The organism is Streptomyces sp. NPDC054765, from assembly GCF_053612065.1.
In genome coordinates this window covers 1-55,584 of record NZ_JBSHBP010000043.1, presented here as the reverse complement: position 1 = coordinate 55,584, position 55,584 = coordinate 1, and the positions used below count along the sequence as shown (strand labels likewise).

General features: G+C 73.0%; 51 protein-coding genes, 1 pseudogene and 1 riboswitch (1 of these 53 only partly in view). Of the genes and pseudogenes, 26 read left to right on the top strand and 26 right to left on the bottom strand.

The genetic code is table 11. The features are described from left to right. Window positions 1-611, top strand: partial view of a hypothetical protein gene (locus ACWGJY_RS25105; RefSeq protein WP_453263091.1) — the 3' portion only. The gene continues 124 nt to the left of window position 1, outside the view; the window shows 611 of its 735 coding nt (coding positions 125-735); its start codon lies beyond the left edge, outside the window; the stop codon is at window positions 609-611. Window positions 612-661: 50 nt separating this feature from the next. On the opposite strand, the gene ACWGJY_RS25100 is transcribed toward ACWGJY_RS25105, so the two are convergent. The 6 genes from ACWGJY_RS25100 to ACWGJY_RS25075 form a co-directional block, all read right to left on the bottom strand. Continuing rightward, complete coding sequence (locus tag ACWGJY_RS25100; RefSeq protein ID WP_453263090.1) at window positions 662-1,441, bottom strand: enoyl-CoA hydratase/isomerase family protein; 780 nt, start codon at window positions 1,439-1,441, stop codon at window positions 662-664. Between the two features lie 113 nt (window positions 1,442-1,554). Then, window positions 1,555-1,776: a helix-turn-helix domain-containing protein gene (locus ACWGJY_RS25095; RefSeq protein WP_006606369.1), complete on the bottom strand. Its 222-nt coding sequence runs from the start codon at window positions 1,774-1,776 to the stop codon at window positions 1,555-1,557. Between the two features lie 335 nt (window positions 1,777-2,111). Then, window positions 2,112-3,710 (bottom strand): ribosomal protection-like ABC-F family protein, encoded by a 1,599-nt coding sequence (abc-f, locus tag ACWGJY_RS25090; protein WP_453263089.1) that lies wholly within the window; start codon window positions 3,708-3,710, stop codon window positions 2,112-2,114. Window positions 3,711-4,048: 338 nt separating this feature from the next. Continuing rightward, window positions 4,049-5,488, bottom strand: a complete 1,440-nt coding sequence (locus tag ACWGJY_RS25085; RefSeq protein WP_453263088.1) for a hypothetical protein — start codon at window positions 5,486-5,488, stop codon at window positions 4,049-4,051. A 201-nt stretch (window positions 5,489-5,689) separates the two neighbouring features. Next, a complete protein-coding gene (locus ACWGJY_RS25080; RefSeq protein WP_453263087.1) occupies window positions 5,690-6,817 on the bottom strand; it encodes a hypothetical protein in 1,128 nt (375 codons plus the stop codon). Between the two features lie 103 nt (window positions 6,818-6,920). Then, window positions 6,921-7,574, bottom strand: a complete 654-nt coding sequence (locus tag ACWGJY_RS25075) for a class II aldolase/adducin family protein (RefSeq protein WP_453263086.1) — start codon at window positions 7,572-7,574, stop codon at window positions 6,921-6,923. A gap of 388 nt (window positions 7,575-7,962) precedes the next feature. Between ACWGJY_RS25075 and ACWGJY_RS25070 the strand changes: the two genes are divergently transcribed. Together ACWGJY_RS25070 and ACWGJY_RS25065 are read left to right on the top strand one after the other, a co-directional pair. After that, window positions 7,963-9,270, top strand: a complete 1,308-nt coding sequence (locus ACWGJY_RS25070; protein ID WP_453263085.1) for an anion permease — start codon at window positions 7,963-7,965, stop codon at window positions 9,268-9,270. Between the two features lie 32 nt (window positions 9,271-9,302). Continuing rightward, window positions 9,303-9,533, top strand: a complete 231-nt coding sequence (locus ACWGJY_RS25065) for a hypothetical protein (protein ID WP_453263084.1) — start codon at window positions 9,303-9,305, stop codon at window positions 9,531-9,533. A 64-nt stretch (window positions 9,534-9,597) separates the two neighbouring features. On the opposite strand, the gene ACWGJY_RS25060 is transcribed toward ACWGJY_RS25065, so the two are convergent. The 3 genes from ACWGJY_RS25060 to ACWGJY_RS25050 are packed head-to-tail and all read right to left on the bottom strand — an operon-like array spanning window position 9,598 to window position 14,065. Continuing rightward, complete coding sequence (locus ACWGJY_RS25060) at window positions 9,598-10,989, bottom strand: extracellular solute-binding protein (protein ID WP_453263083.1); 1,392 nt, start codon at window positions 10,987-10,989, stop codon at window positions 9,598-9,600. Then, window positions 10,986-13,616 (bottom strand): caspase family protein, encoded by a 2,631-nt coding sequence (locus ACWGJY_RS25055; RefSeq protein WP_453263082.1) that lies wholly within the window; start codon window positions 13,614-13,616, stop codon window positions 10,986-10,988. The genes ACWGJY_RS25060 and ACWGJY_RS25055 overlap by 4 nt, the downstream gene beginning before the upstream one ends. Before the next feature lie 5 nt (window positions 13,617-13,621). Further along, a complete protein-coding gene (locus ACWGJY_RS25050; protein WP_453263081.1) occupies window positions 13,622-14,065 on the bottom strand; it encodes a hypothetical protein in 444 nt (147 codons plus the stop codon). A gap of 205 nt (window positions 14,066-14,270) precedes the next feature. Beyond that, window positions 14,271-14,419, top strand: a riboswitch (cobalamin riboswitch). A 163-nt stretch (window positions 14,420-14,582) separates the two neighbouring features. Here ACWGJY_RS25050 and ACWGJY_RS25045 point away from each other — a divergent pair. The 9 genes from ACWGJY_RS25045 to cobC all read left to right on the top strand — a co-directional run bounded on the left by ACWGJY_RS25045 (window position 14,583) and on the right by cobC (window position 24,379). After that, the gene (locus ACWGJY_RS25045) at window positions 14,583-15,578 is read left to right on the top strand and encodes a cobalamin biosynthesis protein (protein WP_453263080.1); all 996 of its coding nucleotides are present in this window, start codon (window positions 14,583-14,585) and stop codon (window positions 15,576-15,578) included. Window positions 15,579-15,711: 133 nt separating this feature from the next. Further along, window positions 15,712-17,316, top strand: coding sequence for a cobyric acid synthase (locus tag ACWGJY_RS25040; RefSeq protein WP_453263079.1), 1,605 nt, complete (start codon window positions 15,712-15,714; stop codon window positions 17,314-17,316). Window positions 17,317-17,495: 179 nt separating this feature from the next. Continuing rightward, window positions 17,496-19,616, top strand: a complete 2,121-nt coding sequence (locus ACWGJY_RS25035) for a putative cobaltochelatase (protein ID WP_453263078.1) — start codon at window positions 17,496-17,498, stop codon at window positions 19,614-19,616. Beyond that, window positions 19,616-20,212: a cob(I)yrinic acid a,c-diamide adenosyltransferase gene (cobO, locus tag ACWGJY_RS25030; protein ID WP_453263077.1), complete on the top strand. Its 597-nt coding sequence runs from the start codon at window positions 19,616-19,618 to the stop codon at window positions 20,210-20,212. The genes ACWGJY_RS25035 and cobO overlap by 1 nt, the downstream gene beginning before the upstream one ends. Window positions 20,213-20,228: 16 nt before the next feature. Then, the gene (locus ACWGJY_RS25025; protein WP_453263076.1) at window positions 20,229-21,623 is read left to right on the top strand and encodes a cobyrinate a,c-diamide synthase; all 1,395 of its coding nucleotides are present in this window, start codon (window positions 20,229-20,231) and stop codon (window positions 21,621-21,623) included. Further along, the gene (locus ACWGJY_RS25020; protein ID WP_453263075.1) at window positions 21,620-21,775 is read left to right on the top strand and encodes a hypothetical protein; all 156 of its coding nucleotides are present in this window, start codon (window positions 21,620-21,622) and stop codon (window positions 21,773-21,775) included. Before ACWGJY_RS25025 ends, ACWGJY_RS25020 begins: the two co-directional genes overlap by 4 nt. Next, window positions 21,772-22,371 (top strand): cobalamin biosynthesis protein, encoded by a 600-nt coding sequence (locus ACWGJY_RS25015; protein WP_453263074.1) that lies wholly within the window; start codon window positions 21,772-21,774, stop codon window positions 22,369-22,371. The genes ACWGJY_RS25020 and ACWGJY_RS25015 overlap by 4 nt, the downstream gene beginning before the upstream one ends. Continuing rightward, entirely contained in the window at window positions 22,368-23,270 is a 903-nt protein-coding gene (locus tag ACWGJY_RS25010; protein ID WP_453263073.1) for a sirohydrochlorin chelatase, read from the top strand. The genes ACWGJY_RS25015 and ACWGJY_RS25010 overlap by 4 nt, the downstream gene beginning before the upstream one ends. Before the next feature lie 2 nt (window positions 23,271-23,272). After that, window positions 23,273-24,379 carry an Rv2231c family pyridoxal phosphate-dependent protein CobC gene (cobC, locus tag ACWGJY_RS25005; RefSeq protein ID WP_453263072.1) on the top strand — a complete coding sequence of 369 codons (1,107 nt, stop codon included), beginning with the start codon at window positions 23,273-23,275 and terminating at the stop codon, window positions 24,377-24,379. A gap of 207 nt (window positions 24,380-24,586) precedes the next feature. On the opposite strand, the gene ACWGJY_RS25000 is transcribed toward cobC, so the two are convergent. Both ACWGJY_RS25000 and ACWGJY_RS24995 read right to left on the bottom strand, forming a co-directional pair. Further along, window positions 24,587-25,543 (bottom strand): SCO1860 family LAETG-anchored protein, encoded by a 957-nt coding sequence (locus tag ACWGJY_RS25000; protein ID WP_453263117.1) that lies wholly within the window; start codon window positions 25,541-25,543, stop codon window positions 24,587-24,589. A 313-nt stretch (window positions 25,544-25,856) separates the two neighbouring features. Then, window positions 25,857-26,948: an amidohydrolase family protein gene (locus ACWGJY_RS24995; protein ID WP_453263116.1), complete on the bottom strand. Its 1,092-nt coding sequence runs from the start codon at window positions 26,946-26,948 to the stop codon at window positions 25,857-25,859. Window positions 26,949-27,523: 575 nt separating this feature from the next. On the opposite strand from ACWGJY_RS24995, the gene ectA reads away from it, so the two are divergent. The 4 genes from ectA to thpD all read left to right on the top strand — a co-directional run bounded on the left by ectA (window position 27,524) and on the right by thpD (window position 30,960). Beyond that, a complete protein-coding gene (gene ectA / locus ACWGJY_RS24990) occupies window positions 27,524-28,090 on the top strand; it encodes a diaminobutyrate acetyltransferase (RefSeq protein ID WP_453263071.1) in 567 nt (188 codons plus the stop codon). A gap of 138 nt (window positions 28,091-28,228) precedes the next feature. After that, a complete protein-coding gene (gene ectB, locus ACWGJY_RS24985; protein ID WP_453263070.1) occupies window positions 28,229-29,497 on the top strand; it encodes a diaminobutyrate--2-oxoglutarate transaminase in 1,269 nt (422 codons plus the stop codon). Window positions 29,498-29,544: 47 nt separating this feature from the next. Next, window positions 29,545-29,961, top strand: coding sequence for an ectoine synthase (locus ACWGJY_RS24980; protein ID WP_453263069.1), 417 nt, complete (start codon window positions 29,545-29,547; stop codon window positions 29,959-29,961). A 99-nt stretch (window positions 29,962-30,060) separates the two neighbouring features. Beyond that, entirely contained in the window at window positions 30,061-30,960 is a 900-nt protein-coding gene (thpD, locus tag ACWGJY_RS24975) for an ectoine hydroxylase (RefSeq protein ID WP_453263068.1), read from the top strand. Between the two features lie 141 nt (window positions 30,961-31,101). Here the strand turns inward: thpD and ACWGJY_RS24970 are convergent. From ACWGJY_RS24970 to ACWGJY_RS24950, 5 genes and pseudogenes are all read right to left on the bottom strand, one after another. Next, window positions 31,102-31,332 (bottom strand): annotated as a pseudogene (locus ACWGJY_RS24970) (alkene reductase); the annotation flags it as partial. A 75-nt stretch (window positions 31,333-31,407) separates the two neighbouring features. Then, entirely contained in the window at window positions 31,408-32,469 is a 1,062-nt protein-coding gene (locus ACWGJY_RS24965) for an aminotransferase class V-fold PLP-dependent enzyme (protein WP_453263067.1), read from the bottom strand. Between the two features lie 125 nt (window positions 32,470-32,594). After that, window positions 32,595-33,326 carry a DsbA family oxidoreductase gene (locus tag ACWGJY_RS24960; protein ID WP_453263066.1) on the bottom strand — a complete coding sequence of 244 codons (732 nt, stop codon included), beginning with the start codon at window positions 33,324-33,326 and terminating at the stop codon, window positions 32,595-32,597. A gap of 54 nt (window positions 33,327-33,380) precedes the next feature. Further along, the gene (locus tag ACWGJY_RS24955) at window positions 33,381-34,058 is read right to left on the bottom strand and encodes a class I SAM-dependent methyltransferase (RefSeq protein ID WP_453263065.1); all 678 of its coding nucleotides are present in this window, start codon (window positions 34,056-34,058) and stop codon (window positions 33,381-33,383) included. Window positions 34,059-34,145: 87 nt separating this feature from the next. Continuing rightward, entirely contained in the window at window positions 34,146-34,748 is a 603-nt protein-coding gene (locus ACWGJY_RS24950) for a glycine-rich domain-containing protein (RefSeq protein WP_453263064.1), read from the bottom strand. Window positions 34,749-35,136: 388 nt separating this feature from the next. Between ACWGJY_RS24950 and ACWGJY_RS24945 the strand changes: the two genes are divergently transcribed. Together ACWGJY_RS24945 and ACWGJY_RS24940 are read left to right on the top strand one after the other, a co-directional pair. Further along, entirely contained in the window at window positions 35,137-35,919 is a 783-nt protein-coding gene (locus ACWGJY_RS24945; protein WP_453263063.1) for a helix-turn-helix domain-containing protein, read from the top strand. Between the two features lie 46 nt (window positions 35,920-35,965). Continuing rightward, a complete protein-coding gene (locus ACWGJY_RS24940; protein ID WP_453263062.1) occupies window positions 35,966-36,661 on the top strand; it encodes a class I SAM-dependent methyltransferase in 696 nt (231 codons plus the stop codon). On the opposite strand, the gene ACWGJY_RS24935 is transcribed toward ACWGJY_RS24940, so the two are convergent. Then, window positions 36,653-36,775, bottom strand: coding sequence for a hypothetical protein (locus ACWGJY_RS24935; RefSeq protein WP_453263061.1), 123 nt, complete (start codon window positions 36,773-36,775; stop codon window positions 36,653-36,655). The genes ACWGJY_RS24940 and ACWGJY_RS24935 overlap by 9 nt on opposite strands. 5 nt (window positions 36,776-36,780) lie before the next feature. Further along, the gene (locus tag ACWGJY_RS24930) at window positions 36,781-38,322 is read right to left on the bottom strand and encodes an aldehyde dehydrogenase (NADP(+)) (protein WP_453263060.1); all 1,542 of its coding nucleotides are present in this window, start codon (window positions 38,320-38,322) and stop codon (window positions 36,781-36,783) included. Window positions 38,323-38,461: 139 nt separating this feature from the next. Between ACWGJY_RS24930 and ACWGJY_RS24925 the strand changes: the two genes are divergently transcribed. Beyond that, entirely contained in the window at window positions 38,462-39,232 is a 771-nt protein-coding gene (locus ACWGJY_RS24925) for an IclR family transcriptional regulator (RefSeq protein WP_453263059.1), read from the top strand. A 99-nt stretch (window positions 39,233-39,331) separates the two neighbouring features. Here ACWGJY_RS24925 and ACWGJY_RS24920 read toward each other — a convergent pair whose 3' ends face one another. Beyond that, complete coding sequence (locus ACWGJY_RS24920; RefSeq protein ID WP_453263058.1) at window positions 39,332-40,540, bottom strand: hypothetical protein; 1,209 nt, start codon at window positions 40,538-40,540, stop codon at window positions 39,332-39,334. Further along, window positions 40,540-41,490 (bottom strand): 5-dehydro-4-deoxyglucarate dehydratase, encoded by a 951-nt coding sequence (locus tag ACWGJY_RS24915; RefSeq protein WP_453263057.1) that lies wholly within the window; start codon window positions 41,488-41,490, stop codon window positions 40,540-40,542. Before ACWGJY_RS24915 ends, ACWGJY_RS24920 begins: the two co-directional genes overlap by 1 nt. Before the next feature lie 290 nt (window positions 41,491-41,780). Here ACWGJY_RS24915 and ACWGJY_RS24910 point away from each other — a divergent pair, with 290 nt between their 5' ends. The 4 genes from ACWGJY_RS24910 to ACWGJY_RS24895 all read left to right on the top strand — a co-directional run bounded on the left by ACWGJY_RS24910 (window position 41,781) and on the right by ACWGJY_RS24895 (window position 45,556). Beyond that, on the top strand, window positions 41,781-42,599 hold the full coding sequence (locus ACWGJY_RS24910) for an NAD-dependent epimerase/dehydratase family protein (protein ID WP_453263056.1): 819 nt from the start codon (window positions 41,781-41,783) through the stop codon (window positions 42,597-42,599). A 140-nt stretch (window positions 42,600-42,739) separates the two neighbouring features. Next, window positions 42,740-43,012, top strand: a complete 273-nt coding sequence (locus ACWGJY_RS24905) for a GlsB/YeaQ/YmgE family stress response membrane protein (protein WP_453263055.1) — start codon at window positions 42,740-42,742, stop codon at window positions 43,010-43,012. 76 nt (window positions 43,013-43,088) lie between these two features. After that, complete coding sequence (locus tag ACWGJY_RS24900; RefSeq protein ID WP_453263115.1) at window positions 43,089-44,333, top strand: TerD family protein; 1,245 nt, start codon at window positions 43,089-43,091, stop codon at window positions 44,331-44,333. 329 nt (window positions 44,334-44,662) lie between these two features. Continuing rightward, the gene (locus ACWGJY_RS24895; RefSeq protein ID WP_453263054.1) at window positions 44,663-45,556 is read left to right on the top strand and encodes a class I SAM-dependent methyltransferase; all 894 of its coding nucleotides are present in this window, start codon (window positions 44,663-44,665) and stop codon (window positions 45,554-45,556) included. Window positions 45,557-45,568: 12 nt separating this feature from the next. Here ACWGJY_RS24895 and ACWGJY_RS24890 read toward each other — a convergent pair whose 3' ends face one another. Further along, complete coding sequence (locus ACWGJY_RS24890) at window positions 45,569-47,020, bottom strand: alkaline phosphatase PhoX (RefSeq protein WP_453263053.1); 1,452 nt, start codon at window positions 47,018-47,020, stop codon at window positions 45,569-45,571. A gap of 204 nt (window positions 47,021-47,224) precedes the next feature. Then, the gene (locus ACWGJY_RS24885) at window positions 47,225-48,751 is read right to left on the bottom strand and encodes a hypothetical protein (protein WP_453263052.1); all 1,527 of its coding nucleotides are present in this window, start codon (window positions 48,749-48,751) and stop codon (window positions 47,225-47,227) included. 256 nt (window positions 48,752-49,007) lie between these two features. Between ACWGJY_RS24885 and ACWGJY_RS24880 the strand changes: the two genes are divergently transcribed. The 3 genes from ACWGJY_RS24880 to dapA all read left to right on the top strand — a co-directional run bounded on the left by ACWGJY_RS24880 (window position 49,008) and on the right by dapA (window position 52,269). Further along, on the top strand, window positions 49,008-50,846 hold the full coding sequence (locus tag ACWGJY_RS24880) for an endonuclease/exonuclease/phosphatase family protein (RefSeq protein ID WP_453263051.1): 1,839 nt from the start codon (window positions 49,008-49,010) through the stop codon (window positions 50,844-50,846). Window positions 50,847-50,971: 125 nt separating this feature from the next. Continuing rightward, the gene (locus tag ACWGJY_RS24875; protein ID WP_181923638.1) at window positions 50,972-51,121 is read left to right on the top strand and encodes a hypothetical protein; all 150 of its coding nucleotides are present in this window, start codon (window positions 50,972-50,974) and stop codon (window positions 51,119-51,121) included. 188 nt (window positions 51,122-51,309) lie between these two features. Continuing rightward, on the top strand, window positions 51,310-52,269 hold the full coding sequence (gene dapA / locus ACWGJY_RS24870; RefSeq protein ID WP_453263050.1) for a 4-hydroxy-tetrahydrodipicolinate synthase: 960 nt from the start codon (window positions 51,310-51,312) through the stop codon (window positions 52,267-52,269). On the opposite strand, the gene ACWGJY_RS24865 is transcribed toward dapA, so the two are convergent. The 4 genes from ACWGJY_RS24865 to ACWGJY_RS24850 all read right to left on the bottom strand — a co-directional run bounded on the left by ACWGJY_RS24865 (window position 52,178) and on the right by ACWGJY_RS24850 (window position 55,379). Then, window positions 52,178-53,167, bottom strand: coding sequence for an EI24 domain-containing protein (locus ACWGJY_RS24865; protein ID WP_453263049.1), 990 nt, complete (start codon window positions 53,165-53,167; stop codon window positions 52,178-52,180). The two genes, dapA and ACWGJY_RS24865, sit on opposite strands and share 92 nt — an antisense overlap. A gap of 246 nt (window positions 53,168-53,413) precedes the next feature. After that, complete coding sequence (gene dapD / locus ACWGJY_RS24860; RefSeq protein ID WP_453263048.1) at window positions 53,414-54,421, bottom strand: 2,3,4,5-tetrahydropyridine-2,6-dicarboxylate N-succinyltransferase; 1,008 nt, start codon at window positions 54,419-54,421, stop codon at window positions 53,414-53,416. 107 nt (window positions 54,422-54,528) lie between these two features. Beyond that, the gene (locus ACWGJY_RS24855) at window positions 54,529-55,059 is read right to left on the bottom strand and encodes a TetR/AcrR family transcriptional regulator (protein ID WP_453263047.1); all 531 of its coding nucleotides are present in this window, start codon (window positions 55,057-55,059) and stop codon (window positions 54,529-54,531) included. Continuing rightward, window positions 55,059-55,379: a DMT family transporter gene (locus tag ACWGJY_RS24850; RefSeq protein WP_453263046.1), complete on the bottom strand. Its 321-nt coding sequence runs from the start codon at window positions 55,377-55,379 to the stop codon at window positions 55,059-55,061. The genes ACWGJY_RS24855 and ACWGJY_RS24850 overlap by 1 nt, the downstream gene beginning before the upstream one ends. Window positions 55,380-55,584: the final 205 nt, after the last annotated feature.

Here is a 55,584-nt window from a genome sequence, read left to right as displayed (position 1 = left end):
CGGCCGCCGGGACACCGGCCGGGGTACGCGTCGGCACGCTGCGGCTGTCCGTCGCCGACCCCGGCCACGCCCCACAGCCCGCGGCGCCGGCGCCGCCGAGCGCACTGCCGCCCGGTCCGCTGCGGATCGAGGCGGACTTCGCAGCGGCCGCCGGCCGGCCGCTGCCCGCCCTCGCCGGCCAGGTGCGCACCGCGCTGCTGGAGGCGTCGTTCCGGGCACTGGGACTGGTGGTGAGCACGGTGGATCTGCGGGTCAGCGGGCTGCTGGCGGCGGACGGGGCCGGGGCGGCCACCGCGGGGGCGCCGCCCGCCCGTGCGGAAGGCCCCGCCGCCACCCCTGTGACGGATGACCGGACGGGGGCGGCACAGGAGGGTCCGGCGGGGGTCATCGCCGTCGCGCGGGGCGTGGCGGGTGTGGCCCGGCTGGCCCCGGTACTCGGCGGGCCCTCCCGTCCGGTGCGGTTCACCGACGGGCATGTGCTGATCCAGCTGGCGACCGCGCCCCGCTACCGGGCGCTGGATGTCTCCTGCGCCGTGCGGCGGGCGGTGGCGGCGGCACCGGCGGCGCCGTCGACGGTTGCCGTGCTGGTCACCGCCGTGGACCAGGGCTGACGGGCGCGCCCGGCGGCTACGCCGTCAGAGCCGGGGCGGGTGCGGCGGGGCTACTCCCCCACGCCGGCGAGGTCGCGCAACCGGCGGGCCTGCGCGGCCCGTTCGGCGCTGCGCTGCTCCTCGTACGTACGGCCCGCGGCGCCGGCCAGCAGGGCCTTGGTCTCGATCACGGCGTCCCGGGGCGCGGCGGTGAGCGCGGCCGCCAGGTCGCCCACCGCGGCATCGAGCTGGTCGGCGGGCACCACCAGATGGGCCAGGCCGATCCGCTCGGCCTCCTCGGCATGCACAAAGCGCCCGGTGGCGCAGATCTCCAGCGCCCGCGCGTAGCCCACCAGCCCGACCAGGGGGTGGGTACCGGTCAGGTCCGGTACGAGTCCCAGGCTGGTCTCGCGCATGGCGAACTGGACGTCCGGCGCGACCACCCGCAGATCGCAGGCCAGGGCGAGCTGGAAGCCCGCGCCGATGGCGTGCCCCTGCACGGCGGCGATGGACACCAGGTCATTGCGCCGCCACCAGGTGAATGCTTCCTGGTACTCGGCGATCGTGGCATCGAGGTCAGTGTCCGTGCCGCGCGCCAGATCGATGAACGACGGCTCGCCGTCGAAGCCTTCGGGCGTGAACGCCTTGCGGTCGAGGCCGGCGGAGAAGGACGTGCCCTCACCACGCAGCACCGCGATCCGCACGTTTCCCGGCAGCAGCGAGCCCGCCTCGGCAAGCGCCCGCCACATGGCCGGCGACTGCGCATTGCGCTTCGCTGCGTTGGCGAGGGTCACCGTGGCGATCGCACCGTCAACGGTGAGTCGCACACCGTCCTTGTCGAGCAGAGTCATGAGCGTCTCCGAGTCAGCCGGCCGCACCTGCGTGCGTAAGTGACTGAACGGTAACCTCCCGGCCGACTGCTCAGCCGGCCGGGGGGACACCGCTGCACCCGGAGTCGCAGCCGTCAGGCCGATGCGGCCTTCTTGCCCCTCGTGGCTCCGCCGCGACCGCGCAGGACCACACCGGATTCGCTCAGCATCCGGTGCACGAATCCGTAGGAGCGGCCGGTTTCCTCGGCCAGCGCCCGGATGCTCGCACCGGAGTCGTACTTCTTCTTCAGGTCTGCCGCGAGCTTCTCGCGCGCGGCGCCGGTTACCCGGCTGCCCTTCTTCAGAGTCTCGGCCACCCGTGCCTCCTCGTGGGAAGTGCGCTCTGGACTCTCATGATCACCCCTCCCCGGCTTCCTGGCCACCCATTCCGCGGGGTCAGTACGACATCCTTTGCCGTCCGGCGCCCGCTCACGCGGGGCGGAATCCCTTATTCCGCCTGCCCGGGAGGCTGCCCGAGCCCGACTTTCCGGAAGAAGTGGCAGGTCAGGCGGTATGCCGCCGAAATGGTGACGGCCGGGCCCCAAGGACCCGGCCGTATGCCGCAGACTCGCCGTTGTACGAGCCGTTCTCACTCAGATGATGGATCACACATCGGCCGAATGATCCATACGGCATGATCCATCCGCCGTGATCAGGCCAGCGCGACCAGGTCCGCGTAGTCCTGGCCCCACAGGTCCTCGACGCCGTCGGGCAGCAGGATGATGCGCTCCGGCTCCAGCGCGTCCACCGCTCCTTCGTCGTGCGACACCAGGACCACGGCGCCCGTGAAGGTGTGCAGCGCGCCGAGGATCTCCTCGCGGCTGGCCGGGTCGAGGTTGTTGGTGGGCTCGTCGAGCAGCAGCACATTGGCGGAGGAGACGACCAGCGTGGCCAGGGCGAGGCGGGTCTTCTCGCCGCCGGAGAGCACCCCGGCGGGCTTGTCGACGTCGTCCCCGGAGAAAAGGAAGGAACCCAGCGTCTTGCGGATGGCGACCAGGTCCATGTCCGGGGCGGCCGAGCGCATGTTCTCCAGGACTGTGCGGTCCGGGTCCAGGGTCTCGTGCTCCTGGGCGTAGTAGCCGAGCTTGAGGCCGTGCCCGGGGCGGACCTCGCCGGTGTCCGGGGTCTCGACGCCGGCCAGCAGCCGCAGCAGGGTGGTCTTGCCCGCGCCGTTGAGGCCGAGGATGACGACCCGGGAACCCTTGTCGATGGCCAGGTCGAGGTCGGTGAAGATCTCCAGGGAGCCGTAGGACTTCGACAGCCCCTCGGCGGTGAGCGGGGTCTTGCCACACGGGGCCGGGTCCGGGAAGCGCAGCTTGGCGACCTTGTCGGAGGCCCGCACCGCCTCCAGGCCGGCCAGCAGCTTGTCGGCGCGCTTGGCCATGTTCTGCGCGGCGACGGTCTTGGTCGCCTTGGCCCGCATCTTGTCGGCCTGCGAGTTGAGGGCCGCGGCCTTCTTCTCGGCGTTCTGCCGCTCACGCTTGCGGCGCCTCTCGTCGGCCTCGCGCTGTTGCTGGTAGAGCTTCCAGCCCATGTTGTAGATGTCGATCTGCGAGCGGTTGGCGTCGAGATAGAACACCTTGTTGACGACGGTCTCGACCAGGTCGGCGTCGTGCGAGATGACGATGAAGCCGCCGCGGTAGGTCTTGAGGTAGTCGCGCAGCCAGACGATGGAGTCGGCGTCGAGGTGGTTGGTCGGCTCGTCGAGCAGCAGGGTGTCGGAGTCCGAGAACAGGATCCGGGCCAGCTCGACGCGGCGGCGCTGACCGCCGGAGAGCGTGTGGAGCGGCTGGCCGAGGATGCGGTCCGGCAGTCCGAGGCTGGCGGCGATGGTCGCGGCCTCCGCCTCGGCGGCGTACCCGCCCTTGGTCAGGAACTCGGTCTCCAGGCGCTCGTACTTCTTCATCGCCTTGTCGCGGGTGGCGCCCTTGCCGTTGGCCATCCGGTCCTCGTTCTCGCGCATCTTGCGGAGCACGGAGTCCAGATCGCGGGCGGACAGGATGCGGTCGCGGGCCAGCACGTCGAGGTCGCCGGTGCGCGGGTCCTGCGGCAGATAGCCGACGTCGCCGGAGCGGGTGACCGTGCCGGCGGCGGGGATGCCCTCGCCCGCCAGCACCTTCGTGAGGGTCGTCTTGCCGGCGCCGTTACGGCCGACCAGGCCGATGCGGTCGCCCTTGGCGATACGGAAGGAAGCGGACTCGATGAGGATGCGGGCGCCGGCGCGCAGCTCAAGGCCGGAGGCGGTGATCACGGAAAAAGCTCCAGGGCAGGAAGACGGCGGATTGGACGGACGGTCCGAGAGCGGGCTGCGCCGTCTAATGAACCCAAGGGAGAACTGCCATGGGAGGCAGTCTAACGGCCCTGTGCAAATACTTTTCCGGACGGCGGCCGACGGCACCGGCCCCGTGGGGCCCGCCGCGCGGCCGCCCGTTCGCAGCGGCCCGCGCCGCGACGCACGGAGCTGCGGCGGCGGGGCGGGGCGGCGGCGGGCGCCGGGCCCGGCCCTGCCGCGGGACTGTGAGGCAGGTCTCAGCAGAACACCTCGGGCCACGCCGCGGGGAAGGGTTCCCCGGCCGGCCGCCGCGGCCCTCAGGTGCCGCCCGTGTGGACCTGGAACGCGGCCCGCCGCACGGCCTTGGCGAGCGCCGGGTCCGGGTGGGCCGCGGCCAGCGCCACCAGCACCTGGACGGTACGGGGGTGCCCGACGGCGCGTACCTCCTCCAGGAGGCGCGGCACCGAGCCCTGGACCGCCGAATCGAGGTGCCGCACCAGCAGTTGGGCCTCGCCGTGGTCGGCGACGGCCGCCGCGGTGTCCACCCACAGCCAGGTCGACTCCTCGCGGGTGAGGACATCGGGCGCGGTCTCCGGGTCGCCGCCCTCGTGCTCGACCAGCCACAGCAGGGCGTACGGCCGCAGGCCCGGCTCGTCGGCCGCGGCCCGTACGGCGGGCTCGGCCGGGGCGCCGACCGCCCGCAGCGCCTCGAAGGCCAGGCCGCGCAGCAGGGCATCCTCGCCGCGGGCCACGGTCAGCAGCTCCTCGACGGCGGCGCCGACGGAGCGGGCGGCGAGCCAGGCGCGGTACTCGGTACGGGCCGGTCCGGGGGTGAGCCGGGCGCAGCCGCGGAGCATCGCCTCCGCGGACTGTTCGATATGGCCGGCCGGGCTCTGGGCGGCGACGCAGATCTGCTCCAGCTTGACCCACACCGACCAGTTGCCGAGCGGTGTCAGCTGCGCCTCGGACGCGTCGTGAAAGGCCTCGTGGACACCGTCGCGCGACCCCTCCCGCGGCACCAGCGCGCCGACGGTCAGCAGGGCGTCCAGCGCCCAGCCCAGCAGCTCGGCCAGCGACGCCCCCGCGGCGTCGTCGGCCGCCGCGGGGGCGTCGTCGGTGCCGCCCGGGGCCGGGTCCTGGCCGTAGGGGACCTCGCAGCGTTCCGTGCGCAGCTCGGCGACGCGCTGGTCCAGCATGTCGAGCAGCACCGGCAGCCGGACGGGCCCGGCCGACAGGTGCAGCAGGGACAGCAACTGCGGCAGCGCCTCGACGACTTCGGCGACTATCGCGGGGCCGGCGCCGGGCGGTGCGGGACGGGCCAGCGACCAGGCGTCGAAGAGCGCGACCCAGCCGCGCAGCACGGCCGTGTCGTCGCGGTCCCAGGCGCGCAGCCGCCAGCCGGGGCGGGCGAGCCCGTCGTGCAGCTCGACGAGTCCGGCGAGCCGGGCCCGGTCCCAGTCGGTACGGACCTGCTGCGGCGTCAGGTGCAGGGCCTCGGCGGCGCGTTCCGCGGCGGCCTTCGGCAGCGCTCCGTCCGGGCCGGCGCGCAGGGCGGCGCCGTCGGCCCAGCGGGCCAGGCGGGCCGCGCCGGCCAGCACGGCGCGGGCCTGCCGGGCCAGCTCCGCGGGCGGCGGTGTGCCCTCGGGTGGGCGGGGCGCCGGACGCGTGGTCCGGGTTGTCACCGCCCGGCGGGCGGCCGCAACCGGTTGACGGGGGACAAGTCGGAGCCGGGAGTCGCGCGGGGTACGGGACGTCACAGGAGCAGTGTTGCCGCTGTCGGCCCGAAAACCCAATCGGAACCCTGCTTGCGATCTGCCGGGGCCGCGTCATCCGGCCGACCCATCCGTGATGAGCGGAGTTGTCCCTCCGTACGTCCGGGGGTCATCGGGGCGGCGGCTCCCCGCGGGGCGCCGGCGGTCCGGCGGGGGCGGGCCGGCGCCCCCGCCGGGGCGCCCCCGCTACATGAGTGGGGTGAGGAAGCGCCGCAGCGCCTCTTCGTAACCCGGCGGGTCGGCGTTCCACATCGCGGCGTGCGGTGCGTGCGGGACCGGCTGAAGGGTGATCAGGTCGGCGCGGCGGGCGGCGAGGGAGCGGGCGGCCGTCCAGGGGGCGATCATGTCGTCGGGCCCGTGGAAGAGCAGGATGGGGACGTTCAGCGCGTCCGGGTCGACGGTGGCGGCGGGCCGGTCGACGGGCCTTCCCGTGGAGCCCTCGGCCGCGCGTACGGCCAGGGGCAGCAGGGCGCGCGGGATCCGCCGGGCGGCGGCCAGCGCGCGGACGGTGGCGCCCTGGTCGAGGACCGGGGAGTCCAGGACCAGGCCGCTGATCCGGGCGCGCAGCGCGGAGTGGGCGGCGGCGCGCAGCGCCATGGCCGCGCCGGTGGACCAGCCGTAGAGGACGATGTCCTGGGCGCCGTAGCGGACCGCGTAACGGATCGCGGCGTCCAGGTCGCGCCACTCGGTGTCGCCGAGGTGGTTGATGCCGTCGGCGGTGCGCGGGGCGCCGATGTCGTTGCGGTAGGCCAGATCGAGGACGGGCAGCCGGTGGCGGTGCAGGAACGGCATGACCACCATGGGGTGTTCGCGGGTGGTGCCCAGTCCGTGTGCGGTGATGACCCAGGTGTCGCGTACGCCGGGGAGGAACCACGCCGGGAGGGTGCCGAGTTCTCCGGGGACGTCGATGTCGGCGCAGTCCAGACCGAGGGCGTCACGGGGGTTGCCGAGGTGCACCTGCGGGGTGAGCCGCATCCGGTTGCCGGGTCTGAGGGTGCCGTGGGTGACCCGCACCAGGCGGCGTACGACCGCATCGGCGGGGTGCGGGATGCCGTGGATCACGTCGCCGATCACCGCATGGCAGCCGGAGCCGGTGAGCCCGTAGGTGCCGGGCCGCAGGGACGCCAGAGTGCGGGTGACGGCGATGCGGCTCTCGGTGGCGGAGTGCACGGTGAGCCGGGGGTCGCCCGGGAAGGGGTCGTCGGGCGACGGTTTCAGGGCAATGCCGCCGGCGTACCGGCCGACCGCCACGGCGGCCGCCCCGGCACCGATCACGGTGGTGGCGGCCACGGCCGCCGCGGTAACCAGGCGCACCTCACCAGTGTGCGCAGCGCTTCCGGGGGCGGCCACTTGGCGGAGACGGGCGGGTGACCGGGGGACGGCGGCCGGGTGCCCGTCCGCCGTCCCCGGCAGCCGCTCAGCCTTGGCCGTAGCCCCGCAGCCGGGCGGCCGCGGCGTCGAGCCGGCCGGCCGACAGCAGGCTCGGGGTGTGTCCCGGCACGGAGCTCGCGAGGAGCCAGACCCGGCACATCCACTCCAGCTGGGCGGTGCGGTCCAGGGCCTGGCCGAGGCTGTCGCCGTGGGTGAGGGTGCCGTGGTTCTGCAGCAGGCAGCCGGTGCGGTCGCGGAGCGCGTCGAGCATGTTCGCGGCCAGCTCGTCGCTGCCGTACAGGGCGTAGGGGGCGACGCGCACGGGGCCGCCGAGCGCCGCGGTCATGTAGTGGACCGGCGGGAGTTCGGGAACGAGGGTGGAGACGGCGGTGGCGTACGGGGCGTGGGTGTGGACGACGGCAGTGGCCGTGGTGCTGCGGTAGACCGCCAGATGCATCGGGAGTTCGCTGGTCGGCCGGAGTCCGCCGATGATCTGACGCCCTTCGAGGTCGACCGCGGTGGTGTCGCCGGGCCCGAGCCGGTCGTAGGGGACGCCGCTGGGGGTGACCAGGACCAGGTCCTTGATACGACACGAGACATTGCCCGAGGTGCCGACCACCAGTCCGTCGGCGACGGTTCGGCGGGCGGTGGCGACCAGTTCGCCCCAGGCTTCGGCGAGGCGGTCGGCGTGGTCCTTCATGGGTCCTCCGTCGCGGTGTGGCAAAAAGCGGATGCGGTGCGCGACACCGTACGAGCAAACCGGGGCACCGTACGCCGGGGCCCGCCACCTCGGCATCCGCCCTATAGGGCCATTTGCCCAACTGATGCCGATGGGACGGATACACACTGCCGTGTACCACTTTGTGGTGCTTGATCCCCGGGAACTGCCACACCCGCGGAAGCACCGGCACGGCTCGGCGGCGCAGCACAGGAAGTTCACCAACAGATGAGGCAGAAGTGACGCGAGAGACGCCTCCGCGTGAACACTGCGGGGGTGTCACCATTGCGCCCGTCCCAGTTCACTTTCCGTTCATCCACTCTCCGTACGGTCCCAACGACACTGACCTTCGAACTGATTGCCTGGGTGAATGGAACACATCACGCTTCTCATCGGGATCGTGATCGTCACGGCCTTGGTGTTCGACTTTACGAACGGCTTCCACGACACGGCCAACGCAATGGCCACCACCATTTCCACCGGGGCATTGCGACCCAAGACCGCGGTGGCGATGTCGGCAGTGCTCAACCTCGTCGGTGCGTTTCTGTCCGTGGAGGTGGCCAAGACCATCTCCGGCGGGATCATCGACGAGGGCGCCGGCATCAGACCTGAAGTGATCTTCGCCGGCCTGGTCGGCGCGATCGTCTGGAACCTGCTGACCTGGCTCGCGGGGCTCCCCTCCAGTTCCTCCCACGCGCTGTTCGGCGGTCTGATCGGCGCGACCCTGGTGTCCGTCGGCACCCACGGGGTGCACGGCGAGGCCGTGGTCATGAAGGTCCTGATCCCGGCGGTGGCCGCGCCGTTCGTGGCCGGCCTGGCCGCGATGGCGGCGACCCGGCTCACCTACCGGCTGACCCGCAACCGCGACGAGGCGGACACCGCCAAGGGCTACCGCGCGGGGCAGATCGCCTCCGCCGCCCTGGTCTCCCTCGCCCACGGCACCAACGACGCCCAGAAGACGATGGGCGTGATCACCCTCGCGCTGATCACCGGCGGGGTCGTCGCCCCGCACGCCGACCCGCCGCTGTGGGTCATCGCCTCGGCCGGTCTGGCCATCGCGCTCGGTACGTACCTGGGCGGCTGGCGGATCATCCGCACCATGGGCAAGGGCATCACCGACATCCAGCCGCCGCAGGGCTTCGCCGCCCAGACCGGCGCCGCGGCCACCATCCTGGCCTCCTCCCACCTCGGCTTCGCGCTCTCCACCACCCAGGTCTGCTCCGGTTCCGTGATGGGCTCGGGACTGGGCCGCAAGGGCGGCGTGGTGCGCTGGTCCACGGCCGGCCGGATGGTTCTCGCCTGGGGCCTGACGCTGCCGGCCGCCGGTGTGGTCGCGGCGGGCGCCGCGTTCCTCGCCGGCCAGGGCAACTGGGGCGTGGCGGCGGTGGCCGTCCTCGCGCTGGGCATCTGCGGTGCGATCCGGGCCGCCTCCCGGCGCAAGCCGATCGACCACACCAATGTCAACGAAGGCGCGGCCGCGGAGCCGGTGGGTGTGGTGACCGCCGCGCTGCGCACCGTCTCGCCTCCCCCGGCGGGCCGGCCGGCTCCGGCGGCCGGCGCACCGGAGTCCGCCGAGGCCCCGGCCCCGGCGTCCGGCACCGACGCCCCCGCTTCACCCCCTGCTTCACCCCCCGCTTCACCGGCGCCGCGTGCCAAGGCCGCGACGGTCTCCCGCTAGCTGTCATCTCCTAAGGAACCCCAAGGAACCCCATGACCATCGATTGGGCAGCTCTCGGCCAGGTCTTCGGCGTCACCCTCGTGGTGACGGTCGGGATCGTGGGCCTGTTCACCGTCGGCATCGTCGGTACGTCCCGCAGGCCGCAGCAGGAAGGTGCGGTGGCCGCGGTCGCCGCACCGGGCGCGCGGGCCGGTGCGGTGGCCGCCTTCGCCCTGTGCGCGGCGGCCGTGGCCTATGGCATCTATCTGATCGTCGCCGCCTGAGCCTGCCGGAGACGGCAGCGGGCAGCGACGACGGACGGGACGAGGCGTCCGGCGGACCACGGCATCAGCCGTCGTCCGCCGGGCGCCTCGTCGGTTGTCCGCCCCGCCCGCCGAGCGCGTCATCGGCCTCCCGGGCCAGCTGGTCGGCAATGGCCGTGCCGCCGGGGCCGTTGAGGTAGGCGGACACCCCGAGCTGTACGACCTTGCTGAAGGTCTGGTAATGGGCGCTGCGCGGGCGCGGTTCGGCCGCCAGCAACGCCTCGTGCAGGGTGCGGGTGTCGGGCCGCGGCTCCGGTCGGCCGGCGGTGCCGTGCTCCGCGCCGGCGGGCGACGGCGGGCAGTGCGGCGCCCCGGCCGTCTCCCGGTACGCCGTCTCCCGGGTCGCCGCGAACCCCCGCTCCAGCAGACAGCGTTCACTGTCCGGGCTGGTCAGTGCCTCGATCAGGGACCGGGCGCCGGACGGCCGCCTGCTGCCGGCCGAGATCGCGAGATTCTGCCCGCCCAGTACGGACATCCGTTTGCCGTCGCTGCGGCGGGCCGGGAGCTGGGTGACGTCGAACTGCACGCCGGGCGTGAGCTTCCCGGCGACCGAGGCGTACTCGACGGGCCAGTTGCGCATGAACAGCGCGCGGCCGTCGGCGAACCAGCGGCGGCTCTCGGTCTCGTCCATCGTGGTGGCCTCGTGCGGCATGATCGAGTCGAGCCGGGCCTTGAGGTCGGTGACGCCCTGTTGGAGCGCGCCGACCTGTGCGTCCTTGGTGAAGCTGGTGGCGTCCGGGTCGCCGCCGTTGGCCCAGGCCGACTCCAGGGTGTTGACGGTCAGCCCTTCGTAGGGCCGCAGCTGGGCGACCATGCCGTACATCACCGGCGGCTTCTTGTCGTGTCCCTTGGCGTCCCGGACGGCCTCGCGGTTGTAGTCGCCCGCCACGTCCTGCGCCGTCTTCCGCAGCTCGTCCCAGTCGGACGGGACCGCACGGCCGAACTTTTTGAGGATGTCCTTGCGGTAGTAGAGCAGCCCGGCATCGGTGTTGAAGGGCACGCCCCACACCTTGCCGCCGTACTCCACCGTCTTGGCCACGCTGTCGAGGAAGTCGCCGTCCAGGCTCGCGGCCCAGGGACGGATGAGGCCGGCCTCGGCGAACTCCGCGGTCCAGGCGACATCGAGGTTGAGCACGTCGTAGCCGCCGTTGCCGGACTGGCCGGCCGCCAGCAGCTGGCTGCGCTGGCCGTCGGCGGTGTCCGGGAGCTTGACGATCCGGACCGTGCGGCCGCTGTCCTTCTCCCAGGCGCGGATCAGTTCCTGGCGGATGCCGGAGCTGCTGAGATCGCTGCCGGTGGCGAGGACGATCGCGCCCCGCTCCGGGAGGGTCTGCTCCTGCGGCGTACAGCCGCTCACCGCCAGGACCAGGGCCAGACAGGCCGGCGCGGCGGGCCCGGCGGTGCGTGCGGCGGTCATCGGTCTCCCTTTGTGGCCGTGCCGATGGAGGCGATCCGTCCGGCCAGCGTGTCGACGGCCTGCGGGCCGCTGGGCACGCACTGGCCGAGGGAGGCGGCGGCCAGTTGCCGGAGGGCGAAGGTGTCACAGCCCGATTTGCCCATCACCAGCGCCAGGATGGGCACAGGTGGCCCCTTCTTGACGAGCGTGCTGAGGGTGCCGTCCACGCTCGCCGCGCGCCCGCCCGCCCCGTCGTCCTGGTCGAGGAGGAGCACGATGGCCTTGTTGGTGGCCGGGGACGTCTTCATCTTCTGTACGGCGCGGGTCAGTGCCTCCTCCATCGCGGCACCGTGGCCGACCAGTTCGCGGTCCGGGTTGCCCGCGATCCGGTCCAGCGCGGCCTTGCCCCGGGCCGGGTCGGCGCTGCCGGGCGGGACGAGCTCGCGCACCGCGTAGCGGTCCTGGGGGTGCGCGTGGTCCGGGAAGGTCCACAGGCCATAGGTGTGGCGCGCGCCGGCCAGCTCCAGGGCGCGCCCGGCCGCGCTCACGGCGATCGGGAGCCGGCCGCTCTCCGCCATGGAGGTGGAGGTGTCCATCAGGATCAGCACCTGGCTGGAGCGCTGTGCCTTGTCGTAGCCGTCCAGGACCTGGGCCACCTGGCCGGGACCCGCGGTGAAGGCAACGGTGGGGGCGAGGAGGCTGACGTCCGCGCGGCTCTCCAGCAGCGGGGAGCCCGGTCCCGGGGCGCTGCCCCGCACCCCGCGGTAGCCCTGTGCGTTCAGGGTGCGCCGGCCGCCGTCCGGGGCGCGCAGCCATTGCGCGAAGCCGGCCACGGCGGCCTGCCGCGGGGTGGCGTCCGTGGCACCGTGCCAGTCGACGCGGACCAGGGGGTGGTCGAGCGCGGGGACGTTCTGCGGGTAGTAGGCGACGTACCGGTCGCGCAGCGGGAGCGGGGAGTCCAGGGCCGGGCAACTGCCGATGGCGTGGCCGAGGTTGTAGTCGGCGAGGGACTTCTCCGACACCAGCGGCGCGGACTTCGTCCGGTCGACGGAGCCGGCCGCGTCCGTGTCGGGGCGCAGCGAACACAGCAGTTCGGTACTGCCCGCGTACTGGCTGCCCGGGGCGGAGAGCCGCTCCTCGGCCTGCCGGGCGAGGGCGGGGTCGGGCGCACCCGGCGAGGCGGCGTCCGGGCCGTCGTGGGCGAGGTAGAGGCCGACGGTGTGCAGCAGACCGGTGCCGGACAGTACGGGGCTCGGCCGCAGGAGCCTGAGGTCTTGGTGGGCGCTGTCGGTCCCGGTGAGCAGCTCCGGCCAGGAGGCGCCGGCCGGTTCGACGTCGTCCAGCCGCCGGTGCGCCGGGATGCCGACGACGAGGGGGGTGTAGGCGACCGGGGCCACGTAGTGCAGCGTGGCCGGGGAGCCCTTGAGGGGCATACCGCGGCGGGCCTCGTCGTAGTCGGCGGTGGATTCCGGGATCCAGATGTCGGGCTGCGGTCCCGGCCGGTAGAGGGGGTCGGTGCCCTGGTCGTCCGGCCGGCCCCGGCCGGTGCCGCGTGCCTCGCCCTGCCAGCGGTCGGCGGCCGCGAAGCCCCGGTCGATCTGGTCCCTGGCGGCGGAGTAGACGGTGATCTGGGCGCGCCGGCAGCCGTCGGGGAGGTCGCCCTCACCGCGGAGCGGACGGGTGTTGGCCTGGGACATCTCGTAGTCGAAGGCCGCCTGGCGCAGCGCGGGTTCGGCCTCGGGGGCGGTGAGCAGCCGCAGTTCGAGGGCGGGCGGGCAGGGTGCTTCGGCGTTCGGGAGGTTCAGCAGGACGACGCCCGTGGTGGCCGGTACGAGGACGACCGCCAGGACCAGCAGGATTCCGGGCCAGTGCCGCAGGTACGACTTCAGCCGGCGGCGTAAGCGGATCCGCAGCGGGGTCGGGGGCCGGGCCTCGGGGGTGGCGAAGGACAGGATGACATCGTCGACGGTGTTCTGCTTGGCCGAGCGCGGCTCCCACACGTCGCCCATCGGGGTCCGTTCGCCGGCCAGCCGCTCGCGCAGCTCCCGGACGAGGTCCTCGAAGGTGACGCACCGCTTGCCGGGCAGGCCCCGCTCCAGGGTCTGCGCCACGGCACGGGTGAAGACGCTGCCCCCGGCGGGTTCCTCGCCGCTGAAGATACGGCGGTTGGGCTGCGCGGCCATCAGCAGCGACGTGGGCTTGCGGCAGGAGTGGAAGGCCTCGCTCGCGTTGCCGGCGTAGCAGCACTCCAGGACGATCACGATGCGGTCGGCCCGCGCGTTGTCCAGATAGGACAGCACCATGTCCTGCCAGGAGACGGTCTTGTGACGCCGTTCCGAGGCACCGACCATGAGGTGCAGATTGCCGCCGTCGCGGCCCACCCGCCCGTGGCCGGAGAAGTACACCAGCAGCAGCCCGCGTGCCTCCTGGGTGACGGTGTCCAGCGCCTGTTCCACCTCCCAGGGCTCCTGGGGGCGGCAGATGACGACCTCGCCCTCGGTGAACAGATCGGTGCCGGGGGCGAGCAGGGCCCGCTCCAGGGCCTGGGCGTTGTCCTTCACCGCGGGGAGCGGGCGCAGGGTGCGGTAGTCGTCGACACAGATCAGCAGCGCCCGGTTGCCCTTGCCCCGTGCGTCGTATTCGGACATCCGGCTCAGTCCCCGGCGGTGCTGCCGCTCCCGTCCGCCGGACTGCCGGGATCGGGGTGTTCGGGGGACGGGGCGTCCGGGCCCGCGTCGCCGAGCGCGCGCAGGTCCTCGTCACCGCCGCCGACCGCGACGGCGGGCCGTTCGCCGGTGTCCCGTTCCTCGCGGCGTCGTCGCAGCCACTCCTGCAGGGCGATGCTCAGGCTCTTGGTGATCTCGGTGGCGACCGCACCGACGATGACCAGGATCAGATCGTCGACGCCGGCGGCCATCTCGCCGGGGCCGTCGTCGCCCTCGTCCGCCGGCCGCGGCCGCAGCGCCCAGTCGTGCTGCCTCCGGTCCAGCCACGGCTCGCGCTCCAGCCACGCCTTGAGGTCCTCGATGTCCTGGTCAGGATTGTTCGTGCCCGTGATCCTGATGCGGATCTCGTGGCGGTCAGCGCGCTGCGGCATCCCCCGGCCCCCTTCCGGCGGCCCCGTCACCGCCGTGCACCAGATAGTGACGCGGGATCAGGGGCGCGGGCAACCGTCTGTGACGCGGCTGCCACGCTGTGGCGTGCACCACAGGCCGTGCCACAGGGCAGCGTCGCAGGTCAAGGGGGAGTTGACGGGCATTCGCGGGGCGTGGTGGACTGCGCGGGCCATACGGCGACAGCTGAGGAAGTCCGGTGCGAATCCGGCGCGGTCCCGCCACTGTCACCGGGGAGCGTTCCTCCAGCGAAGGCCACGGTCCGCCTCGCCTGCGTCCGACGGCGCAGGCAGGGACTGGAAGGCCGGAGGAGTCGCCGATCCGGGAGCCAGGAGACTCTTGTCGCCGTCACGTCGAGCCAGGGCGCGGACCCTGAGTGAGGACATACCGCCATGCCCGGCCGCCTTTCAAGAGTTCCACTGCCCGCTGCCGCAGGGCCCCTTCGAGGCGTCGCGGGCCGGGCAGGACGTGGTGGACACGCCGTAGCGGCGGTCTGATCCGATGCGCGGCGAACACGCGGGATATGCGTGCGGCGCGGCTCTCGGCTTTCTCGGCGACCTGATCGCGGCGGACCCACGGCGCGGCCATCCGGTGGCCGCCTTCGGCCGGGCCGCGGGCGCCGTCGAGCGCCGGCTGTGGCGCGATCACCGCGGATACGGGGCGGTGCATGCCGTGCTGTGCGCCGGCGGTGCCGCTGCCGGTGCCGCGCTGGCGCAGCGCGCCGTACGGGCCGCCGTCCCGGCTCCGCTGCGCGGCGGCGCCCACATCGCGCTGACCGCGGCGACGGTCTGGGCCGTGCTGGGCGGCACCTCGCTCGGCCGGGAGGCGCGGGCCGTCGGCGGTGCGCTGACGGCGGGTGACCTGGACGTGGCACGGGAGCGGCTGCCGCATCTGTGCGGGCGCGATCCACAGGCGCTGGACGGGCCGCAGATGGCCCGCGCGGTGGTGGAGTCGGTCGCCGAGAACACCTCGGACGCCGTGGTGGGCGCCCTGGTCTGGGGCGCGCTGGGCGGGGTGCCCGGCCTGGTGGCGTTCCGGGCGGTGAACACCCTGGACGCGATGGTGGGGCACAAGTCGCCGCGCCACCGCCGTTTCGGCTGGGCCTCGGCCCGCCTTGACGATGTCGCCGGCTGGCCCGGCTCCCGGCTGACCGCCGCGCTGACCGTGCTCGCGGGCCCCGGCCGGCGCGGTGCGCTGCGGGCCTGGCAGGCGGACGGCGGCGCGCACCCCAGCCCCAACGCGGGCCCGGTGGAGGCGTCGTTCGCGGGCGCGCTGGGCGTGCGGCTGGGCGGCACGCTGGCGTACGGCGGGCGGGTGGAACACCGTCCGGTGCTCAACGACGGGGCGCCGCCGGTCGCGGTGGCCGACATCGAGCGGGCGGTGCGGCTCTCGCGGCGGGTGAGCGTGCTGGCGCTGGTGACGACGGTGGCGGCGCGGCCGGTGGCCGGCGCGGTGCGGGCAGCGGTGGCCCGGGGGCGCAAGGCGGGCCGGGCATGACGCCGCAGACCGTTTTTTCCCCGCTGCCCGCCCCGCTTCGGGGGGCGGGCGGGTGCGGTGACGCGCCGGGCCGTGGTGGCAGCGGCGCGTACGGCTCACAACGGCCGGGGTCCCGGCGCAGGAGGAGGACCCGGTGAACGGGCGGTGGAAGGCATCAGGCGGGGCCGTCGGCGGTGGCCTGTTGGTGGCCGGTACGACGTCCGACGCCGGCAAGAGCGTGGTGACGGCGGGGATCTGCCGCTGGCTGGCCCGCCAGGGCGTGCGGGTGGCGCCGTTCAAGGCGCAGAACATGTCGCTGAATTCGTTCGTCACGCGTGAGGGCGCGGAGATCGGGCGGGCCCAGGCGATGCAGGCCGCCGCGGCGCGGGTGGAGCCGACCGCGCTGATGAATCCCGTCCTGCTCAAACCGGGCAGTGACCGCAGCAGCCAGGTGGTGCTGCTGGGGAAGCCGGTGGGCGAGCTCAGCGCCCGGGGGTACTTCGGGGGGTCCGGGGGGCCGTCCCCCGGGAAGACGCAGTACGCGGGGCACCGGGAGCAGTTGCTCGGCACGGTCACCGACTGCCTCCAGGAGCTGCGGCGGACGTACGACGCAGTGATCTGTGAGGGCGCCGGCAGCCCCGCCGAGATCAATCTGCGGCGTACGGACATCGTGAACATGGGCCTCGCACGGGCCGCCCGGATCCCGGTGGTCGTGGTCGGCGACATCGACCGCGGCGGTGTGTTCGCCTCCTTCTTCGGCACCACCGCGCTGCTGTCCAAGGAGGACCAGGCGCTTCTCGCGGGCTATCTGGTCAACAAGTTCCGGGGCGATGTGTCGCTGCTGGAGCCGGGGCTGGAGATGCTGCGCGGTCTCACGGGGCGGCAAACGCTCGGTGTGCTGCCCTTCTCCCACGGGCTCGGCATCGACGAGGAGGACGGGCTGAGGGTGTCGCTGCGCGGCGCGGTGCGCGAGAGCGTGGTGGCCCCGCCGCACGGCGCCGAGGTGCTGCGGGTGGCGGTCGCCGCCGTACCGCTGATGTCGAACTTCACGGACGTGGATGCGCTGGCCGCGGAACCGGGTGTGGTGGTGCGGTTCGTGGACCGGGCCGAGGAGCTGGCCGACGCGGACCTGGTGGTGCTGCCGGGGACCCGGGGCACGGTCCGGGCGCTGCAGTGGCTGCGCGAGCGCGGGCTCGCGGACGCGGTCGCCCGGCGGGCCGCCGAGGGCCGCCCGGTGCTGGGCATCTGCGGCGGTTTCCAGATGCTGGGCGAGCGCATCGAGGACGACATCGAGTCGAAGGCGGGCGCGGTCGACGGGCTGGGGCTGCTGCCCGTACGGGTGCGGTTCGCGGCGGAGAAGACCTTGGCCCGGCCGGTCGGCGAGGCACTGGGCGAGCCGGTGGCGGGCTACGAGATCCACCACGGGGTCGCCGAAGTGACCGGCGGGGACGAGGCGTTCATGTCCGACGGCCAAGGGCGCAGCCTGGACGGGTGCCGGTCCGGCTCCGTATGGGGCACGCACTGGCACGGTTCGCTGGAGAGCGACGGCTTCCGGCGGGCCTTCCTGCGGCGGGTCGCGGCGGACGCGGGCCGGGCGTTCGTCCCCGCCCCCGGCACCAGCTTCGCCGCCCTGCGCGAAGAGCAGCTGGACCGGCTCGGCGATCTGATCGAGGAGCACGCCGACACCGGCGCGCTGCTGCGGCTGATCGAGCAGGGGGTACCGGAGGGGCTGCCGTTCGTGCCTCCGGGGGCGCCATGAGGGCCCCGAAGGCACGACATCACCCCCGCGAGCGCGGGGAGCAACGCAGCAGCTCCACGAGGTGTTCGTGCAGCAGCGGACCACCCCTGCTCAGGCAGGGCCAAGGGCACAAACGTGCCGTATAGAGCACCCAGTTCGACCGGCAACGGACCAAACCCACTCGAAGGAGTGATCACCAGATGAGCACCCGGTATCCGTTCACCGCCGTCGTCGGCATGGACGAGCTACGGCTGGCGCTGCTGCTCAACGCCGTCAGCCCTGCGGTGGGCGGAGTCCTCGTCCGTGGCGAGAAGGGGACGGCCAAGAGCACCGCCGTGCGCGCGCTGGCAGATCTCCTGCCCGACGTTGCGGTTGTCCCGGGCTGCCGCTTCAGCTGCGATCCCACCGCGCCGGACCCGCAATGTCCCGATGGGCCGCACGAGATCCGTCCGGGCGAGTCCCGCCCGGCCCGTATGGTCGAGCTTCCGGTGGGCGCCTCGGAGGACCGGTTGGCCGGTGCGCTCGACATCGAGCGCGCGCTCGCCGAGGGCGTCAAGGCCTTCGAACCGGGCCTGCTGGCGGACGCACACCGAGGGATCCTGTACGTCGACGAGGTCAACCTCTTGCACGACCATCTCATCGACCTCCTCTTGGACGCGGCCGCGATGGGCGCCTCCTACGTGGAGCGCGAGGGCGTCTCCGTACGGCATGCGGCGCGCTTCCTGCTCGTCGGCACCATGAACCCCGAAGAGGGCGAGCTGCGGCCGCAGCTGCTGGACCGGTTCGGTCTCACCGTCGAGGTCGCCGCCTCGCGCGAGCCCGACCGGCGGGTGGCGGTGGTCCGGCGCCGGCTGGCGTACGACGCCGATCCGGCCGGCTTCGCGGCGCGCTGGGCCGCCGAGGAGGACGCGCTGCGCCACCGCATCACCGCGGCACGGGAGTTGCTGCCGGACGTGACCCTGGGGGATGCGGCGCTGCGGCAGATCGCGGCGACCTGCGCGGCGTTCGAGGTGGACGGGATGCGTGCGGACATCGTGATGGCGCGGACCGCCACGGCGCTGGCCGCGTGGGCGGGGCGGACCGACGTCCTGGAGGAGGACGTACGGCAGGCCGCGCTGCTGGCGCTGCCGCACCGCCGGCGCCGTAACCCCTTCGACGCGCCCGGCCTGGACGAGGACAAGCTCGACCGGACGCTGGAGGAGTTCGGCGGGGCGGACGAGAGCACGGACGGCGATGACGACCCGGACCCGGACGGGCCGGACGGCGGCCCCGGCGGGGGCGGCCCGGACGGTGGCGGACAGCCGCCACAGGACGGCGGGGACGGCGGCCCGGAGGAGTCTTCACCCACGCAGCAGCCCGAACTCCCGCACCAGCAGGAGCGGGAGACCCCGCAGGCTCCGGAGTCCCCCGGGGCCCCCGAGCGGCCCGAGGAGCAGCCCGCGGCCCCGGAGCAGGCCCAGGAGGGCACTCCGGCCGCGGGCGGGGAGAAGGCGGCCGTCGGCGCCGGCGAGCCGTTCCGTACCCGGCGGCTGGATGTGCCGGGCCTGGGCGAGGGCGCGGACGGCCGCAGGTCGCGGGCACGGACCGCGCACGGCCGGACGACCGGGGCGCGGCGCCCGCACGGCGCCCTGGGCAAGCTGCACCTCGCGGCGACGGTGCAGGCCGCCGCGCCGCACCAGCGGGCCCGCGGGCGCCACGGGCGGGGCCTGGTGGTGCGCCGGGACGATCTGCGCGAGGCGGTGCGTGAGGGGCGGGAGGGCAATCTGGTCCTGTTCGTCGTGGACGCGTCCGGGTCGATGGCGGCGCGCAAGCGGATGGGCGCGGTCAAGGGCGCGGTGCTCTCGCTGCTGCTGGACGCCTACCAGCGGCGCGACAAGATCGGCATGGTCACCTTCCGGGGCAGCGGCGCCGAGCTGGTGCTGCCCCCGACCTCCTCGGTCGAGGCGGGTGCGGCCCGGCTGGAGCAGCTGCCGACGGGCGGCCGTACGCCGCTGTCGGAGGGGCTGCTGCGGGCCCATGAGGTACTGCGGGTGGAGCGGATGCGGGACGCCTCGCGGCGGCCGCTGCTCGTGGTCGTCACCGACGGACGGGCGACCGGCGGCCCGGAGCCCGTGGTGCGGGCCGCCCGCGCGGCCCGGCTGCTGGCCGGTGCGGGCACCGCTTCGGTGGTCGTGGACTGCGAGGCCGGGCCGGTGCGGCTGGGTCTGGCCGGCGAGCTGGCCCGTGAGCTGCAGGGCACCGCGGTCACCCTCGACGAACTGCGCGCGGACAGTGTCTCCGCGCTCGTACGGACCGTGCAAGGCAACAGGAAGGCCGCGTAATGCCGCAGGGACAGCCGTCCGTCGTACCGAACGACGGGCTCACCACCCGCCAGCGCCGCAACCGTCCGCTGGTGTTCGTCCACACCGGCCAGGGCAAGGGCAAGTCCACCGCCGCCTTCGGGCTGGCGCTGCGCGCCTGGAACCAGGGCTGGCCGGTCGGGGTGTTCCAGTTCGTGAAGTCGGCCAAGTGGAAGGTCGGCGAGGAGCGGGCGCTGAAGGTGCTCGGGGAGTCCGGCGAGGGCGGCACCGTCGCCTGGCACAAGATGGGCGAGGGCTGGTCCTGGGTCCAGCGCGACATCGCCTCCAGCGAGGAGGCGGCGCGCGAGGGCTGGGAGCAGGTCAAGCGGGACCTGGCCGCGGAGACGTACAAGCTGCTGGTGCTGGACGAGTTCGCCTACCCGCTGAAGTGGGGCTGGATCGACACCGACGAGGTGGTGTCGGCGCTGCGCGACCGCCCCGGTACCCAGCATGTCGTCATCACCGGGCGGGGCGCCCCCGAACCGCTGCTGGACTTCGCGGATCTGGTGACGGACATGACCAAGGTCAAGCACCCGATGGACACCGGCCAGAAGGGCCAGCGGGGCATCGAATGGTGAAGCGGGTGAGCGCGGTATGAGCGGTGGCTCGATCCCCCGGCTGGTGATCGCCGCGCCGTCGTCGGGAGCCGGCAAGACGACGGTGGCCACCGGCCTGATGGCGGCGTTCGCCGAAGCCGGGCTCGTGGTGTCGCCGCACAAGGTGGGCCCCGACTACATCGATCCGGGCTATCACTCCCTCGCCACCGGCCGTCCCGGCCGCAATCTGGACGCCTATCTGTGCGGGCCCGGCCGGATCGCGCCGCTGTTCCTGCATGGCGCGGCGGGCGCCGATCTCGCGCTCGTGGAGGGCGTGATGGGGCTGTTCGACGGGGCGTCCGGCATGGGCGAGCTGTCCTCGACGGCGCAGGTGGCCAAGCTGCTGCGGGCACCGGTGGTGCTGGTGGTGGACGCGTCCTCGCAGTCGAGGTCGGTGGCCGCGCTGGTGCACGGTTTCGCCTCCTGGGATCCACAGGTACGGCTGGCCGGGGTGATCCTCAACAAGGTCGGCTCGGACCGGCACGAGGAGCTGCTGCGGGAGGCGATGGACTCCTCCGGTGTGCCGGTGCTGGGCGCGCTGCGCCGGGACGGGCGGGCCGGTACGCCGTCCCGTCACCTGGGCCTGGTGCCGGTCGCCGAGCGGCGGGCCGAGGCCGTGGAGTCGGTGGGCGAACTCGCCGCGCGGGTCCGCGAAGGCTGCGATCTGCAGGCGCTGCTGGCGCTGGCGCACACGGTGCCGGAGCTGCCGGACGCCCCCTGGGACCCGGCGGCCGAGGGGGCCGCCGCCCGGGTGGCCTCCCCGGGAAAGCCGCTGATCGCCATCGCGGGCGGCGCCGCGTTCACCTTCTCGTACGCCGAGCACGCCGAGCTGCTGGCCGCGGCGGGCGCCGAGGTGGCTCCTTTCGACCCGCTGCGGGATGAACAACTGCCGCCCGGTACCCAGGGGTTGGTGATCGGCGGCGGCTTCCCGGAGATATATGCGCCGGATCTGTCGGCGAACGCACCGCTGCGCGCCGAGGTGGCCGCGCTGGCCGCCTCCGGGGCGCCGGTCTCCGCCGAATGCGCCGGGCTGCTCTACCTTTCCCGGTCGCTCGACGGGAAGCCGATGTGCGGGGTGCTGCCGGCCGAGGCGCGGATGACCGAGCGGCTCACCCTCGGCTACCGCGAGGCGGTGGCGCTGCGGGACAACGCGCTGGCGACGGCCGGGACCCGGGTGCGCGGCCATGAGTTCCACCGCACGGTGCTGGAGCCGGGCTCGGGCGCGGACCCGGCGTGGGGGCTGACGCACCCGGAGCGGCGGGTGGAGGGCTTTGTGAGCGGCGGGGTGCATGCCTCGTATCTGCATGTGCACTGGGCCGCCGAACCGTCGCTGGCCGGGCGGCTGGTGGCGAGCGCGGCACGGAGCGCAGCGGTCCGGAGCACCGCCCGGTGACGCGCGGAGGCGACGGCGGGGCGGCCGGGCCGGTGGCGCCCGGCGGCCGGTGGCCCAAGGAGCCGGTCCCGGCCGGGTCCACGGGGCTCACCGCGGTCCTGGCGGGCCGGCCCGGCCGGGCCTCCTTCGGCCGGGGAGCCGTCGCGGTATGACCCGCCGGGCGGACGGCGGGGCCGGCGGGCCGACCGCGCCGCTGGTCGCCGGCGTGGGGGCGCGCCGTGGTGTCCCGGTGTCCGAGGTCCTGGAGCTGGTCACGGCCACTTGCGCGGCGGCGGGGTACGCCACCGGGCAGATCGTGGCGCTGGCCACGGTGACGGCCAAGGCGTCCGAACCCGGACTGACCGGGGCGGCCCGGGAGCTGGGGGTGCCGTTGCGGTCGTTCCCGGCGGCGGCCCTGGCGGCCGTACGGGTACCGGAGCCGTCCACGGCCGCGGCGGCCGCCGTCGGAACGCCGAGCGTGGCCGAGGCGGCCGCGCTGCTGGCCGCGGGGCCGGGTGCCGTACTGGCCGCCGGGAAGCGGAAGTCCGCACCGCCGGCCCGTGCCACCTGTGCGCTCGCGGCGCCGGCGGTATCGGACATCGCCGCCCATACCGCTGGTGGAGAGGGAGCGACCGCCGGACCCTCGGGCCGTGCGGCTATCGTCATGACCTCCCTCAACCCGCCCCGCCACGGCCCGGATCGGCGGACGGCGGTCGTCGGCGACCCGGCGCCCGACAGCGCAACCCCCGGTACCAAGGAGACCCAGTGACCACTCCTCCCGCACTGCTCATCGCCGGTCACGGCACCCGTGACGAAGGCGGGGCCGAGGCTCTGCGCGCGCTGGTCCGTGTGCTCGGCGAGCGCCACCCCGAAGTGCCGGTCGCCGGCGGGTTCTTCGGCGCCCCGGCCGCTCCCCTGCCGCTGGGCGACGCCGTCGACGGGCTCGTCGAGCGGGGCGCGACCCGGCTCGCCGTCATACCGCTGCTGCTGGCCCCGACCGGGCCGGTACCGGAGGCGCTGCCCGTGGCGCTGGAGCGGGCGGCGGAGCGCCACCCCTCGCTCGACTACGCCTGCGGCGCCGAGCTGGGGCCGCATCCCAAGCTGCTCGACGTACTGGAGCGGCGGCTGGACGAGGCGCTGGGCGGCGGCGCCCGCCGGCCCGAGGACCGGGCCCGTACCACGGTGCTGCTGGTGGGGCGCGGCGCGGCCGATCCCTACGCCAACGCCGAGGTGGCACGCGCCGCGCGGCTGCTGTGGGAGGGCCGCGGCTTCGCGGGCGTGGAGACCGCGTTCGTCTCGCAGGCGGCACCCGATGTGCCGACCGGCCTGGACCGGTGCCGGACGCTGGCGGCGGGGGCCGGCGGGCCGGCCCGGATCGTGGTCCTGCCCTACTTCTTCTTCCCCGGCGGCCTGCTGGAGCGCCTGCGGATGCAGGCCGAGGGCTGGGCCGCGGCGCACCCCGGCACGGAGGTGCTCGGCGCGGAGGTGATCGGCCCGGAGGCCGAGGTGGCCGAGGTGGTCATGGAGCGCTACCGCGCGACGGTGGCGGGCGATCCGCTGCTGAGCGGCGCGCCGTGCGGTGACCGGGCGGCGGCGGGGGACGCCCGGGAGACGGACGGCACGGGACGGCAGACGGCTCCCTGGGCCACCGGCACCGGGGAGCGGTGAGCATGCCGGCACACACCGGGTCCGTACCGCTTCGGGCCCCCGAGGACACCCCCGCGCACGAGCCCGATCTGCGGCACCACGGCGATGCCGAAGTACGCGACGCGGAAGGCGCATGGACGGATCTGGCTGATCTGACCGATCTGGCGGTCAATGTCCGCAGCGGCACTCCCCCGGCCTGGCTCAAGGCACGGATCGCCGCGTCGCTGGACGGTCTGGCCGCCTATCCCGACGGCCGGGCGGCGCGCCGGGCGGTCGCGGCGCGGCACGGTCTGCCCGTGGAACGGGTGTTGCTGACCGCGGGGGCCGCCGAGGCGTTCGTGCTGATCGCGCGCGCCGTACGGGCCCGCCGGCCGGTCGTGGTGCATCCGCAGTTCACCGAGCCGGAGGCGGCGCTGCGGGACGCCGGGCACGCTGTCACACGGGTGCTGCTCGACCCGCACGACGGCTTCCGGCTGGATCCGGCCGCGGTGCCCGAGGACGCCGATCTGGTCGTCGTCGGCAACCCCACCAACCCCACCTCGGTCCTGCACCCCGCGGGCTCGCTGGCCCGGCTGGCGCGGCCCGGCCGGACGCTGGTGGTGGACGAGGCGTTCATGGATGCGGTGCCCGGTGAGCGGGAGGCGCTGGCCGGCCGCACGGATCTGCCGGGCCTGGTCGTGCTGCGCAGCCTCACCAAGACCTGGGGGCTGGCCGGGCTGCGGATCGGCTATGTGCTCGCCGCCGCGGACACCGTCGCCGCCCTGGAGCGGGCACAGCCGCTGTGGCCGGTCTCCTCCCCCGCGCTGGCCGCCGCCGAGGCGTGCTGTACGCCGAAGGCGCTGGCCCAGGCTGCGGCGGCGGCCGAGGAGATCGCCGTGGACCGGGCCCATCTGCTCGCCCGGCTGGGCGAGTTCGGGCAGATCCGGGCGGCCGGCCCGGCGGCGGGCCCGTTCGTGCTGATCCGGCTGCCGGACGCGGACGGGGTACGGGCCGCGCTGCGGGCCCGCGGCTTCGCGGTACGCCGCGGTGACACCTTCCCCGGCCTGGGCGACGGATGGCTGCGCCTCGCGGTGCGGGACCGGGCCACGACGGACCGGTTCGCGGCGGCGCTGGGAGAGGTCCTCACGTAGCGGCACCTGGCGGACCTCCGTGGCGCGGGGAACGGGGCCGGCGGCAAGGGTCGTGCAGGCCGGGAACCCGCCGGGACCCCGGCACACCACGAAGGGCCCCGGCGAGGGTGAGGTGCGCCGTACGGCCGTCACCGGCCCGTACGGCGCACCTCGGGCCGTACTCCGCGCGCGACGCCCCCACAGCACCGGCGCGGTGTACGGGGTCGGTCAGCCGCGGGCGCCCTGCGCGGCGTTGCGGCGCCGGCGGGCGTAGCCGATCGATCCGGCGCCCGCGGCGACGAGCAGGGCCGCGCCCCCGGCGAGATACGGGGTGGCCGAACTGCCGCCGGTCTCGGCGAGGTTCCGGGTGCCGCCGGTCACCGCGGTGCCCTTGCCCTCGACGGGCTTGGCACCGCCGTCCGGCTTGGTGCCGCCGGTCTGTCCGCCGCCGGTGCCGTTGTGCTCGGGCGCCTTGGCGCCCGGCGCGGTGCAGGTGGCCCGCGCCAGCGTGACCCGGCCGTGCACCTCGGCGACGTTCAGCTTCAGCGGGTTGAGGGAGACCTTCAGATCGAGCGCGGTGGCCGCGGCGCTCCGGGACAGGACGCTCTTCTTGGACAGGTCGAGCCGTACCTCGCCGACGCCCGGCACCTTGACGTCCGTCGTACCGCCCGCCGTGAGCCTGACCCGCTTGCCCAGGACCAGCACGTCGCCCAGCACGTTCGACTCGGCCCGGGGCCGCTTGCCCGCCTCGCACACCGCCCGGGAGGTGACCTGCTCGACCTCGACCAGGGACAGCAGCGACAGGCCGGGCAGATGCACCTTCGCCTTCACGAGGTTGGCGTAGCCCTCGGTCCGGTCACGGCCGGCGGTGGCCCGCGCGGTGGCGGCGTCGGCGCGCAGCACGCTGAACGGCCTGCCCTGGTTGATGCCGTCGAGGTTGACGGTGAGCGCGGTCTTGCCCGCCGAGGCCGGGGCGTGCACCTCGTTCAAGGCGGCGTTCAGCGGGACGTCGAGCGTCTTGTTGAGCAGCCCGACGTTCAGGCCGGTGCGCAGTACGACCGCGTCGGCGGTGCCGCGGGCCGGGCCGTGGTCTCCGGTGGCATGCGCGGGCACGGCGCCGAGCAGGAGGGCGGGGCCGGCCGTGAGTGCGGTGGCGACGAAGGTCGCCGCGAGGCGCCGGGGCATGCCGGAGGAGCGGGTGGGACTGGTGGACACGTGTGTGGAACCCTCACAGGAGAAATGGAGCCGCCGGCCGCGCCAATGGGGGACATCACGCGGGCCGACGACCTCGACCCGCACATCGTGTCCGCACGGAGGGTGAACGGGCAGCCACGTGACGTCAGTTCATCCCAATGGGTGGTTTTCGCGCATCTATTCGATTCCCGCGACCCGGGGCATCCCCCACGCCACAGCGGCCCCACCGCCCGGGTGACCCCGGTTGACCGGGCCGGTTGCCCCGGGTCACCCCGTCGGAGCAACCCGGGCCGACGGCTGCCGGCTACCCCACGACCTGCCCCCGCAGCACCACCCGCCGCGGCGCGGCCAGTACCCGGACGTCCTCGCGCGGATCGCTCTCGTAGACCACCAGGTCCGCCGGGGCGCCCTCGGTGAGCCCGGGGCGGCCGAGCCAGTCCCGGGCGCCCCAGGTGGTGGCGGAGAGGGCCGCGACGGCGGGCAGACCGGCCCGGGTCAGCTCGGCGACCTCCTCGGCGACCAGACCGTGGGCGAGCGAGCCGCCGGCGTCCGTGCCGGCGAAGACGGGCACCCCCGCGTCGTAGGCCGCCCGTACGGTGTCGTAGCGGCGGGCGTGCAGGCGCCGCATGTGGTCCGCCCAGCGCGGGAACTTCTCCGCGCCGCCGTCCGCCAGCCGCGGGAAGGTGGCGATGTTGACGAGCGTGGGGACGATGGCGACGCCGCGCTCCGCGAACAGCGGGATGGTGTCCTCGGTGAGGCCGGTGGCGTGCTCGATGCAGTCGATGCCGGCCTCGACGAGCGGGGCGAGGGAGTCCTCGGCGAAGCAGTGGGCGGTCACCCGGGCGCCGAGCCGGTGGGCCTCGGCGATGGCCGCCTCGACCGCGCCACGGGGCCAGCAGGCCTCCAGATCGCCCGTGGAGCGGTCGAGCCAGTCGCCGACGAGCTTGACCCAGCCGTCGCCGCGGCGGGCCTCCCGGGCGACGTAGGCGACCAGATCCGCCGGCTCGATCTCATGGGCATAGTTGCGGATGTAGCGCCTGGTACGGGCGATGTGACGGCCGGCCCGGATGATCCTGGGCAGATCCTCGCGGTCGTCGATCCAGCGGGTATCGGAGGGGGATCCGGCGTCCCGGATCAGCAGGGTGCCGGCGTCACGGTCGGTGAGCGCCTGTTTTTCGCTGGTGGGGGCGTCCACCGGGCCGTGTGCGTCCAGGCCCACGTGGCAGTGGGCGTCGACCAGGCCGGGCAGCGTCCAGCCCGTCACGGTGGTGGCATCCCGTGCCATGGCCGGCCGGTCGAAGGTGACCCTCCCGCCGACCACCCACAGCTCGTCACGCACGTCGTCCGGCCCGACGAGGACCCTCCCCTTGAGGTGCAGCACCGCACCTTCACTCATGGACGTCATACCGGCACTCTAGGCGGCGTCACACAGCGTGCTGCCGCGGCGGTCATCCCCGCACCGGGGCCGCACACCCCCGCCGCTCCCCGGAAACCCCGCGCTCTTCCGTGCTTTTCGCGCCGGTCGCTCTCCGTATCGCTTCCGTACGTTCTCCGCACAGTTTCGCGTATGTTCCGCGTGCACTCCCGGTCATCTTCTCGCGCATGTTCTTGCAGGTCTTGCCATGGGCTTGCCGGGCGGGTTTCGATGGGCGTTACGCCGAGCCTTCTGGGGGCAAATTCCCAATTCCCCTGGCGTACAGCTTCCCGTATTCTTCTGCCCGCTTTTCCGCACCTCAAACGCCAAGATTTTGCTAGTAGCAGGTTCCGTAATTCGGACGGATCTCATAGACGTTACGGAGCTGTGACCGACTACACAACGTGTCCGTTTCGCCCCGAACATCCCGGTCAAATCGGGGCATCTCGCGGTGAGATCGCGCGTACGGGCGCCCCCGCGCGATAACACATCCTGAGCGCTTCCGTAACCCCTGCCCACGATGCAATTTCCTTTTTCCCTGGGTAAATTTAATTTCTATGACCGCCGCACAAGCAGACCATGCAAGTGCCCGAAGCGATATCAGAGAATTTCCGGAGGGCTTCAAGCTCGACACCCCACGCGTGGAGGACGGAGCCGCGATCTGGCGTATCGCCCGCGACTCGAAGGCACTGGACCTCAACTCCTCCTACAGCTACCTCCTGTGGTGTCGCGACTTCGCCGCCACCTCCGTAGTCGCCCGCGACGCGGAGGGCGAGCCGGCCGCCTTCGTCACCGGATACATCCGCCCCGAGTGCCCGGACATCCTCGTCGTCTGGCAGGTCGCCGTCGACGACGCGCACCGTGGCCAGGGGCTGGCGGCCGCACTCCTGGACGGGCTCACCGCCCGTGCCCTGGCGGAGCTGGGCATGCGTTTCGTCGAGACCACCATCACTCCCGACAACGCCGCGTCCAACCGGTTGTTCGCGTCCTTCGCAGAGCGGCACTCAGTGCCACTCAAGCGCGAGGTGCTCTTCGACGCGGGGCTGTTCCCCGAGCAGGGCCATGAGCCGGAGGTCCTGCACCTCATCGGCCCGTTCGAGCCACCAGCCCGCCCGGAGCACTGACGCCCCCAGGACCGCGCGGCCACCGTGCCGCAGCGGCCGTGCGGGACCCGGCACCACACCCGTGACACCGCCGGCCCCGCCCAGCCCCCCAACAGACTTCCTGATCCTTTTTCGCCACTCATCTCCCAGGAGCATGCTGTGACCATCACCCAGCCCGATCTGAGCGTCTTCGAGACCGTGGAGTCGGAGGTGCGCAGCTACTGCCGTAGCTGGCCCACCGTCTTCGACCGTGCGCAGGGCAGCCGCATGACCGACGAGGACGGCCACACCTACCTCGACTTCTTCGCCGGGGCCGGGTCGCTCAACTACGGCCACAACAACCCCGTCCTCAAACGCGCCCTGATCGACTACATCGAGCGGGACGGCGTCACCCACGGCCTGGACATGTCCACCACGGCCAAGCGGGCGTTCCTGGAGTCGTTCCAGAACATCATCCTGCGGCCGCGCGACCTGCCCTACAAGGTCATGTTCCCGGGCCCGACGGGCGCCAACTCCGTCGAGGCCGCGCTCAAGCTGGCCCGCAAGGTCAAGGGCCGCGAGTCGATCGTGTCCTTCACCAACGCCTTCCACGGCATGTCGCTGGGCGCGCTCGCGGTCACCGGTAACTCCATGAAGCGGGCCGGCGCCGGTATCCCGCTGGTGCACGGCACCCCGATGCCGTTCGACAACTACCTGGAGGGCACCTACCCGGACTTCCTGTGGTTCGAGCGGCTGCTGGAGGACCAGGGCTCCGGCCTGAACACCCCCGCCGCCGTGATCGTCGAGACGGTCCAGGGCGAAGGCGGCATCAACGTCGCCCGTGCGGAGTGGCTGCGCGCCCTCGCCGACCTGTGCGAGCGCTGGGACATGCTGCTCATCGTCGACGACATCCAGATGGGTTGCGGCCGTACGGGTGCCTTCTTCTCCTTCGAGGAGGCGGGCATCGTGCCGGACATCGTCACCGTCTCGAAGTCCATCAGCGGCTACGGCCTGCCGCTCGCGCTCACCCTGTTCAAGCCTGAGCTGGACATCTGGGAGCCGGGCGAGCACAACGGCACCTTCCGCGGCAACAACCCCGCGTTCGTCACCGCCGCCGCCGCGCTGGACACCTACTGGGCCGACGGCCAGATGGAGAAGCAGACTCTCGCCCGCGGTGAGATCGTCGAAGCACACCTGAAGGCCATCGTCGAGGAGCACCCGCAGGCCATCGCCGAGTACCGCGGCCGCGGTCTCGTCTGGGGCCTGGAGTGCATCGACAAGAGCCTTGCCAACAAGATCGCCAAGCGCGCCTACGAGCTGGGTCTGCTGATCGAGACCTCCGGCCCGGAGAGCGAGGTCGTCAAGCTGCTGCCCGCACTGACGACCACCCCCGAGGAGCTGGACGAGGGTCTTCGTGTCCTCGCCCGCGCGGTCCGCGACTGCGCCTGACCACTCCAGAGCTCCTTAACCGTTCCACAGAAAGGCACCGAGTCACCGTGATCGTCCGATCCTTCAAGGACATCGAAGGCACCGACCGCCACGTCAAGGCCAAGTCCGGTACCTGGGAGAGCAAGCGCATCGTGCTCGCCAAGGAGCGCGTCGGCTTCTCGCTGCACGAGACCACCCTGTACGCCGGTACGGAGACGTCGATGTGGTACGCGAACCACATCGAAGCCGTACTCTGCGTGGAGGGCGAGGCCGAGCTCACGAACGACGAAACCGGCGAGAAACACCTCATCACGCCGGGCACGATGTACCTGCTCGACGGGCACGAGAAGCACACCATGCGGATCAAGAAGGACTTCCGCTGCGTCTGCGTCTTCAACCCGCCGGTCACCGGCCGCGAGGACCACGACGAGAACGGGGTCTACCCGCTGCTCACCGAGCCCGAGTCGGAGCCCGAGACGGTCTGAGGCGGTGGCAGCGCCCGCCTGCCCCGTCCGGCAGCCGAGGAAGGCACGCCCACCCGCACGGAAGCCAGAGCCCGTACGAGAGGAGAGGAAGGCAACACCATGACCACCGCACCCGAGCGCACCGCCGACCTGTACCCGACCCGTGGGACCGCTGAGGTCATCACCCCGCGGAAGGACCCGGTGGTGTGGTCGCAGCCCGGAACGGCCGGCCCGTTCGTGCCGTCCGAGCTGAGCGACTTCGAACGCGACGGCTTTTTCGCCATCGGGGAGCTGCTGACGGCGGAAGAAGTCGCGGTGTACCGCGCCGAACTGGACCGTCTCGTCCTCGACCCGGCGATGCGCGCCGACCCGCGCTCCATCGTCGAGCCGAAGTCACGGGACGTACGGACCGTGTTCGAGGTGCACAAGATCAGCGAGGTGTTCGCCAAGCTGGTCTCCGACCCGCGTGTGGTGGGTCGCGCCCGGCAGCTCCTCGGCTCGGACGTCTATGTCCACCAGTCGCGGATCAATGTGAAGCCCGGGTTCGGTGCCTCCGGCTTCTACTGGCACTCGGACTTCGAGACCTGGCACGCCGAGGACGGTCTGCCGAACATGCGCACCGTGTCGGTCTCCATCGCGCTGACGGAGAACTACGACACCAACGGCGGCTTGATGATCATGCCCGGCTCGCACCAGCACTTCGTGGGCTGTGAGGGCGCGACGCCGAAGGACAACTACAAGCGGTCCCTGCAGATGCAGGACGCGGGCATCCCGTCGGACGAGGTGCTGACGAAGATGGCGGACAAGCACGGCATCCGCCTCTTCACCGGCAAGGCCGGCTCGGCGACCTGGTTCGACTGCAATGCCATGCACGGCTCGGGTGACAACATCACGCCGTACCCGCGCAGCAATGTCTTCATCGTCTTCAACAGCGTGGACAACGAAGCGGTGGAGCCGTTCGCGGCGCCGGTACGGCGCCCGGAGTACATCGGAGCCCGGGACTTCACGCCGGTGAAGTAGTCACAGCGCAGTACGGGTGGCGCGGCTGCCGCACAGCAGGGTCTGTGCGGCGGCCGCGCTCTGTGTGCGGGGCGGTCTGCGGGTGCGGACCCGGAGCGGCGGGGCGCACCGGGCGGCCCCGACCGTCCGGCCGGCGGTTCCTCAGGCGTCCAGCGCCGGGTAGTCGAGGTAGCCGGTGTCGTCGCCGCCGTAGAAGCTCGCCCGGTCGGGGGTGTTGAAGGGGCCGCCGAGCGCGAGCCGCCGGGGCAGATCGGGGTTGGCGAGGAACTGCCGCCCGAAGGCCAGCAGATCGGCGGTGCCGTCCTCGATCAGCGGCAGGTCCTCGGGACCGGTGAGGCGGCCGTCGTCGGCCGGGTTGAGCACAGGGGTGCCGGCTCGGGACACGATCGTTGCCCATTACCTCAGCCGTTCGACGCCCCACGCCCGCTCGCTTGTTCCCGGGCCGTCCTACCCCAGCAGGGCCAGCAGCCGGTCCACGTCATCCGTCGAGTTGTAGAGGTGGAAGGCCGCGCGGAGCAGCCCGCCGCGCACCGCGATCCGCACGCCCGCTTCGGTCAGCCGGTGCTCCGCGTCCGCGATCCCGGGGGTGGAGACGATCGCCGAGCCGGGCGCGGGGCGGGGCGTCAGACCGCGCTCGGCCAGCCCCGCGCGGTAGTGGCCGGCGAGCGCGGTGTTGTGGGCGTGGAGGGTCTCCACGCCCAGCTCCTCGATCAGGCCGAGGGACTGCTCGGCGCCGACATAGGAGAGGTGGGCGTGCGGTTCGTCGAAGCGCCGGGCGGTGGCAGCCGGCCGGATCGGCCCGTAGGTGGACTCCCCGGTGTCCTCCCCCGCGACCCAGCCCGCGTGGAGTGCGGCCGGCCACTCCTCACCGCGCCCGTACTCCCCGCCGAAGGCCATGAAGGTCGTCCCGCGCGGGCACAGCAGCCACTTGAAGGCCCCGGCGACGACGAAGTCGAAGTCGGCGGCGCGCAGCGGCAGCCAGCCGGCGGCCTGGGTGATGTCGAGGTAGGTGCGCGCCCCGTGGGCCCGCGCCGCCTCACGGACCGCCGCCATATCGGCGATCCGGCCGTCCAGCGACTGCACGGCGCTGAAGGCGACCAGCGCGGTGCCGGGGCGCACCGCGTCGGCGAGCGCCTCCAGCGGCACGGTGCGCAGCTTGATGCCCGGATGGGCGGCGAGCGGATTGACCAGCGAGCTGAAGTCGCCCTCGGGGGCGAGGACTTCGGCACCCGGCGGGAGCGAGGCGGCGACGAACGCGGACTGCACCGCGACCGAGCTGCCGACGGCGACCCGTTCGGCGGGGATGTCCAGCAGCCGGGCGAAGGCGGCGCGGGAGGCCGTGGCGGCGCCGAAGTAGTCACGGCCCATGGTGCCGTAGGAAGCGGACTCATCGAGGGCCGCGCGCACGGCGGCGGCGCTGCGCCGCGGCAGGAGTCCGCTGGAGGCGGAGTTCAGATAGGTCGTCCCGGGCGCGAATTCGGCCCCGCCGAGTGACTCACGTCGATGCATGCCCCCACTGTGCTCGGCACACCGCGCCGCGTCCATGGCGAATTTGCTGGGCCGGCCCGCAATCGTTCCTTATCGGCGCAGGTCACACCGGGTGCGGGCGGGCCGGCTCCGGATCGCCTGCCGGCTCACTTCCCGGGCACGGCGCAGCCGTCTCCGCCGCACACCCCGGCCGCACCGGCCTCGCCGTCCGCACCGGCCTCGCCGTCCGCCGGGATCCGCACCGCATCGTCGGCGTGCGCGCGCTCCAGCGCCTGCCGGAAGACCTCGGCGGGCTGACCGCCGGAGATGCCGTAGCGGCGGTCGATGACGAAAAACGGCACACCGGTGGCGCCCAGCTCCGCGGCCTCGCGCTCATCGGCGCGCACCTCCGGCGCATACGCCTCGGGGTCGGCGAGCACCCGGTCGGCCTCCTCGGCGGGCAGCCCCGCGCCGACGGCGATCTCGCGGAGCACGGCGGGGTCGCCGAGCGTCCTGGCCTCGGCGAAGTTGGCGCGGTAGAAGGCGTCCAGCAGGGCGTTGCCGACGCCGTGCGCGGCGGCGGCGTGCAGCAGCCGGTGCAGGTCGAAGGTGTTGCCGTGGATCCGGTCGGAGCGGTACTCCAGCCCCTCCCCCGCGGCCGCACCGGCCACCCGGGCCTCCATCGCCTCGGCCTGCTCACGGCTCACCCCGTACTTCGTGGCGAGCATGTCGAGCACCGGGATGCCGGAGGCGGCCGGCGCCTTCGGGTCCAGTTCGAAGGAGCGGTGCACCACCTCGACACCGTCGCGGTGCGCAAAGGCGGCGAGCCCGGCCTCGAAGCGGGCCTTGCCGATGTAACACCAGGGGCAGGCGATGTCGGACCAGATTTCGACGCGCATGAGCTGACTTTCCTCGTCGTGATATATCCCGGTGCAACCTCGGGGGGCGACGGGCTATTCCGCTCGAACGCCACGGACGAGCAGCGTGCCGATGCGCCGCTTCCCCTCAGCCGGGGCCGGGAGCACCGCGGCCGTACCATCGGCAAAGCCGTGTTTCTTGAGGAGTGCCTCCCACGTCTCGGGGTCGTGGTCCCATCGCTTCACCACGGCCGGATCGTCGTCGGGGCCCCGCGGGATGTACGAAGCCTGACACCCGTAGCACCCCTGAACCGCAGGACGTTGCGACATCGCGAATACTCCCCCTGGCTTCAACCTCTTGATTACGGCCGGAAGCATCAGCGTGGGGTCCGTGAAGTAGGCGGCCCCGAAAACCGAGTAGATCGCATCGAAGGGTTGAGCTGAGGCAAGGTAGTCCAGGGCCTCACTCCGGTGCAGTTCCATGCCCCTGGTGTCGGGCCAGCGCTCGCGAGTTTTGGCAAGCTGCGCTGGGGACAGGTCCACCCCCACAGCCCGCATGCCAAGGGTGGCCAGGTGAGCGAGGTTCCCACCGCTTCCGCACCCCAGGTCCAGGACCCGTCCGCCAGGCGGCAGCGAGAGCGGTTCGGCTCCGGGTCCGTGGTCGGGGTACTGGGTCCAGTTGAACCACGTGGCTTCGCCCCTGGCGTTGATCTTGCACCGCTGAGCCTGGCCCTGCGAGTAGCTGTCCCATGCGGCGACGCATGTGTCGGTCATGTACGTCCGTCTCTTGTCATCGCGCCAGCCGCCCGGGGCGGTACCGGACGGCTGCCGCAGTTCAGCGCGGGTCGCGTTGCCGCGACGCTACGTGTTCACAGGACTGTCGGAGCACCCGGCGTGGCACTGCGAGCAATCTGCCGAGCAGTCCGCGGCGTTCTCGCCCGGCCAGAAATCGGGGTCGATCTCGTAGCCCGCAGCGCTGATCGCGCTCCGTGTTCGGATGAGGGCGGCCCGCGCCTCGACAGGGTTCCGGCTACCTCGGTCCGGTACGTGGTGGATGAAGCCCCCTAGTGCTGTGCAGAAGTCCGCGTAGGCCTTCGTACGCAGCACGAACGCATGCCAGAAGAGGTCCACGCGGAGGCTGGGGTTCATCGGTGCGTCCGTGCCGGCGCTGGTGGCCAAAAAGACCACCATCTGGTGCACGCCCCGCTCGCCGAGGTCGTCGGAGAGCCCTGGCCACTCCTCGCGGACAGCCACGATCAGGTCGCCTCGGATCTCGGGAGCGATCAGCTCGAAAGCCCTCGTGGAACTGTCATGGGTGATCGTCATGTCATTGCCTTCCGGTTGGGTGGTCCGTGATCGTCCGCCGCGCCCGTCCCCACTGGTGTCAGCGCTGCTGCCCAGGTACGTGACCGTGGCCTCCCAGGCCTTGCCGGAGTCACGCGAGACAGGCACGGTCATGGTCATGGGCGGTTCCCCACGTGGAAGCGGTGGTTCCGGAGCCGCACGTTCGCGTCCGTTGCGGCGGACAGGTCACCGCGTTCGCGAGCTTCCTGGCGCTGCACGGCGAGGTCGGCGCAGACGGCGCAGCCCTCCACAGGGGTGGGTTGCAGCTCTGGCAGTGAAAGGGGGACCGCTGCGCCGACCGCGCCTCCGGGTGCCCCCTCATTGCGTTTTGCCATGTGCTCCGCCTCTCCCTGGCTGTCTCCTCGGTGCTTCGATGTTCTCGGCACAGGAGGGACATAACGACGACGCTTCAGGCGTCGCCAGGGCGTCACTCGAGAAGGCGTCAAAGACACCTGAGTGGGCGTCAAACTGGGGTCATTCGGAGGTGGTTCGGTCTAGTTTTGACGTCATGACGACGACCACTGTTGTGCCGAATGATGCGCTGCGGGCCGTACGACTGGGTCTGCGCCTGAGTCAGGACGAGTTCGCAACCGCGCTACGGCGCGCGGGCATCGAGCTGGGAGAGCCCAACGAGGCATCAAAGCGCTTGGTGCAGCGCTGGGAATCCGGTGTCAGCAGGACGCCGCGGGGCGTGTACGCGCGAGCCTTGGAGCGGGTCACAGGCCGCCCGGTGGAAGCCCTCGGATTCTCCCTGCCGCTACCGATGGCACGGGTTCACACAGATGGGACAGGAGGGCATGACGTGGATGCCGGGGTGGAAGGTGTTCCCGCTGCGGTCGTGGGCCCGCAGAAGGCCACGCAGCGTGCGGGCGAGGTGACGTTCACGGGCGTGTGGCTCAGCCGGTACGAGTTCTACTCCTCCAGCCGGCATGCCACGTACGAGGGCCGGCACCACGTAGTGATCGTCCAGCACGGAAACCGGCTGACCGCACAGAGCCTGCCCGGTGCGAGCAGCAATCCGGACAGCCCGCTCACGCTGGACCTCACCGTGGACCGGAACGTCATCACCGGTTCCTGGGTGGAGCAGACGGCCGCCGACGGCTACTACAACGGCGCGCGCTACCACGGCGCCGTTCAGATGCTGGTCGAGCCGACCGGCCGCCGCATGACCGGCAAGTGGGTCGGCTTCGGCAAGGAATTCGACGTGAACACCGGTCCTTGGGAACTGCGCCTGGTGGACCGCTCGACCGGCAAGGCCGCGCTGGCGCAGTACAGCACCCCGCCCGAGTGACCCGGCAACCCAGGATGGCCAGCTGTCCGATGGGTACGGTCCGGGCATGACCTCGCCACAGGGATTTCTCGGGTTCTGGGAGACGACCGGGTCCGCCAAGACCTTCACCCATCCGCTCGACCCGGCGCTGCTGGATGCCTATGTGCCGCGGGGCGCGCGGGTGCTGGACTACGGCTGCGGCTACGGGCGGCTGACCGCGGAGCTGGCCGGGCTCGGATACGGCGCGGTCCGTGGGGTGGATGTCTCGGCGGCGCTGATCGCGCGGGGGCGGCGGGAGCATCCGGAGCTGGAGCTCATGCGGTGTGCCGGGTTCCCGCTGCCGTTCGGGGACGGCACCTTCGATGCGGCGCTGTTGTTCGCGGTGCTCACCTGCGTTCCCGGGGACGCGGACCAGACGGCGATCACCGGGGAGCTGGGGCGGCTGGTGCGGCCCGGCGGAGTGCTGTATCTGAGCGATGTGCCGTTGCAGAACGATGCGCCCCACCGGGAGCGGTATGCGCGGTTCGCGGAGCGCTACGGGACGTACGGGGTGTTCGAGACGCCCGACGGCGGGGTGTTCCGGCACCATCCACCGGAGCGGCTGCGGGGGTTGCTGCGGGAAGCGGGCTTCTCGGTACGGAAGGAACGGGCGGGTGTGGTGGGCACCCTGGACGGGCGGACGGCGGAGCGGTTGCAGATCATCGCCGTCCGGGAGCCGGCAGCGGCGGCACCGGAGCCGTCGCCAGGACCGGCGTCAGGGTGAGGTGGGTGGCGTCCGGGGCAGGGCGGCGATCGCCGTCAGGGCCGCCCGGGTCGCCGCACGGACCTCGACGACGGCCTCGCCGGGAGTGGCGGCCTCGTCGGTGACGGGGCGCACCGGGCCTACGCGCCCTCGGCCCGGCCGTCGACCCGGCGTGGCAGGCCGAGCGGGTTGTCCTCGCGCAGCTCCGGCGGCAGCAGCGGGGACGGGGTGTTCTGGTAGGCGACCGGGCGCAGCCAGCGTTCGACGGCGGTGCCGCCGACGGAGGTGGAGGTGGACGTCGTGGCCGGGTAGGGGCCGCCGTGGTGCTGGGCGGGGGCGACCGCGACACCGGTCGGCCAGCCGTTGACGACCACCCGGCCGGCGAGCGGGGTGACCGCGGCCAGCAGCCGGGCGCCGCGGCCCCCGTCGTCGCTGCCGGCGCTCTCCGCGTCGCCGAGCTGCAGGGTCGCGGAGAGGTTGCCGGGCAGCCGGGCGAGTACGGCGCCGATCTCGGCCTCGTCGGCGTAACGGGCGACGACGGTGACCGGGCCGAAGCACTCCTCCAGCAGGAGGTCGTGCGGCCCTTCGGCGGTGAGGCGGGCGGCGGGGACGGAGAGGAAGCCGGCGCTGACGGTGTGCTCGCCGCCGGCGCCCGGGGTCACCGGCGCCTCGACGTCGGGGAGCTCGGCGCGGGTACGGACACCGTCGAGGAACGCCTCCCGCATCCGGTGGTCGAGCAACACCCCGGCCTCGGTGTCGCTGACCGCGTCGGTCAGCGACTTCAGCAGCCGGTCGCCGGTCTCGCCGTCGGGTGCCAGGACCAGTCCGGGCTTGACGCAGAACTGTCCGACGCCGAGCGTCATCGCGCCGGCCAGCCCGGCACCGATCTGCTCGGCGCGCTCCCCGGCCGCGGCCTCGGTGATCACGACGGGGTTGAGGCTGCCCAGTTCGCCGTGGAAGGGGATGGGGTGCGGACGGGCGGCGGCCGCGTCGTACAGGGCCCGGCCGCCGCGCACCGAGCCGGTGAACCCGGCCGCGGTGATCAGCGGGTGGCGCACCAAGTCGATACCGGCCTGGAAGCCGTGCACCAGGTTGACCACGCCCTCCGGCAGGCCGGTCTCGGCGGCGGCACGGCGCAGCAGCGCGGCGCACAGCTCGGAGGTGGCCGGGTGGTCCGGGTGCGCCTTGACGACGACGGGGCAGCCGGCCGCGAGGGCGCTGGCGGTGTCGCCGCCGGGTACCGAGAAGGCGAGCGGGAAGTTGCTGGCGGAGTAGACGGCGACGGCGCCCAGCGGGATCTTGTAGCGGCGCAGGTCGGGCCGGGGCGGGGTGAGGGCGGGGTCGGCGTGGTCGATCCGTACGTCGAGGAACGCGCCCTCCCGGACCAGGTCCGCGAAGGCCCGCAGCTGGTAGGTGGTGCGGCCGAGTTCGCCGGTGAGCCGGCCGGGGCCGAGGGCGGTCTCGGCATCGGCGGCCTCGATGACCGCGTCGCCCGCGTCGTCGAGCAGGTCGGCGGCGCGGTACAGCAGGGCGGCGCGTACGGCGCGGTCGGCGAGCGCGCCCCGGGCCGCATGTGCCGCGCGGACCACGGTATCCACCTCGTCGGCTGTGGCCTCCACCGCAACCTGTTCCCGCCGCTTCCCGGTTCGGGGGTCGACACTCCAGACTGGTGCTGCTGCCACCGTGTATTCCTTCCGGGCGATGCCTGCCGAGTCGTTCCGAGTCCTGCCGCACTCCGGAGTGCGTTCGATATGCTGAACGCTGTCCCAGATAGTGAACAACTGGGACTCTATGGCTGTCCGAACAGAGGGGTCAAGGGCGATGTCAGCTGCCGATACCGGTGGATCGCAGGTCAAGTCCGCGGTGCGGACGGTGGAGTTGCTGGAGTACTTCGCGGGCCGCCCCGGTATGCACAGCCTGGCCTCCGTCCAGGAAGCTGTCGGCTACCCGAAATCCAGCCTCTACATGCTGCTGCGCACCCTGGTCGACCTGGGCTGGGTCGAGACCGACGCCACCGGCACCCGCTACGGCATCGGCGTCCGCGCACTGCTGGTCGGCACGTCGTACATCGACGGCGACGAGGTGGTGGCCGCGGCCCGGCCGACGCTGGACCGGCTCTCCGACGACACCACCGAGACCATCCACCTCGCCCGCCTCGACGGCACCAACGTCGTCTACCTCGCCACCCGTCAGTCGCAGCACTATCTGCGCCCCTTCACCCGCGTCGGCCGGCGGCTGCCCGCACACTCCACCTCGCTGGGCAAGGCACTGCTCGCCACGTACACCGACGAGCAGGTGCGGGCGATGCTGCCACCGACCCTCGCGCAGCTGACCGAACACACCCTCACCGACCGCGAGAAGCTCATCGAGGAGCTGCACACGGTGCGCGAGCAGGGCTATGCGGTGGACCGCGAGGAGAACACCCTGGGCCTGCGCTGCTTCGGTGTCGCGCTCCCCTACCGCACCCCGGCCCGGGACGCGATCAGCTGCTCGGTGCCGGTGGCCCGGCTGACCCCGGCCCATGAGCAGATGATCAAGGACACCCTGTTCGACGCCCGCGACCGGCTGACGCTGGCCACCCGGCGGCTGTGAGACACCTGCGCCGGTCCGGCTGAGGGCCCGGCTGAGGGCCCGGCACGCCGGGGAGCGGGCGGTGCTGCGGCTGATGACGGCCGGGCCGACGATCGCCGCTCAGCGCGCCGCCTCCTCCCCCTGCCCGCGCAGGGCGTCCCGTACGGCCGCCAGATCCTGGTCGCTCGCCAGGCCCGCGTGGTAGAGCCGTAGTTCGTTCGCGCCCAGCGAGGCGGCGTGTGCGGCATCGGCGGCGAGGGTGCCGGGGCTGCCGCCCAAGCCGGAGACCACGGTGAGATGGGCGGCAACCGTCGCCCCTGCCGGGCGGCCGGTGAACGGGCCGAGAACGTCCGCGCGGGCGGCCGCGTCGCCGGTGCACGGCAGCACCACACCGTCGGCGTGCGCCAGTACCTCCGCCGGGTCCGCACCGGCGGCGGCGCCACAACGGTGCGCGGCGGGGTCGGCGTGCAGCAGCACCCGGAAGCCGTCCGCCGCGGCGTCCCGTACCGCACGGACGGCCGCGCGCTGCAGCGTCCGGGCGGCCCGGTCCCGCCAGCTGCGCAGCACCCCCGCGAGGTCCGCGCCGAGGAGTTCCCCGACCGCGGCCCACTCCCCCTCCCGGTCGGCCGGCCCGGCCCCGCCCGCCGCCCACTGCGGCTCCAGGGTCCGTACCACGGCGGCCCGCAGCTCCTCGGCGGGGACGCCCAGTGCGGTGTACCCCGCCGCGCACACCGTGCAGAAGCACACCGACATCAGATACTGCGCGGCCCCGGACAGCGGCACTCCGGCGGTCTTGTCGTGGGCGTGCAGATGGGCCAGGCCGTACCAGCCGCAGGACTCCAGCTCGGTGCCCCGGGCGCCGGGCCGTACGGCTGCCTCGGCGGCCAGGTCGACGAGGTACTCGCGCACCTCGGGCCGGGCGATGCACGGCGCCCACGGGTACGGGTCGCCGTAGGCGTTGCGGACGACGGCGGCCGGATGTTCGGCGCCCAGGCGGGAGTTGTGCGCCAGGACGACCCAGGTGTGCACCTCCAGACCGGCGTCGGCCAGCGCCCGTGCGGCCGCGCCGAAGGGGTCCGGTCCGGCCGTCCAGTCCTGGGTGGCGGGACGCAGCGCCCGGCCGGCCCAGCGGGCGGGGTCCGGCGGATACAGAACGGCGGCGTGCCGGGCCGTGACGATGCGGTGGCGGGGGTGGCGCGGGGTCAGGGCGCGGGTGGAGTGGTAGGCGGAGGCGAGGGTGATCTGCCGGACGCCGAGACCGGCGAGGCGGTCCGCGGCGTCCGGGTCGCCGACCACGTCCCACGGGTAGAGGAACGCGGCGGTGCGCATCAGCCGCCGGTCCCTGCCGCGTCCGCGACCAGGGCCAGGCCGCGTTCGATCAGCCCGGCCAGTTCCGTGAGGTGCGCGGGGTCCGGCTCGGCGAGCGGGGGCCGGACCCCGCCGGTCTCCAGACCGCGCAGCCGGACGCCCGCCTTGACCAGCGAAACGGCGTAGCCGCGGCCCTGGTTGCGCAGTTCGGCCAGCGGCCGGTAGAAGCCGTCCGTCAGGCGCTGGACGGTGTCCTCGTCACCGCAGGTCAGCGCCCGGTGGAAGGCGAGGGCGACCTCGGGGGCGAAGGCGAAGACGGCGGAGGAGTAGAGGCGGACGCCCAGGCCCAGATAGGCGGGGCCGGTGAGTTCTGCGGTGGGCAGCCCATTGAAGTAGAGGAAGTCCTCGCCGGGGGCGTCGGTGCGGACGGTGCTGATGATCCGCTGCATCAGGTCGAGGTCACCCACGCCGTCCTTGAGGCCGATGATGCCCTCGGTCCGGGCCAGGGCGGCGACGGTGGCCGGTGTGAACACGGCGTTGTCGCGCTGGTAGACGATGACGGGGAGCGGGGTGGCGGCGGCGAGTTCGGTGTAGTGCCGCAGCAGTCCCTGCTGGCCGGCGACGACCAGGTAGGGCGGCATGGCGAGCAGCCCGTCGGCGCCCGCTTCACGGGCCAGGCCGGCGAAGTGGACGGCGAGCGCGGTGCCGTAGCCCGTACCCGCGACGACCGGGGCCCGGCCCGCGGCCTCCGCGGCCGCGGCCGCGATGCAGCCGGCGAACTCCCCGGGGGTGAGCGCATGGAATTCGCCGGTGCCGCAGCAGGCGAAGACGGCGGCCGCGCCCGCGTCGAGGCCGGCGCGCACATGGGCGCGGAAGGCCGCCAGGTCCGGGGCGCCGTCGGGCGCGTACGGGGTCACGGGGAAGAACAGCGGTCCGTCGAGGCGGTCGGCGAGCGGAGGGGCTGGGGTCACGGACTCTCCCTGGCGTACATGCGGGTGCATGTCTCTGAAGCCTGTGCATGTTTCTGATCGACGTCCATGTTCATGAACATGGCCACGCTAGAGCAGCCGTCCCGGGCCGGTCAAGGGTCCACAACTGCCGCGCCGCAAGCGGATTCACCGGCCCCGTCAAGCGTCTTGACCGGGCATGATCCAGCTCCCTACCGTGTCCACACATCTGAATGCCGTCCGTGCACACGGCCTTGCTGTTCAGCCGGATCCGCGCACACGGCCTTGCTGTTCAGCCGGAGGAGTACCCGCCCATGACCGCACCCCGCACCGTCCTGCTCACCGGCGCCGCCGGCGGGCTCGGCACCCTGATGCGTGAGCTGCTGCCGCCCTACGGGTACCGGCTGCGCCTCTTCGACCGGCGGCCCGTGGACACCACGGCCGGCGAACCGGACGCGTTCACCGCCGAGTTGGCTGATACGGAGACGCTGCGCGAGGCGGTGCACGGGACCGACGCGATCATCCATTTCGCCGGCATCTCCCTGGAGGCCGACTTCGGGCAGATCCTGCGCGCCAACATCGAGGGCACCTACCACCTGTACGAGGCGGCGCGCGCGGCAGGCGTGGGCCGTATCGTCTTCGCCTCCTCCAACCACGCCGTCGGCTTCACCCCGCGACCCGCGGACGGCTCCGGCGCCATCCCCGTCGGCACACCCCGCCGCCCCGACACCTACTACGGGCTGTCCAAGGGATTCGGCGAGGACCTCGCCTCGCTGTACTGGGACCGGTACGGCATCGAGACCGTCTCGGTGCGCATCGGCTCCTGCTTCCCCGAGCCGACCTCGGTCCGGATGCTGTCCATCTGGCTGAGCCCGGCCGACTGCGCACGGCTGCTGCACGCCGCGCTCACCGCGCCGGACGTGGGCCACACCGTCGTCTACGGCTCCTCCGCCAACACCCGTCTGTGGTGGGACCTGTCGACCGCCCGCGCCCTGGGGTACGCACCGCAGGACGACTCCGAGCCGTACGCGGCGGCGCTGATCGCGGCGCAGGGCCCACTGGACCCCGACAACCCCGCCCACAGCCATCTCGGCGGCGCCTTCTGCACCGATCCGCCCCGGTGGCCGCACTGACGGGACCGCCCCGGTGACCGCGCCGGGTGGGCCACCCCGGCCGTACGGAACCCGGCTGCGGCCACGCCGCGGAACCCCGGCCGCCCGCCCGGCGTCCTGCTCTGTGTATCCACTCACGGCGCAGGAACGAGGAACGCATCATGGGCATCGTCAGCTGGCTCGTACTCGGGCTGATCGCGGGCATCATCGCGAAGGTCCTGCTGCCGGGACGGGACCCGGGCGGCATCGTCGGCACGACCCTGATCGGCATCGTGGGGTCCTTCATCGGCGGCTGGCTCTCCACCAAGATCCTGCACCGTCCGATCCCGAAGGACTTCGGCGAACCGTCCATGTGGATCGCCTCGGTCGCCGGGGCGCTGGTCCTGCTGATCGCGTACCGGCTGCTCTTCGGCAACTCCCGCGCACGCCGGTGACCGGGCGGGCCGGGCAGCCGGCCGCAGGTAATGGAACCGCAAAGGCGAGCCGATCGTTGAGCCCGGCATGACCGCTATGACTCCTGGTTCGAACCTTCCGCTCAACGCCGTGCGGGTGGCGGTGGACGTCACCGCTCCCGTGCGGCTGGACGTGTCGGGCCTGCTGCTCGCCGCCGACGGCAAGGTGCGCTCCGACGCCGACTTCGTGTTCTACAACCAGCCCGGCGGACCGGGCGTGACGCACTCCGCGGCGGCCGGCGGCGGCGACACCATCACGGTGGACACCGCCGCGGTCCCCGACGGCATCGAGAAGATCGTGGTCACCGCGAGCCCCGACGCCCCCGGCGCGACGTTCGCCGGCACGGAGCCGACCGGCACGGTCCGCAACGCCGACGACGGCAGCGTCCTCGCCACCTTCACCCCGCCGCGGCTGGGCCCCGAGACCGCGCTGGTGGTCGTCGAGATCTACCGCCGGGCCGGCGGGTGGAAGGTCCGCGCCGTCGGCCAGGGCTACGCCAACGGCCTCGCGGGGATCGCCACCGACTTCGGGGTCAGCGTGGAGGAGCCGGCCGCGCCCGCCGCCGCCCCGCAGACGCCCCCCGCTCCCCCGGCCCCGGCAGCGCCCCCGGCCTCCGCCGGCCAGTGGGGACCGCCCGCCGGCACCCCGGCCCCGGTCGCCCCGCCGCCGGCCGCCGCTCCCCCGGCACCGGCCTCTGCGCCCGCCGCCCCGGCCCCCGGCGCAGGCAAGATCAACCTCGACAAGGGCCGGGTCAGCCTCCAGAAGAACCAGACCGTCTCGCTGGTCAAGGGCGGCCGTCCGCTGCTCACCTCGGTCACGATGGGCCTCGGCTGGGAGCCCGCCTTCCGCGGCAGGGACATCGACCTCGACGCCTCGGTCATCGCCTACGGCCCGGACCGCAAGAAGGTCGACAACTGCTTCTTCGGCAAGCTGATGATCCTGGGCGGCGCGATCCAGCACTCCGGCGACAACCTCACCGGCGAGGGCGCCGGCGACGACGAGTCGATCACCGTCCACCTCGGCGGGCTGCCCCCGGAGGTGACGGGCCTGGTCTTCGTCGTGAACTCCTTCTCCGGCCAGAAGTTCTCCGATGTCGCCAAGGCGTACTGCCGCCTGCTGGATGCCCAGAGCGGCGAAGAACTGGTCCGCTTCGACCTCACGCACGCGGAGCCGCGTACGGGCGTCATGATGGCGAAGCTCATCCGCCAGTTCTCCGGTGAATGGGAGATGACCGCGCTGGGCGAGTTCGTCGACTCCCGTACGGTGCGCGGCATGGTCAAACCGGCCGCACGGGCCCTGTGAGCCACTGACGCCCCCGTCCCTGACGGCCTCTCCGGCCCGTCGGGGACGGGGCCGCAGCAGAGGACGGGGCCCGGGGCCGCGCGGCGGCGGCTCGTCCACGGGCCGCCGGCCCCGCCGCTTCGCCTTGCCGCTCCGGTGGACGGCCTTCCCTGGTGCGGGAAGGGTCCAGGGCCGAACATTGTGTCGTCGGTACCGTCGAGCCCACCACCTCTCCTGCCACGTCCGCCCGCCCCGCCATTCCCCGTCCTCCCCTCACGCCCTTCCGCCCCACGCCGTCACGGCCCGGCCCGTCATGGCGCGTCCGCCACGGCACCCATGAGGAGCGTTCGATGACGCAGCAGCCGCCGCCGGCCGGACCCGCGGACCCCCCGGACGGCCCAGCGCCCCCGGATCTTCCCGACCGGGTCGCAAAGATCTACGGCGAGTTCGACCTCGGCACCGTCCCCGCCTTTGCGGGCGGCTTCATCAATTTCGGCTACTGGACGGGCCTGGCGGGCCCCGCGGACCGGCCGCTGACCGAGGCCGACCGGGTGCGCAGCGAAGAGGACCTCTACCGTCTGGTGCTCGCCACCTTCGACCGGCCGCGGGGCCGCACCGCGGTGGACGTCGGCTGCGGGCGCGGGCTGGGCTGTGCGCTGGCGCTGCGGGAATTCGGCCTGGGGAGGGTCATCGGGCTGGACGCGCACCCCGCCCAGATCGCCCGTGCCCGGGAGGCGAACGCGGCCCTGCTCTCCCCGGCCGCGAAGACGTCCGGGCGGCTGGAGTTCCGCCAGGGCGCGGCCCAGTGCATCCCGCTCCCCGACGGCTGTGCCGACTGCCTCTTCTCCGTCGAGGCGGCACAGCACTTCCGCGATCTGGCCGGTTTCGCCCGGGAGGCGGCGCGGGTGCTGCGCCCGGACGGCCGGCTGGCGCTGACGACCTTCTTCGCCCGCACCCGCCCGGCCGCCCGCGCGCTGCCCGCGCTGCTGCCCCCGTACGCCGACGGCCTGGACGTCCCGCATGTGGTCGACGAGGTCGCCGCCACGCTGACCGCGGCGGGTCTGCGGGAGGTCCGCGTCCGGTCGATCGGCGACGGGGTCTGGGAGTGCTACGACCGTTATATGGCCCAGCACCCGGACCTGGGCGACGACGAGTGGCCGCGCCGCTATCTGACGGCGTATGAGACCGGGCTGCTGGACTACTACCTGCTCACGGCGGAGGCGGGCCGAGGCACCCGCCCGTAGCCGGACGGGCGGCTACCGCTGCCGGCGGTGCCGCTTCCACGGACCGGTGATGGCCAGCATGATGCCGGGCACCTGGATGTTGGCGAACAGCGTCCGCCCGTCCGGGGAGAAGACCGGCCCGGTGAACTCGCTGAACTCCGGCTTCTGCGCGGTGCCGATGTTGAGCTCGTTGCGGGCGATCGGATAGGTCCGGCCGTCGTCGGTGGCCCCGAAGAGGTGCTGTACGCCCTCGCCGTCCTCGGCGATGATCAGCCCGCCGTAGGGCGAGACGGTGATGTTGTCGGGGCCGTCGAAGGCGCCGTCCTCCGCCGGGTCGGGGTTGACACCCAGCAGCACCTTCAGCGTCAGGGTCCGGCGCCGCGGGTCGTAGAACCAGACCTGCCCGTCGTGCTGGACCGGGCTCTCGTCACGGGCGAACGAGGACACCACGTACGCGCCGCCGTCCGCCCACCACAGGCCCTCCAGCTTGCGGGCGCGGGTGACCGCACCGTCCGTGAACTGCTTGCGCACCGAGACCTCGCGGGCGTCGCGGTCGGGGACCTCGACCCAGTCGACGCCGTAGACGGTGCCGGCCTGGGTGGCACGCGAGAGATCGTCGACGAACCGGCCACCGGAGTCGAAGCACTTGAAGGCCTCCAGCACCCCCGCGTCATCGGCCAGCGTGCGCAGCTGCCCGCGGCCGTGCCGGAAGCCGTGCGGCGGGGTCCAGCGGTAGAACAGGCCGTTGGGGCCGTCGGCGTCCTCGGTCAGGAAGAGGTGGCCGCGCCGGGGGTCGACGACCACCGCCTCGTGGGCGTAGCGCCCCAGGGCCTTGAGGGGCTTGGGGTTGCGGCCGGCCCGCCGGTCGTACGGGTCGACCTCGAAGGCATAACCGTGGTCCTTGGTCATGCCGTGCAGGCCGGCCTTGTCCTCGGTCTCCTCGCAGGTGAGCCAGGTGCCCCAAGGGGTGGTCCCGCCTGCGCAGTTGGTGGACGTTCCGGCGATGGCGACCCATTCGCCGACCGGCGTACCGTCCTTGGCGACCTCGACGACGGTGCAGCCGCCGGACGCTGCCGGGTCGTAGACCAGGCCCTCGGCCAGCGGCACCGGGTGCGGCCAGTCGGCGCGCGGGCCCTTCAGCTCGTGGTTGTTGACGAGGAGGGTGGTACCGCGGTGGCCCGCGAAGGTGCCGGTGCCGTCGTGGTGGGAGGGGGTGGACTCGCCGCTGTCCAGCTTGGTGACGCCGGTCCGGGTGATGATCCGGTACGAGAACCCGGCGGGCAGCGCGAGGATGCCGTCCGGGTCCGGGACCAGCGGGCCGTAGCCGATGCCGGGACCGTCCGCCGCGCCGTCCGGGCGGGCGTCCGGCAGTTCCTCGCCGAGGGCTCCGGGCGCGCCGGCCAGCACACCGACGCTGCCGGCCAGTGTGACCCCCGCGCCGGTGAGGGCGGAACGCTTGGCGAAGTCTCTGCGGGTGAGCGGCATTGTCATCTCCTGGATGGCCGGATTCTTCTCCCCAGTGCCTGCGCGGCACACGCTCTCGTGCGCCGTCGAACTCCAGTTGAACGCGGCGCGACATCCAGGAAGCAGTTGGGGCCGGCCCGGCGGGCCGGGACCGCACGGGTCCCGCTCCGCCGGACCGGCCCCGGGCGCGGCGGAGACCGCCCCGGCCCTGCCCGGTGTGCGCGCTCAGCCCGACTGCCGCGAGCGCGCCTTGAACGCGGCCTTGCGGGCCTCCTTGGCGGCCTTCTTGTCCGGGTGCAGCCGGCCCATGGTCTCCAGGACATCGGCGGTGGCCGGGTGGTCCACCCGCCAGGCCGTGTCGAAGAACCCGCTGTGCTGCTCGGTCAGGCCCTGCACCAGGTCGCGCAGCTCGCCCGCGGCGTCCTCCTCGGCGCTGTCCAGCTGCGCCGCGATGGTGTCCACCGTCAGCCAGAAGATCATCTCCTGGGACGGCTCGGGGATGCCGGGCAGCGCGCGCTCGGCGAGCCAGACCCGGGCCAGGCCGCCGAGCTGCCGGTCGTCGAGCACCTCGCGCAGCGCGGCCTCGGCGTCCGGTGCGACCAGCGAGAGGGTCTGCTGGGCGGCGAGCCGGCGCCGCGGGGCGCGCTCGTCGTCACCGCGGGCGGCCGTGAGCAGATCCCGGGCGGCGTCCAGGGGCGTACGGGCGGCGAGCCACCGCTCGGACTCGGCCTGGGCGAGCGCCTCGGGGTAGTCGGGCAGCGCGTCCAGGAGGACATCGGCGCCCTTGTCGGTGAGGTCGCCGACCGCCGGGGCGTGCACCCCGGCGTCCAGCATCCGGGCGCGGACGGCGTAGACGCCGAGCGGGGTGAGGCGGACCAGGCCGTAACGGGAGACGTCCTCCTCCGTCAGCGGCTCGGCGGCGGGGGTCCCCGCCGGGCCGGCCGAAGATCCCTGGGGGCGGACCGTCTCGCCGTCCTCGTCCAGCTCCTCGATGAGCGCCTCGTCGACGGGCTGGTAGGCGACCAGCCCGATCGGCTCCAGGACCCGGAACTGGTCGTCCAGGCGCATCATCGCCTCGGAGACCTCTTCGAGGACGTCGTCGGTGGGCTCGTCCATATCGTCCGGGACGATCATGGAGGCGGCCAGCGCGGGCAGCGGAACCTGCTGGTCGGGGCTCTCGTTCAGGGCCGTGAGCAGGTAGAGGTTGCCCAGGATTCCGTCGAGCAGCTCGGCCTCCTCCTCGGGGTTCCAGTCGATCGCGTCCAGGTCCAGTTCGCCGCCCTCGGTGAGCTGGTCGGCGAGGTCGGCGAGGTCGGGGGCGGCCGCGTCGGCCAGCACGGTCTCCATGCCGCCGAGCCAGATGTCGAGGATGTCCTGCGGGCTGCCGGAGGTGAGCAGGCCGAGCTCCTCGCCGGGGGTGGCGGTGCCGGCCGCGGCGTCGTCGGGGAGGCCGGCGCCGTCCTCGCCGTCGACGGTCTCCTCGATCTCCACGAGTCCGGTGTCCACCGCCAGCTGCCAGGCCTCGGCGGTGTAGGCGGGGCCGTCCTCCTCGCCGGCCAGGCCGAGGTGCTCGGTGGCGGCGGCCAGCGGCTCGTCGAGGATCTGGCCGCCGACGCCGACCGGGACGCCCCGCTCGGCCCAGCGGGCGAGCTTCGCGGCGCGGGCCAGCAGGGGGGCGCTCAGCGCCTCCCGGGCCAGCTCCGCTTCGGAGTGCAGCCGCACCGGCGGCAGGGTGGGGCGGTCTGCGGACATCGGGTGCTCAGCTCCTCGGACGGACTACGGCTGGGGTACCTCCCAGCCGTAGCTGGGGAGTGCGCCGCCCCAGCGTAGACGGAATTCCCCGTAACCCGGACGGTTCACCCCCGCTCCCCCTCCCGGTCACCCGGAGAAGCTTGACAACTCCCCTGCGTGCACAAGAGATTGACGCAGATCGACGCGCGTAGCGCGCGCCGGTCCGGCTCCGCACGCACCTTCACCTGCCACCCCCCATACCCCCTCGGAGGCATGCATGCCGTCCCGTCGTTCGCTCCGCAGAACGGTCGCCGTCAGCGCGGTGGCCTGTGCCGCCCTGGCCGGCGGACTGCTCACCGCCACCCAGTCCGCCTCCGCGGCCGGCGCCCGGATCCACGACATCCAGGGCAGCACCCGCATATCCCCGCTGGCCGGACAGCAGGTCAGCGAGGTGCCCGGCACGGTCACCGCGATCCGTTCGTTCGGCTCGGCCCGCGGCTTCTGGGTGCAGGACCCGCACCCGGACGACAACCCGGCCACCAGCGAGGCGGTCTTCGTCTTCACCGGCAAGGAGACGCCGAAGGTCGCCGTCGGCGATGCGATCACCTTCTCCGGCACGGTCAGCGAGTACTACCCGGGCGGCAAGGACGCCGGTCTGCAGTCCGTCACCGAGATCACCGCCGCCACCTGGAAGGTGGCATCCTCCGGCGCCCCGCTGCCGGCTGCCTTCCAGCTCACCCCGGCCTCGGTGCCGAACCGTTACGCCCCCACCGCGGGCGGCAAGAGCATCGAGTCGCTCACCCTGCGCCCCGGCACGTACGCGCTGGACCGCTACGAGTCGCTGGAGGGGATGCGGGTCTCGGTGTCGGGCGCCCCGGTCGTCGGCCCGACCAACACCCACAACGAGCTGTGGGTGACCGACGAGCCCCGCCACAACCGCACGGCCCGCGGCGGCACGCTCTACCGCTCGTACGGGGACCCCAACGGCGGCCGGGTCAAGGTGACGTCGCTGATCCCGTTCTCCGAGCGGCCGTTCCCGGTGGCCGATGTCGGTGACGAGCTGACCGGCACCACTGCCGGCCCGCTGGACTACGACAGCTTCGGCGGCTACACACTCCAGGCCACCGAGCTGGGCACCCTCACCAGCCACGGCCTCGCGCCGGAGACCACCCGCAAGCAGAAGTCCGACGAGCTGGCGGTGGCCACCTACAACGTCGAGAACCTCGCCCCCACCACCCCGCAGGCCAAGTTCGACCGGCTGGCGAAGGCGCTGGTACACCACCTCGCCTCCCCCGATGTCGTCGCGCTGGAGGAGGTCCAGGACGACAACGGCGCCACCGACAACGGGGTGGTCACCGCGCAGGCCACCCTCACCAAGCTCACCGACGCCATCAAGGCGGCCGGCGGCCCGGCGTACGAATGGCGGCAGATCGACCCGGTCAACGACCAGGACGGCGGCCAGCCGGGCGGCAACATCCGGGTGGCGTTCCTGTTCAACCCCGGCCGGGTGTCCTTCACGGACATCAAGGGCGGCGACGCCACCACCCCGGTGCAGGTGGTCGCCGACCACGGCAAGGCCACACTGTCCGCGTCCCCGGGCCGGATCGCACCCACCGACCCGGCATGGAAGGCCAGCCGCAAGCCGCTCGTCGGGCAGTTCTCGCTCAAGAGCCGGCCGGGCAGCCGGGTGTTCGTGATCGCCAACCACTTCAACTCCAAGGGCGGCGACCAGGGCCTGGACAGCCGTTTCCAGCCACCGGCCCGGAGCTCGGAGACCCAGCGCACCGCCCAGGCCGAGCTGGTCAACGCCTTCGTCAAGGATCTGCTGGCCAAGGAGCCGAAGGCCGACGTGGTGGTGGCCGGCGACCTCAACGACTACTCGTTCTCCCCGGCGTTGAAGGACCTCACCGCCGGGGGTGTGCTCACCGACCAGGTCGGCCGGCTGCCCGCCGCGGAGCGTTACGGCTATGTCTACAACGGCAACTCGCAGGTACTGGACCACATGCTCACCAGCCGGCCGCTGACCCGGGCCGACTACGACATCGTGCACCTCAACGCCGAGTTCGCCGACCAGGCCAGCGACCACGATCCGCAGGTGCTGCGCATCAAGCCGTAGCCCGGCACCATGTCACCGCGTGTGACGTTCTCGTCACCCGTCCGGCCCACGCCGGGGGGCCAACTGCCGCGGGGGGTGCGGTACTGGGCATGTAAGAAACATTCGGCGAGACATAGGGAGTCATCATGCCGAAGTCCCAGAACCGTAAGTCGGGCAACAAGGACCGTGCCGCCGAGCGGCGCACCGACCAGCGGAAGCCGAAGTCGTCGGAGGAGTCCGCAGCCGAGCGGACCCAGGACCTGAAGCGTTCGCGGAATGGCCTGACTGACGCGTGATGGGCCTGTGATGCCCGAGCGGCCGCCGCACCGGAAGGCGCGGCGGCCGCTTCGCGCTGTCCCGGTCGCGCACACATCGTCGCGCTGCTCAACACATCAGCCGGCACAACTAGCTGCTCAACACATCAGCCGGCACAACTAAGTGGAAGTGAAATATGAGGCGCCCCCAGACTCCTGGCAGGGAGACCATGACCGCCCCCCTCGCACCCCCGCTGTCCGCACCGCCCTTCGGCCGGTTCGCCATCGCCATGATCACCCCGTTCACCGCCGACGGGGCGCTCGACACCGACGGAGCGCAGCGGCTCGCCACCCGTCTCGTCGACGACGGCGGCTGTGACGCACTGGTGCTGAGCGGCACCACCGGGGAGTCCCCGACCACCTCGGACGCCGAGAAGGAGGCCCTGGTGCGAGCCGTGGCCGAGGCCGTCGGCGACCGGGCGCGGATCACCGCCGGGGTCGGCACCAGCGACACCCGGCACTCCCTCGCGCTGGCCCGCAGCGCCGAACGGGCGGGTGCGCACGGCCTGTTGGTGGTCACGCCCTCCTACTCGCGGCCCACCCAGGAGGCCGTCGCCCACCACCTGCGGACGGTCGCGGACGCCACCGGACTGCCGGTGATGCTCTACGACATCCCGGGCCGCACCGGCACTGCACTGACCGCCGGCACGCTGCTGCGGCTGGCCGCCCATCCGCGGATCACAGCGGTCAAGGACTGCGCCTACGACCCGCTGAAGTCGGCAAAGGTGCTGGCCGCGACGGACCTGGCCTACTACGCGGGCTGCGACGAGCAGATCCTCCCGCTCCGCGCGCTCGGCGGCGCCGGCTGCATCAGCACCGCCGGCAATGCCGCGCCGCGGGCGGTGCGCGCCGTACTGGACGCCTTCGACGCCGGCGACACGGACGAAGCGGCCCGCCGTCAGCTCGCGCTGGTTCCGCTCATCGAGGCGGTGACCGGCGGCGAGGTGCCCGGCGCGGTCACCGCGAAGGCGCTGCTGAACCACCTCGGCCTGCCCGCGGGACCGGTCCGCGGCCCGCTGCTGGCGGCGGACGCGCAGCTCACCAGCCGGCTGGCGGACGCGCTGCGGACGACCCTGGACCGGACTGCGGATGCGGATACCGCTGCGGTGCCTGCGGCTGTCCCTGGCTGACGGGGAACGGTGCGGGCGCCGCCCCGAAGGGGCCCGGTGCACCGGGTGCACCCGGTGCGCCCGGCTGCCCGTACGACGTGCCCGGCTGCCCGTACGGCGCTCCGGTGGCCGGGTCCTGCCCCGCCGTGCCCTCGCCCCGGTCCGGCGCGGGCGGCTCCTCCTCGTCCGCCACCAGGTCCCGTACGAGCAGCGTCGCACCGGCCACCGCGCCCGGCATCAGCACCACCGCGACAAACGGGATCAGGAACAGCAGCACGACCGGGGTGCCGAAGCCGACCGCGAGCCCCTTGCGGCCCCGCAGCAGCCGCAGCCGCTCGCGCACCGGAATGTCCCGGCGCTGCATGGCCACCGAGGTCAGCTCAACGGCGAGGAAGAAGCCGGAGACGCAGAAACCGACGGCGGGAATCACGGTCTGCCCGACGAACGGCACGAACCCGAGGACGAACAGCAGGATCCCGAAACCGGCGGCCCGCAGCAGCACATGCACGCTGTCGCGCAGGGCGATCCAGATCTCCCGCCACAGCGGGCGGTCCGGGGCCGGCGGGCAGTGTCCCTCGGACTTCTCGACCTTCTCCGACAGCGACTCGTAGAAGGGGTCGCCGATCAGCAGGGTGACGGCGGTGAACGTCAGCACCGACAGCATCAGCCCGCCGGCGAACAGCAGCGCCACGAACACCCCGCGCAGCAGCCCCTGCCAGGGGGAGCCCCAGCCGTCGGCGAACGGCGTCGCCCAGGCGGCGACATCGCCGGACCGGAGGGCGAGCACGGTGAGCACCGCGGCGTACAGCACCAGGGCGATCAGGGCCGGGATCAGGCCGAAACCCCACCACCGGCCGTGCCGGGCAACCCAGCGCTGCCCCTGGCCCAGATACCGCATCCCCGCGACAAGATCACGCATGGCGCAAGCCTATCGGCGCCCGGCCGCGCCGGGGACAGCGGTGGCGCGGACGCGGCAACGGCAGGGGCAAGGGCTGCGGCAACGGCAACGGCTGCGGCCCGGCGGTTGTCCCGCCGGGCCGCTGACGCTGTCCTGACCGGTCAGCCGTGAACGATCATCCGGACACGCCCGGTTGTGCACGCCCGGTTGTGCACGGTCAGTCGTGCACGGCCGGCCGTCTCTGTGCGCTCAGCCGCGTCCGTGCCCTCAGTTGTGGCTGTGCAGCACCTCGTTGAGGCCGCCCCAGGTCGCCTTGTTGGGACGGGCCTCGACGGTGCCGGTGGTGGAGTTGCGGCGGAAGAGGATGTTGTCCGCGCCGGAGAGCTCCAGAGCCTTGACGATCTGGCCGTCGGGCAGCGTGACGCGGGTACCGGCGGTGACGTACAGCCCCGCCTCGACGACGCACTCGTCGCCCAGCGCGATACCGATGCCCGACTCGGCGCCGAGCAGGCAGCGCTCGCCGATCGAGATGATCTGCTTGCCGCCGCCCGAGAGGGTGCCCATGGTGGAGGCGCCGCCGCCGATGTCGGAGCCGTCGCCGATGACCACGCCCGCGCTGATCCGGCCCTCGACCATGGAGGTGCCCAGCGTCCCGGCGTTGAAGTTGACGAAGCCCTCGTGCATGACGGTGGTGCCGGCCGCGAGGTGCGCACCCAGGCGCACCCGGTCGGCGTCCGCGATCCGCACCCCGGTGGGCGCGACATAGTCGGTCATCCGCGGGAACTTGTCGATGCTGGTGACCATCAGATGCAGCCCCTCGGCACGGGCGTTGAGCCGCACCGTCTCCACCTGGTCGACGGCCACCGGGCCCAGCGAGGTCCAGGCGACGTTGGCCAGCAGCCCGAACATGCCCTCCAGGTTCTGGCCGTGCGGCTGGACCAGCCGGTGGCTGAGCAGGTGGAGGCGCAGGTACGCGTCGTGCGCGTCCAGCGGCTTGTCGTCGAGGGAGGCGATGACCGTACGGACGGCGATGACCTCGACATCACGGACCGGGTCGGGACCGATCGCCTTGAGCACGGCGGCGCCGAGCAGTTCGGTGGCGCGCTCGTCGTCGAGGCGTTCGGTGCCGGCCGGGCCGAGGCCGGCGGCGGACGCCGCGACCAGCTCGGGCGCCGGGAACCAGGTGTCGAGAACGGTGCCGTCGGAGGTGACGGTGGCGAGCCCGGCGGCGACGGCGCCGGTCGTACGGGAAGCGGAAACAGCAGCATCGGTCATGCTCGAAACCTAACCGCAGGGCGCCCGTCGAGGCGAACCGGTCTCAGCGACCGGCCGGGCCGTGGGGCCGCCCCGCACGGTGCGCGGGGGCCCGCACGCCGGCCGCCTCAGCTCAGCACCCCGGCCCGCACCACGGCGGGTTCGAAGGGCTGCCCGGTCAGCAGATGCTGCAACAGCAGCCCGTCGATGAGGGCCACCACGGCCCGCGCCGTGCGCATATCGCCGATCCGCCGCCCCAGCAGCCGCACCCTCTCGTCCAGGCACTCGGCGGCGATCGGCCGCACCGCCTCGTGCCGCAGCGCCGCCAGATACAGCTCGTACTCCCGCTCCACCCGCGCGCGGTCACCGGTCAGGGTGTCCGCGACCAGCCCCGCGACCGCCTCGGCGAGCGGCGCCGCCGGGTCGATGCCCTCGGCCCAGCGCCCGAAGGCAGCCAGCCACTCGCCGTTGACCTGGCGCAACGCGGCGATCAGCAGCTCGTCCAGGGTCGCGAAGTGGTAGGTGGTCGAGCCGAGCGGCACATCCGCCGCGGCGGCCACCGCGCGGTGGCTGAGCCCGGCGATCCCCCGCTCGGCGACCACGGCGATCGCCGCGTCGATGAGCCGCTGCCGCCGGTCCGGGTCGTAGCGCCGGGCCATCAGTGCGCCCCGCCCAGATTCAGCACCACGACCCCGGCGATGACCAGCAGCACCCCGAGGATCTTCAGCGCACCGGCGCTCTCCCCCAGGAACACCATCCCGATCGCGGCGATCAGCGCCGTTCCGGCACCGGCCCAGATGGCGTAGGCGGTGCCGACGCTCATCGACTTGAGCGTCTGCGCCAGCAGCACGAACGCGAGAAGGTAGCCCGCCGCGGTGCACACCGACGGCCACAGCTTGCTGAAGCCGTCGCTGTACTTCATCGCGGTGGTCGCGAGGACCTCGGACAAAATCGCGCCGGCGAGCGTCAGATAGGCCATGCGGACGAGCGTACACAGCGTTGCGTACGAACGTACATATCCAGGGCAGGCGCACCTGAGCGCGCCTGGAAACGGCGGCTGGTTTCCGGTCCCCCCGAAGTACGGATGCGGTCGTTCTTACATTCATCCGTACTGCACCGAGGACGAGGACGTCCCCATGCGTCACTCGGTTCCCGGTGGTTTGCATGGCGCACAGACTACGCAC

Bases quoted from the DNA above. Each gene is read 5' to 3' on its own strand.
- ACWGJY_RS24900 (WP_453263115.1), top strand. From the start codon at position 43,089: ATGACTCCTGGTTCGAACCTTCCGCTCAACGCCGTGCGGGTGGCGGTG.
- ectA (WP_453263071.1), top strand. From the start codon at position 27,524: ATGACCGCCGCACAAGCAGACCATGCAAGTGCCCGAAGCGATATCAGA.
- dapD (WP_453263048.1), bottom strand. From the start codon at position 54,421: ATGACCGATGCTGCTGTTTCCGCTTCCCGTACGACCGGCGCCGTCGCC.
- ACWGJY_RS25045 (WP_453263080.1), top strand. From the start codon at position 14,583: ATGCGCGGCGAACACGCGGGATATGCGTGCGGCGCGGCTCTCGGCTTT.
- thpD (WP_453263068.1), top strand. From the start codon at position 30,061: ATGACCACCGCACCCGAGCGCACCGCCGACCTGTACCCGACCCGTGGG.
- ACWGJY_RS24865 (WP_453263049.1), bottom strand. From the start codon at position 53,167: ATGCGTGATCTTGTCGCGGGGATGCGGTATCTGGGCCAGGGGCAGCGC.
- ACWGJY_RS24850 (WP_453263046.1), bottom strand. From the start codon at position 55,379: ATGGCCTATCTGACGCTCGCCGGCGCGATTTTGTCCGAGGTCCTCGCG.
- ACWGJY_RS24945 (WP_453263063.1), top strand. From the start codon at position 35,137: ATGACGACGACCACTGTTGTGCCGAATGATGCGCTGCGGGCCGTACGA.
- ACWGJY_RS25025 (WP_453263076.1), top strand. From the start codon at position 20,229: ATGAGCGGTGGCTCGATCCCCCGGCTGGTGATCGCCGCGCCGTCGTCG.
- ACWGJY_RS24880 (WP_453263051.1), top strand. From the start codon at position 49,008: ATGCCGTCCCGTCGTTCGCTCCGCAGAACGGTCGCCGTCAGCGCGGTG.
- ACWGJY_RS24890 (WP_453263053.1), bottom strand. From the start codon at position 47,020: ATGCCGCTCACCCGCAGAGACTTCGCCAAGCGTTCCGCCCTCACCGGC.
- ACWGJY_RS25100 (WP_453263090.1), bottom strand. From the start codon at position 1,441: ATGACTCTGCTCGACAAGGACGGTGTGCGACTCACCGTTGACGGTGCG.
- ACWGJY_RS24895 (WP_453263054.1), top strand. From the start codon at position 44,663: ATGACGCAGCAGCCGCCGCCGGCCGGACCCGCGGACCCCCCGGACGGC.
- ACWGJY_RS24855 (WP_453263047.1), bottom strand. From the start codon at position 55,059: ATGGCCCGGCGCTACGACCCGGACCGGCGGCAGCGGCTCATCGACGCG.
- ACWGJY_RS25075 (WP_453263086.1), bottom strand. From the start codon at position 7,574: ATGAAGGACCACGCCGACCGCCTCGCCGAAGCCTGGGGCGAACTGGTC.
- ACWGJY_RS24920 (WP_453263058.1), bottom strand. From the start codon at position 40,540: ATGCGCACCGCCGCGTTCCTCTACCCGTGGGACGTGGTCGGCGACCCG.
- ACWGJY_RS25035 (WP_453263078.1), top strand. From the start codon at position 17,496: ATGAGCACCCGGTATCCGTTCACCGCCGTCGTCGGCATGGACGAGCTA.
- ACWGJY_RS24910 (WP_453263056.1), top strand. From the start codon at position 41,781: ATGACCGCACCCCGCACCGTCCTGCTCACCGGCGCCGCCGGCGGGCTC.
- dapA (WP_453263050.1), top strand. From the start codon at position 51,310: ATGACCGCCCCCCTCGCACCCCCGCTGTCCGCACCGCCCTTCGGCCGG.
- ACWGJY_RS25060 (WP_453263083.1), bottom strand. From the start codon at position 10,989: ATGACCGCCGCACGCACCGCCGGGCCCGCCGCGCCGGCCTGTCTGGCC.
- ACWGJY_RS24885 (WP_453263052.1), bottom strand. From the start codon at position 48,751: ATGTCCGCAGACCGCCCCACCCTGCCGCCGGTGCGGCTGCACTCCGAA.
- cobO (WP_453263077.1), top strand. From the start codon at position 19,616: ATGCCGCAGGGACAGCCGTCCGTCGTACCGAACGACGGGCTCACCACC.
- ACWGJY_RS24955 (WP_453263065.1), bottom strand. From the start codon at position 34,058: ATGACCGACACATGCGTCGCCGCATGGGACAGCTACTCGCAGGGCCAG.
- ACWGJY_RS24875 (WP_181923638.1), top strand. From the start codon at position 50,972: ATGCCGAAGTCCCAGAACCGTAAGTCGGGCAACAAGGACCGTGCCGCC.
- ACWGJY_RS25070 (WP_453263085.1), top strand. From the start codon at position 7,963: ATGGAACACATCACGCTTCTCATCGGGATCGTGATCGTCACGGCCTTG.
- ACWGJY_RS25015 (WP_453263074.1), top strand. From the start codon at position 21,772: ATGACCCGCCGGGCGGACGGCGGGGCCGGCGGGCCGACCGCGCCGCTG.
- ACWGJY_RS25050 (WP_453263081.1), bottom strand. From the start codon at position 14,065: ATGCCGCAGCGCGCTGACCGCCACGAGATCCGCATCAGGATCACGGGC.
- ACWGJY_RS24960 (WP_453263066.1), bottom strand. From the start codon at position 33,326: ATGCGCGTCGAAATCTGGTCCGACATCGCCTGCCCCTGGTGTTACATC.
- ACWGJY_RS25055 (WP_453263082.1), bottom strand. From the start codon at position 13,616: ATGTCCGAATACGACGCACGGGGCAAGGGCAACCGGGCGCTGCTGATC.
- ACWGJY_RS24940 (WP_453263062.1), top strand. From the start codon at position 35,966: ATGACCTCGCCACAGGGATTTCTCGGGTTCTGGGAGACGACCGGGTCC.
- ACWGJY_RS24995 (WP_453263116.1), bottom strand. From the start codon at position 26,948: ATGAGTGAAGGTGCGGTGCTGCACCTCAAGGGGAGGGTCCTCGTCGGG.
- ACWGJY_RS24950 (WP_453263064.1), bottom strand. From the start codon at position 34,748: ATGACCATGACCGTGCCTGTCTCGCGTGACTCCGGCAAGGCCTGGGAG.
- ACWGJY_RS24925 (WP_453263059.1), top strand. From the start codon at position 38,462: ATGTCAGCTGCCGATACCGGTGGATCGCAGGTCAAGTCCGCGGTGCGG.
- ACWGJY_RS24905 (WP_453263055.1), top strand. From the start codon at position 42,740: ATGGGCATCGTCAGCTGGCTCGTACTCGGGCTGATCGCGGGCATCATC.
- ACWGJY_RS25000 (WP_453263117.1), bottom strand. From the start codon at position 25,543: ATGCCCCGGCGCCTCGCGGCGACCTTCGTCGCCACCGCACTCACGGCC.
- ACWGJY_RS24965 (WP_453263067.1), bottom strand. From the start codon at position 32,469: ATGCATCGACGTGAGTCACTCGGCGGGGCCGAATTCGCGCCCGGGACG.
- cobC (WP_453263072.1), top strand. From the start codon at position 23,273: ATGCCGGCACACACCGGGTCCGTACCGCTTCGGGCCCCCGAGGACACC.
- ACWGJY_RS25065 (WP_453263084.1), top strand. From the start codon at position 9,303: ATGACCATCGATTGGGCAGCTCTCGGCCAGGTCTTCGGCGTCACCCTC.